The sequence below is a fragment of the Flavobacterium sp. R1_16 genome (assembly GCF_057652095.1).
In genome coordinates this window covers 115,344-173,014 of record NZ_JBYFCG010000004.1, presented here as the reverse complement: position 1 = coordinate 173,014, position 57,671 = coordinate 115,344, and the positions used below count along the sequence as shown (strand labels likewise).

Below are 57,671 nucleotides of genomic sequence, written 5' to 3'. Positions count from 1 at the left end.
AGTATGCTATATAAGGCATTTTTATGCTTTTCAAAGATAGAAAATTTAACAAAAAAAGGGTTGTGTTTTTTCTGCTTTTAAAATTGTTTGGCAGAGGTTTGACAAGTTCAGAAAGCAAAAAACGCAAACAATTAATTTATAAGGGTTTGCGTTTAAAAAGAACGGATAAGAGGAGTTGAAACCAAGTTGATATTGTGTTTATCGATAAGTTGTTAAAAATCAGCAGCCTATAGCCTTTTTCAACAAATCAACACAATTTTTGTTTATTATGAAACTAGAAAACCAGCTAAAGAATTTATTGAAATAAACTTAATTTTTTTTGGACGATAAATTAGGAACAGGAATTAAATGCAATACTTAATGACGCGAAATCTGAAAAAAAATGTTTATTGCAAACTTTCAGTATTGTATATATTTATTACAAAAACTTTGTTCAAAGAATTAGAAAATTCAGAAATTCATTTGATGGGAATGAACCTTTAATTCAAATACCTATCGTATTTATTGATGATTTGCCTGAGGATTGTTCTCTTTCCACAAAACAAAAAAAGTAACAAAAAATCTTACATTACTTTTTTTGTTTTTTTATTACGCTAATAAACCCAAGAAAAACAGCACATTACCTATAATAAAACAAAAAGAAAAAAAACAAATCTATTTTCTTTTTCGTTTAATTTTTTTGTTTTTTATAAAATTATATTTCAAATAACTACATATTTAACGCTTACTTTCTTATTTTTAAAGAATCAAATTCTTATCAAATAAAAATGCCGATATTTAAAATTCTGTACTATTAAAATACTTAAAAGGTCAAGATAAAACGTTAGTTGTAAAACGATGGAATGATTACAAAAATCATTTTCACAATGTTACTATTCAAGACAATATTAGAAATAGCATAGAGGAACAATATCAAGGAGAATTTCTAATTGATTTTTTCGCAACAATTTTGGGTTATACTAAAAATCCGCAACCAAATTTTAACCTTACAACTGAATATAAAAAGTAATATTGTCATTATCTCAAAAGGCCGAGTGGGAAGATTATTTTACTACCGAAGCAGCCAAAGTAAACACCATAAAAACTCAAATAGAACCTACTGACAAGGCTATTGATTTAATGGTTTATGAGTTATATGGACTAAGTAAAGAGGAAATTGAGATTGTAGAAAAAACTTAATCTATCGAAAAAAAATTAAAAAATTAATTATTTATGGAAACATCTGAACCAGTAAAAAAATGTCAGTTTTGTGCAGAAAATATACTTATCGAGGCTGATGTTTGTAAATTCTGTCATAGAAATCAAATTGATGATAAAAAAAAGGAAGAAATGATAAATAGCTTGTCAATATACAAAGGTTTAGTGGGTAACATATTTTTTATATTAATAAAGTCATTTTTTCGTTGGTGGTTAGGTTTAATATTTATTGCTTTAATGATATTTTCAATCCAAGATAAAAGAAAGACATTAAGGAACGAATCAAAGTTAGAATTGCTTGAAAAGTATGAAAAGCATCAAAAATATTTGGGAGGAAAAATATTTTTAGATATCATACTCCACATAGTAATAATTCTTTTAATACTATTGTTCATAGGGTATTATTATTCAGAAGACAGTGCTTTATTAAATAAATTAATAAACTAGGTAAACAAAAGAAAAACTATTACTTAGACAAAAAGTCGATTCGGAAGACTATTTTAGTTTATGAGCTAAAAAAGTGTTGGCATTAGAAACAACCGATAAAACAATTGATGCATTGCTTTACGAGTTGTAAGGTTGGAGAGGAGTTTGAGATAGTATAGAAAAGTTAAAATGTTATTATGTCAGAAACAATAATAGTAGTAATTGGGGTCATTGTAATCATTGTAGTATGTTGGATTTGGATTAAATTTTGGATGCTATTTATTAAGCTTATTGATTACTGTCATCATTCAATCATTCAGAGAATTAATAAAAGTTCAAGTAAAAATAAAAACCTCCAATAATAATATTGATACAATGATTTATGAATTATATGGTCGGGTAAGGATTAGATTGAGTACAGTAGAAAAATTATAGTGCCAATGAATAGAATTTATTTAGATAGTAATATTTATCGTTACTTGAAAAACAATCAAGAAAACAAATCTTCATCTTTACTAGAAACTTTGATTCAATTAAAAGAGGACATGATTTTCTATTATTCCTATGCTCATTTATCGGATTTATCTAGAGATAAAACAGATAAAAAATTCGAAGATTTACTTTTCATGGAACAGTTAGTAAACAAAAATTTCCTGAATCTAAATTCCGAAGAAGAATTTGTTAACGTTCAAATCGCAACTCCTACTGAGGCATACAATTGTATGAACTTTGCCCCAATTAATGAAGCTTTGGATTTCGAAGAATTATTTACTGAATTGGAAATTAGAGAAGATGACTCTTTTGAGATTAAAGAAGCTAAAGAAAAAATGAAAAAGATTTTCAATATGCCTCTTACTTTACAAGGGATTCCGAATTTAACGGACACGTTTGAAGAAAACAATCCAATAAACAAATTACTTCCAACTCTCTCAAATAATGGAACTCTTATAGATTTAATGAAAGGAATGTTAACCACGTTCAATGATTTAAATGAAGACCCAACTATTTGGAGGGATTTTAGAAACTACTCAATTAAGTCTCTTGGCGATAATCTATTTAACATTGACGTAAATGATAATAGTTTTAATGAACTTTTAAAAGAAACTCGATTACAGAAAAGTTTTCTTGAATTTGTGGAAGATACATTCACATATAACAAAAGTCTTGAAAAACAAAGAGAATATAATTTTTTCATTAATGCTTATAATTGTTTAAATCTACTTGGACTTGATGGAGAGAAGAATAAAAAAGTTGTTTTTTCAAGCTTTCAAAATGATGCTCAACATGCGTATTATGCTGCTCATTGTGAATATTTAGTTTCTGATGACGAACAACTTTTGTTAAAGGCAAGAGTATTATATGATTTATTTGGAATAGAAACTAAAATTTTAAATTTTAAGGATCTTGAACATTTAGTTACTCTACAACAAAAAAAGGAATTAAATTTTGAATCATTTGTCGAAGGTCTTGTCGGAGTTTTTGAACACGGGATTTTGGAAAATGATTTTGAGATTTTGGAACAAAAAAAACGAGTCTTGGTTTATAAATTGAAAGAAGATTTGTTTAATTTTTTTAATAAATTAAACCTAGTAATTACAAACAAAGACACACCCTTGTATATATTTTACAATGAAATAAAAAACTACTCAAGATTTACCTCTTTTACTGAATTTAAAAAAATAACAAACAAAATAGTTGCCGTATTAGGAACTGACAGTAATAATAAAAATGAATTTACAGATGAAGACAGAAAATCAATAATTGAAGATAATTGGCAAGGAAGAATTTGGCATTTTCAAAACGAAAGTTTTTATTTAGAAGTCCTACAAAATGAAAAAAAACTATGCTTTTATTATATTCCAAATTATAAAATTTAAATAAATTTATTTTGTTATAACAAATAATGAGGTTGTAGAAATAGAGGATATTTCAGTTGATGAACTGACAGATTTAATTGCTGAAAAATTAGTTGACAAAATGGAAAAACGAATTACAACGCTAATTTCAAAGCAAAATGACAAAGAGTTGTTATCAAGAACCGATACAGCTGAGTTGTTAAAAATAAATCTTACTACTTTATGGAATTGGAGAAAAAAAGGTAAGATTACAGGCTATGGAATTGGTAATCGTGTTTATTACAAAAAAAGTGAAATAATGAAATCGTTAGTTATTCTCAATCGTTGAATAATACGTGAAATATAAGAAAAATGGGCAAAGAATACATTTACCATAACTTTATTTGGAAAGAAATATTTAGCGATATAAATCTTAATAAAATTTACCCTCGATTCAAAAAAGGAGAACAATTTAAAAGGGGTTTCAATAGTATTACTCATAATTGTGTGGGATTGTCTAATTACACTATCAAGAATTCTGAGACTAAACTTTATTTATCCATTAAAGACATCGGAGAAGTTTTTGAGTTTACTAGTAACTGGATTGCAACTAAAATGAAAGGTGCTTTTTTGGAAACTATATTTGATGAAATAGTAAATGAACACAAAATAGAAAATGAGTATGTAAACTGGAGAGGTTTTTTATTTGATTATTTACTAAACATAAATGAAAAAGCAACCGATTTAAAGCTTGTAAAATCTTGTGAAGATAAGATTGAATTGAGTTTCAAAGTTCATTTAAATCAATTGCAAGACACTTTTGAACCAATTACATTTCTTGATCCAGTTTTTATACTTGAATTGGGTAGCAAAAGTCCACAAGAAGTTTATAAAATTGGGTTGGATTTTTTAGATGTTGATAATAAAAAGTGTATCGGAATTCTTAAGACAATAGTAGAAGAAATGCCTTATGTTGGGTTAATTATTGGAATTGCCTATTTCTACGAGGGTAAAAGTGAGCTTTCAAACAATTATATTATTGATGCTTTAAATGAAGTTGATAGCATTAATTTTTCAGATGATTTTACGGGATTAATAGCGGAAATTATAGCCACTAATGAATTTAATTTAGGTACAGTAACCGATAAAACTATTAGAATGTTTTTCGATGTATTAGATATAAATCAAAGTACAACGGCATTAATAAAATTGTCATATATAATTTTGAGTAAAAACATCAAACATTTAAAAGAATTTGCATTAGAAAATGTTGCTATTGCAATAGAATATAATTTAAATAATGATGACGAATCAACAAGAATTTCAGGATTTCATATAATATGTTCTGTTTTGTTATGGAATGACAAATTCAATGAAGCCGAAAAATATCATCATTATTTTTTGAATGAAAACAATGATTTTCTTAAACTTTATTTTGAGCATGTTAAGGCATATATAATATTGGCACTTGCAAAAAACAATCAAAATTTCATCTCAAATTTGTTTTTAGATTTTCCTCACTTGAAAAAATTATTTTCAGGATTATTTGATGCGTGGAGTTTTGAAAATTTAGAGTTAAAAAATAAAAACTGGAGTAATCTAAATATTTACAATCATAATAAGATTGTCAATGCTAGAAAGATGTATTGTGGTTAAGGAAAAACCTTATATTAGTATTGATTGAAAAAATGTAAAATTTAATGTGTTTTTAGGTATGGAAAATGAAATTACTATCTATTTCGATGAACCAAAAAAATTTGAAGCTTCTAATATTAGACCTTTGAATGGTTTAGCTGTATTGTATTTTATTTTTAGTAAATCAATTGATATTCAATACCCTTTTGCAAAATCCAAATTATTATATATAGGTATGAGCGAAAGAAAAACTAACAGCATCGGGAGTAGATTACTTAGTCATTTTGAAGGTAAATCGAAGAACATTGGACTAATTAATTACAGAAAAATAGAACCATTATATTTTACCTACATAAATTTTGAAATATTGCAAAATGTATGGAAGTTCAGAATTGAGGATTTGGAGAGCCACTTTATATCGAATTTTGTTAAAAACTATGGTGTTTATCCCATTTGTAATAATGAAACTAGACTTACAGTTTTAGACATAAAGCATCCAGCAAATAAAGAGTCCGTCTGATGATTTGTAAAAAAGAATTAATATATTTGATTTTAACACAAAGCGAAAAAAACCTTCGCCTATCTACCTAATTTTTGGTGTATATACGAAGGTTTGTTTGGCCTATATACAAGTTAACTGCAATTTTAACCAACAAGACAAACAAATGTTTGGAAGATATAAAATCAAAATATCAGGACAGATTACTCTTCACGTCATAAACATTGATTCGTATTCTCCAAGATTAAAGGATTATATTGAAAGAAACATACACCAAATTTGGAATGGAGACAATGAAGTTATAGAAAGTAGTAACGATATAAAAACCACAAAAATAGAACTCAAAAGCTTATTAGATAAAAAGACTGATTTACAAAAAAATGGAATAATATCTGAGTTCATTTGCCATCTGTATTTACGTGCAAACAAATTCAACCAACATTTTCTCTTTAGCAACTTGGAAGAAAAAGGCATGAAAAAAGGATTTGACGGTTTGTATGGGATTGATAATGAGTTTTACATTTATGAAAGTAAATCTTCTTTGGAAACAACTCTAGATGCTACGCATAATTCTAACATCAGCGAAGCATATAATGACTTAAAAAAGAAAATTGAAGGCTTAAATACGACTAATAATCCATGGAAGAATGCTTATCATCATTCTACTCTTAGGTCTGTGAATTTTAATGATACCATTTCAAAAACTTTGAAGAAACTATCAAAAGAATATGTTGCTAAAAAATTTGGCGAAATTAAAAACTACAATTTAATTCCTAGTTCTACAATTTTTTTAGGGGCTAGATACACTATTATTGATAAAGACGATCTCGTTGCTAAAATAACTGCCCTAACAAATAGCTATAAGAGTAAAAACTTAAACGTACTATGTTTGAACAAAAACACTATTCAAAATTTTATAAATTATTTAGATGAGTAAAATTACAAGTGTAGAGAAAAGGCAGTTAAGCACCTTGAAAAATAACGAAGAGTTTATCAACTGTTTTAAAAAACTAATATTCAATACTCAACTAACTTTTGAGGAATCTCAATTTATACTTTCTGCATCATTAATATTCTTTAGATATTACAATAATGACAAGAGATTAAGAGGATGTTTCAACATAGCTTATTATATGGTTTTGAAATATAGCTTAGTAAAAAACGATTTTAGACCTCTTTATGACATATCATTACAAATAGGCTTTTATCCAATTTCTGAGTTTATTTTGACTAATAATTTATTAGATGAACAATATTTACATGAATCTATAATTAACCATGAGATAAGAAAATTGTACAACAATTCAAATTATATTGAAACTGTTGAACAACATAATAGATCGAAAGAAATTTTAGAAAGGATTAAAACAGAAGATTCTGCATACATTGCCCCAACCTCATTTGGGAAAAGCTCAATAATTCGTGAAGTAATCAAACAAAATGACTTTTCCAAGATTGCGATTATTGTTCCAACGAAATCACTTATAACCCAAACTTACATTGATGTTAGAAATTTAGACTTAAATTATAAGCTTGTTTTACATGATGAAATGTACAATGGAGAGGATAGGTTTATAGGTGTTTTAACTCAAGAAAGAGCGACAAGACTAATCAATAATTATGATGTTTCATTTGATATATTATTTATTGATGAAGCACATAATATTCTGAAAAACAATAGCAGAAATCATCTATTGTCAAGGTTTATAATGCTAAACTATAAAAAGAATACAAATCAAAGATTATTATATCTATCTCCGCTAATTAATGATTCTAAAAACTTAAAGACAAAATTCACATCTGAAGGACAAATATTTGAAAGTAGTATAAAACATAACTTAAAAGCATATGATGTTTTTTATTTAGATAAAAAGGGGAAACTCTCTTTATATAATAGATTTTCTGATGAGCTATATCAAGTTGACAAAAATATTCAATTTAACGATTACATAATTGCAAAAGCACAAGAAAAGAATTTCATATATAATTATCGACCAAAAAATGTAGAGGGAATTGCAAAAAAACTATCCTTGTCGCTTGAAGTTATTGAAAACGAGAATTTAAATAGAATATCAATTACTATTGCAAACGAAATATCAGAAGATATTGACTTGGTTGAATTGATAAAAAAAGGGATTATCTATTTACATGGTAAACAGCCAACTATTCTTAAAGAATATCTCGAATATCAGTATAAAGAAATTCAGAACTTAAAATTTATTATTGCTAACTCTGTAATATTAGAAGGTATTAACTTTCCTATTGAAACATTGTTTATTACATCAACCTACGGATTAAATGTAAAGGACTTAAATAATTTAATTGGACGAGTTAATAGATTGAATTATGTTTTTCAGAGTTCGTTATCAAAACTTATATCTCTTATACATTTTGTTGATTCTATAGAATTTACTGACAAAAAAAGTGATATGTCCAATAAACTTTCTTTATTAAGAGAACATACTTTTAAAGATGAAAACAAAAATCCTTTATTAGACAATTATAATGTTGAAGAACTTAAATTATCGAAAGAAGAACTTACAAAACAAAAAGAAAAAGATAGTAAACTAATAAAATTTACAGAATTTTTAATCAATGAAAAAGATACATCTTTAGAGAGTAGAATTAAGTATAGCTTTATTGAAAATAATATTGATGATTTTTATTGGAATATGGAATCTGTGATTCCATCAGTTATTGAAAATTTCAAAATAATTTCAGACAGAAACGATGTAATTTCCACTATTTATGAGGTTTTTATATTGAATATTGAGAATCAAATTAAAGATTACGAAATCGAACGTTTGAAAAATGAAAAAGCTAGGAACTACTATAAAAATTATATTGATATAATACAACTACTAAGTTTAAGAGATAAAATAAAAAACACATTAAAATATTTTGAAGCCAAAGCTCAAGATGAAAATGATAGCCATTTATTTATTGGTAGTTCTTTTGGAGAAATAGTTAACCCATCACCGAAATATCGAAACAGTGAATATCTACAAGAAGTATATGTAAATTTACATGGAAAGAATAGACAGCAACTAGCAAATATATCTTTAGTAAAAATAAAGCTGGAAGAAGATTTTGTAAGTTTTAAATTAAAAAAGCTAATAACATTTCTTTATGATTTTGAACTAATAACAAAAAATGCCTACTTTTTAGCCGTTTATGGAACTGATGATGAAAATGTAATCAACCTAACTAGAATTGGATTAGGGCCAAGTATTACGAGAGTATTAAAAGAAAACAATCAATTACAAAATATTTCTTTCGACCAAAATGGAAATTTAGTTTCTAATGAACTATTTAAAAACTTTTTAGCAAATCAATCAGAACTATTTAAATTTGAAATTAACAAATACATAAAATAAAAAACTGCAGTTAACACGGGTTTTGCGTCAGGCGGGTGGACGTGCAAACTTGAAGCTTTGTGCTTCTATTCAAGTTCAGTGCTGGTTGACTGTTTTGTGCTCCGAAACCCGCCCGAACGCAAAGCCCGAAAACGTTAAAAATATATTGGCAATGATTAAAAAGGAAATAGTACAATTAGAAAGCATTTCAGTTGAAGAGTTAACAGAAATCATTGCTGATAAATTGGCGGATAAGATAGAAGCTAGGATTGCAATACTTATTTCAAAGCAAAATAACGTACAGTTACTAACCAGAACCGAAACGGCTGAGTTGTTAAAAATTAATCATACTACGTTATGGAATTGGACAAAAAAAGGTAAGATTACAGCCTACGGCATTGGTAATAGAGTTTATTATAAAAGAGGGGAGCTAAAGAAAGCTTTAATTAAAATTAATTAGCACTCAACATACAGCAACGTACTGTAAAAAGAACATGTAATTTATAAAAATTTTAAGAGTAGAGATGATTGACATAGAAAACTTTAAACTCGAAAAAGAATGCATTTACAAAAATGAACGCTATTCTGTTCGTGATAATGGAGCAGTATTTCGCTATCCACTTGACGGAAGACGAGCAAGACCGACCGACAATAAATGGATATTTGGTATACTGAACAGTAAAACAGGCTATTTAGAAATTGCTTCTATCCGAATTCACAGAATAGTAGCGACCGCATTTCATGGTGAACCTCCAACAAAAGAACATGTTGTTGACCATATTGACACGAACAAACAAAATAATCGACCTGACAATCTACGTTGGGTAACAAGATTAGAGAATATTTTACTTAATCCAATTACATCAAGACGTATTGAAATTATTTGTGGAAGCGTTGAAGCATTTCTTGCCGATCCTTCGAAATTTCGGGACAAGTTTCTAGATCCAAACTATAACTGGATGTGTGCAGTTTCAGTAGAAGAGGCAAAAATAAGCTTAGAACGAATGTTATCTTGGGCAAATAGTTACAAGACCTTAAAAGGAGGTTCGTTGGGAGAATGGATATTTAATCGAGAAATCGTTCATAGTCCATCTGGCATACAACCCAACTACATGATGTCTAAAACTCCTAATGCAGCTCAACGTGTTATTTTTCCCAATGATAAACCAAACGAATATCCAAGCACTCCTCAAGCGTTTAAAGGTAATCCATTAATAGCATATCATGAAAGTTTGAAAGAGGGAACTCCGTTCTTTAAAAATCATAATGGAGAATATATAGTCGTAAAAAGCGGATTTTCTAGAGATAGACAAACTCTATATGTAATGACAAAGTCTGCCTTTGTATGGAGAGAAAGAGAGGATGGAGAACATATTCCCGTACCTATTGCTGAACTTCGGGAAGTAATTTCCAATGTGGAATTACCTCATGCACTAACTGAAATAACTTATGAAGATGGTTTATTTATACATGAAAAGATAGAATCGGGTTTTCATCCAACTGAAGAATTGGAACAAATATTCGCCGAATTTACTCAATAATTATTAAAGCCAACTGTAGGAACATTAAATAATTGTTGAATTTTTCCAATATGCTTTTAACTTTTCTGCATATTCTTTGGGAGTAATTTTTATGTAGCTTAAAAATTGAGCTTCGGTTTTATGACCAGTAATTTTCATAATAGTAAGAGTGTCAATTTTCCCATATAGATTGGTTGCAAATGAGCGTCTGCAAATATGTGAAGTTACTAATTCGTGTTTTGGAAATTTACCAACTTGTTTTCGGTGTATTGTTTCTTTTTTACCATTTTTTTCGATTGTAATTTCTGAAATCTTTGCACCCTCAACGACCTCTTTAAATCCGACTTCCTCACAAATAATTTTGATGTAATCATTAAATTTTTGATCACTAATTTTTCTTGGGAAACTTCCATTTCTTTTTTCTAAAATAGCATTTACTTGATTGTGAATTGGAATAATAACAGGAAAGTCTGTTTTGATTGTTTGTTTCTCTATAAAACCATCTACAAGGTTCTTTTTTGTTAGTTTTAGGAAGTCGGAAATCCTAAATCCAGTTCTTAAACCAATAATAAACCAATCTCTAGCATTGTCTAAATAGTCTTGCACGAAAACTTTATTGTATATGGCATTTATTTCATCTTCCTTGAGGTAAATGTCGTTTGTTTTATTTGTTGGCGAATAAAATTCTGTAAGTTTAAATTCCTTTGAAATTGTGTGGCCTTTTTTGTCTGCATTGTTACAAAATAATTTAAGATCGTCAACATAGCCGCCAATCGTATTAGGATTTAGTTTTTGTTCTTTTTCTAAGAATTCAACAAATTTGTTATGAAATGACAGGGTAATATCCATAAGTTTAATTTTGCTTCTAGTATGCTTTTCAAAAGCTAAAATTTTATTTAAAGTAGTGTTATAGTGTTGTATTGTTCTTGGTTTTATAGGTGTATTATTTCTTGTTTTTTTAGATTTAGAGTCTTCAATAAAAGCGTCAATATAGTTGGTTAAAAAGATGCTTGCATTTACCTCCTCATTGTCAGTTACTCTATTAAAAAAAATGCTTATTTTCTCTTGTAGCCAATTTGTATTTACTGTTTCGGCTTTAAGTGTTGCATCGCTAAATTCTTTTCGGATGTAGGTATTAAGTTCTTTTAGTTTATTATTAATTTCTTGATAATTAACATCAGTTGTAGCTAAAACTTCTTGTTTTGATTCACTCCATCTTTTATTTGGAATTTGTATTCCTATGGAACGTTCAATATCGATTAACTTACCATGTTTAAATCTATAAAAAATCGTGTTCCAATCGTTACTAGTTTTAATTCTAAAATTACCTGTAGCCATATTTTTTGGTTTTTACAAATATAGAACATTTTTCATTCCCCGTATATTCCCCTAAATTTATTAATTGTTGTTAATTTTGGCAAATTAATAGTAGTTAAAATAACACAAAAAACACTGTTATGTCTATTTAAATAAGGGATTTTTTAATTTTTTTAAATTTCGGTTAATTAAGAGTTCGATTACTATTATCCGCACAAAAAAAAGCTTCTCATTAAGAAGCTTTTTTTGTTTTAAATATGTCTGCTTTATACATTCTTTAAATTGATAATTTCCTGTTCTGTCAAATAACGCCAGTTTCCTCTGGGTAGATTTTTCTTGGTTAATCCAGCAAAGGCTACTCTATCTATTCGCAAAACATCATATTGAAAGTTTTCAAAAATGGCGCGAACTACCTTTACATTTGACGTTCTTAGTTTGAGACCTATTTCTGTTTTAGGCTCATTTTCAATATAACTAATTTCTTCCACATAAAGGCGATGTCCGTCTAGGGTCACGCCGCCAGCAATTTTCTCCAAATCTTCATATTTCAAGTTTTTATCTAGCGACACCTGATAAATCTTAGATGACTTTTGGTTCGGCAAGGTAAACTTCCGAATCAAATCGGTATCATTAGTAAAAAGCAAAAGACCAGTAGTATTTTTATCCATTCTTCCCACTGCCGAAATTTTGGCAGTTGTCGAGCCTTTAACCAGTTCAAGAACATTTCTATATTCTTGTCCTTCGTCTAGGGCTGTAGTAAAGTTTTTGGGTTTATTCAACAAAATATATTCTTTCTTTTCAGGAGTTAGCGTTGCCCCGTCAAAGTTCACCACATCGCCTGGCTTTACCATATACCCCATTTCTGTAATAGCAACTCCATTCACTTTTACATTTCCTGACTGAATATAAATATCAGCATCACGACGCGAGCATACTCCAGAGTTGGCAATGTATTTATTCAACCGAATTTCATCTGCTGCTTTTGGTCTTTTTGAAGCTTGATTGGGTTTTTTCTCCGACTTTGCGTTAGAAGTAGCATCAAATTTAGTGGTAGATTTTACTTTTTTTGGCCCTTGAGCGCGTTTTGGCATGGCAGGTTTAGCTCCGCTCCGTTCGGATCCTCCTCGGGTTGGCTTGTTCGAATTAGGTCTAGAACTATTGGTTCTTGTTCCGCCTCTTTTATTATTGCCTCCTGTATTAGTCATATATGCTGTAATTTACTTCGTCAGTTCGCCCTTTTTTGGGCTCGTGTGTGCAAAGATAGGCATTTAGATTCGTTTTTTCAGGAGCTTTTTTACTTCGTCAGTTCGCTGCGCTCGTGTCCGCTATACGTTTCAATCTTTTGCTTTTTTGTCATTGCGAGTTTGCGAAGCAATCAAAAAAGCAAAAGGATTTCCACTACTATCTGCCTGTCGGCAGACAGGTCGGGGCTAAAAATATCTAGATAGAAGAAAAGGAGTAGTAGAATTAAATAGCTTGCAGTAATTTTTTACCATGCCATAGAATACTCGGGTTAATGAGTATGATGCAAAACACGCCAGCAACAATAAGGAATTTCAAAATGTTGTGCAGTTGTACAAATTGCTCTCTAGTCTCCGATTTCCAAAGTTGAATACCAAAGAAAATCATAATCATAAATCCAATATAGAAATAGATATCCATATACCCAACATCAAAAATGTTGATTAAATAATACACCGGAATAACGGTCAATAGTAATAACACCGTAATTATTTTTTTAGAAACCAATTCTCCATGAACAATTGGAATGGTTTGATAATTGTTGGCTAAATCACCTTTGATGTTTTCTAAATCCTTTATCATTTCCCGAATTAAGAGCAATAGAAAGAGGAAGCTAGCATGAAAAAAGATGACTTCGTAAAAATTTTTATAATACAACAGAATTCCAAAAAAAGGCAAAACCGCCAGAAACGCTGCCATCAAATTTCCTATGATGGGGTATTTTTTGATTTTATGAGAATAGAACCAAATCAGGAAAATATAAACAGAAAAGAATACAACAGCCCGTCCTGAAACAAAAAAAGCAATCAGTACCACAAAGAAATTAAGGGAAAAGTAAACGTATAGTTTTATCTTTTGGCTCACCAGACGATCGAGTTGGGATTTATTAGGCCTGTTGATTAAATCTTTTTTACTGTCGTAAAAACTATTAATAATATAGCCTGAAGCGATAGTTAGGCTTGAGGCAAGTACCAAAATAAATAAATTAAAATCAAGTACGATGTGTAGTGCCCGTTTCTCAGGAGCTAAAATAAAAATAGCAGACAGGTACTGAGCCAATACAATAATAGGAATGTTATAGCCACGAACCACAGAAAACAAACTGGCAATTTTTAGAAGAAGCAATTTGTTCTTTCGGCTTAACATGTAAGGAATTTAAAGTTAAGAAGCGATTTTAAAATTGATAAACCACTTCCAGTTTATAGTCTTTTAAAGATTTTTTTGCCTTTTCTAAATCTTCTGTAAACCCTAGGATGTAACCACCACCACCTGAACCGCATAATTTTAGGTAATAATCGTTGGTGTCAATTCCTTTTTGCCAAATTCCATGAAATTGTTCTGGAATCATTGGTTTAAAATTATTCAAAACTACTTTTGATAATTTTTTAGTATTGGCAAATAGTGATTTTACATCACCACCCAGAAAGTTTTCGACACAAGCATCAGTGTATTTTACAAATTGTGTTTTTAACATGGTACGAAATCCCTTATCTTTAAGGTTTTCCATGAAAATATTGACCATCGGAGCAGTTTCGCCCACAATGCCTGAGTCTAACAAAAATACGGCACCTTTACCATCCAAACTTTGAGTTGGGATTCCAGTTGCTTCAATATTGTCTTTAGAATTGATTAAGATAGGAATACTCAAATAGCTGTTTAGAGGATCTAAACCCGAACTTTTTCCGTGGAAAAAACTCTCCATTTGAGAAAATATATTTTTTAATTGTAGTAACTTTTCGCGAGTTAGGTTTTCAAGAACGGTTATTTTAGTATGAGCATATTTGTCATAAATAGCCGCAACTAAAGCACCACTACTTCCAACACCATATCCTTGTGGAATACTAGAATCAAAGTACATACCGCGTTCTACATCTGTTTTTAAGAGGTTTATGTTGAAAGTGACTAAATCGGGTTGGTCTTTTTGTAATTGCTCCAAATAGGTTACAAATCGTCTTAAACTTGCATTGGATTGAATGGCTTCTGGCGATGGATTTTCATCTACTTTCAAAGCGCCATTGTAGAAGTTGTATGGGATGGACAAACCTTTAGAATCTTTAATAATCCCGTATTCACCGAATAAAAGAATTTTAGAATAAAATAATGGTCCTTTCATATTTTTATTTATCAATTATCAATTGAGCTCCAAAACCAATTTGGTCACAAATGTACTGAGCATTTTGACAATAGCCAACTAATTCGTCCTGAATAAATTGCAAAACTTTTTCACAATTGCTTTTTGGATACAAAACATGGACGTTTGCTCCCGCGTCAAGGGTAAAACAAACGGGTATTTTTGTCTCATTTCTGAACCTCCAAATCGCATTAATGATTTCTAAAGTTTTAGGCTTCATCAAAATGAAGTAGGGCATGGATGTCATCATCATGGCGTGTAAAGTCAAGGCTTCGCTTTCTACAATTTGGATAAACTCGTCTAGATTTCCGTTTTGAAGAATTGTTGAAAGATTACTGAGATTTTCGTGGGCTTGAACAAATCGTCTTTCGGCAAAAGGATGGTTATGCATTAAATCATGACCAACGGTGCTTGAAACTTGTTTTTCGCCTTTATCAACCAGTAAAATGGTATCTTGATAGTTTTTGAAAGCATCATGAATAGTATTCGGAAATTCAACTCCAAACAAATCAGAACTTCCTTTGGTATTGCTATGATTACCCCAAACGACAACACTTCCTTTTATGCTTCTGCAAGCACTCCCAGAGCCTAAACGGGCTAAAAAAGACGCTTTGTGATAGAAATAATCATCGGTCATTTCTGGTTGTAATGCTTTTTCTAAACTCATAAAATTCATTGCTAAGGCTGCCATGCCTGATGCCGATGAAGCAATTCCTGAACTGTGTGGAAACGTATTTTGAGTATCAATCGTAAAATGATAGTTTTTTAAAAAAGGCAAATAGCGTTCAATTCGCTCTAAAAATTTTTGAATTTTTGGTTTGAAATCTTCTTTTGGTTTTCCTTCAAAAAGCAAATCAAAAGAAAAACTTCCGTCATTTTCCTTTTTGGTAAAATCCAATCTGGTAATCGTTTTGCAGTGATTCAAAGTAAAACTTACCGACGGATTCGCTGGAATTTGCTTCGCCAGTTCGCCTTTTAGGCTCGGGTGATTGTCCTTTTTCCCCCAATATTTTACTAAAGCAATATTACTGGGTGCACTCCAAGTAAAATGTCCTTGCTCTACAGAGTAAGAATAGTTTTTCGGAATAAAATCGTTTGCTGAAAACATGAATTGTAAAATTTTAAGCAAAGATACTTTTTTGATGTATACCTTCATTTCTTTATTTGTAGAATCGAAATATAATTGAGTAAATTTGATAAAAATAATATCATGAACAAGTACGTAAAAATTCTAATTTTTGTTTTGACCTGTGTTGGTGTTGGTTATATCTCAGGAATGGTAACGCGTTCCAGTGTGTTAACATGGTTTCCAACGTTAGTAAAACCTAGTTTTAACCCACCAAGTTGGGTGTTTGCACCCGTTTGGAGTACCTTGTACATCATGATGGGAATTGCTGCAGGTTTGGTTTGGAGCCGTATGGATTTTGAAAGAGAAGCCGTTAGAAAAGCCTTGTTGTTTTTTTCGATACAGTTGGGCTTAAATGCACTGTGGTCGTTGTTGTTTTTTGGATTGCGAAACCCTATGTTGGCTGGAATCGAAATTATTCTGCTTTGGTTGATGATTTATGAAACGTACATCAAATTTGGAAAAATTGATAAAATTGCGGGTTATTTATTTATACCCTATTTGCTTTGGGTAAGTTTTGCTAGTGTTTTGAATATCAGTATTTGGTGGTTGAATAGATAGTTAACTTACAATAGCACTCGCCACAATAAACCCACTTGTCCAAGCATTCTGGAAATTAAATCCGCCCGTAATGGCATCAATATTTACAATTTCTCCAGCAAAATAGAGATTTTTGTGTAATTTGCTTTCCATGGTCTTAAAGTTGATTTCCTTTAAATCAATACCGCCAGCGGTTACAAATTCTTCTTTAAAAGTGCTTTTTCCATGCACTTGAAAAGTTGCATTTGTCAATTGTTGGGTCAAGTTTTGCAGTTGGTTTTTGGACAAATCGGCCCATTTAGTCTCTACTTCAATTCCTGAAGCCAAAACCAAACTTTCCCACAAACGGTTTGGGAACTTAAAAGGTGATTTTTTAGAAACCGCTTTTTTAGCATGTTCTTGTTTTAAGTCTTTTAGTATTTTTTCAGCATCTTCGGTATCTACATCATTCAACCAATTGACGTAAATGGTAAATTGATAGTTTTTGTCGTGTAAAATTCGTGCGCCCCAAGCAGATAGTTTCAAAATCGCAGGACCGCTCATGCCCCAATGCGTAATCAGCAAAGGTCCTGTAGCGCTAAGTTTGGTGTCTTTTACTTTTACAGAAACCACAGAGGATACTCCAGGTAAATCTTTAATTCGAGAATCTTTGATGTTGAAAGTAAATAGGGAAGGAACTGGCGAAACGATGGCGTGACCAAAAGTTTGCAGCATTTCCCATATTTTTGGGTTGCTTCCTGTAGCGAGAATTACTTTTTCTGCAAGATAGTTTTCAGATTGGGTTTCAACTTTCCAAAAGCCATTTTTTCTAAAAATCGATTGGACGCTTTGTCCCGTTAGAACCGAAATTCCTAGTTTTTGTGTGGCTTTTAGGAAACAGTCAATAATAGTTTGCGAAGAATTGGATACGGGAAACATTCGGCCGTCATCTTCAATTTTGAGTTCAACGCCATGCTTTTCAAACCATTCTATAGTATCTCCAGAACAAAACTGATGGAAAGGCCCTCGCAATTCTTTTTCGCCACGTGGATAGAATTTTACTAATTCGTTGGGTTCAAAGCAGGCATGAGTTACGTTGCATCTTCCGCCACCAGAAATACGAACCTTAGACAAGACTTCCTTTCCTCGTTCTAGAATTGCAACCCTGAGTTTTGGATTTTTTTCTACGATATTTATCGCTGTGAAAAAACCCGCTGCACCTCCGCCAACTATTATTATATCGAAATTTGAGTTCATTTTTAAACCATTAAGGGAATTAAGATTTATTACCTTTAGTTGTCTGCAAGTCTTAAAAATAATCGTTTATTAATATAATTTTGTTAAGTTAAAATTTGTCATAAAATTAGCTTTTTACACCGTTGCTTCACTAACTTAACTTTCTTAATGGTTTTAATTAATTTTTAAACCATTAAGGGAATTAAGATTTATTACCGTTAGTCATCTTCAAGTCTTAAAAAATATTCGTTTACCAATGGTTTTGTGGATTTTGTTATGTTAGTGGTATTAAAATTAATAAGCAAACCCTGTGGAATGCTTAATAGTTTCATATAGGTTAATAGTTTAGCTTCATCTATTGGATGAAATTTTTCAACTGTTTTCAATTCGACTATGATACAATCATTTACTAACAAATCCAATCTTAATGGATTAGATAGCTCTAAATCATAGTATTCAACTTCGACATTAATTTGCTGTTTAACGCTATATCCATTCTTTTCTAACTCGTATTTTAAGCATTCTTCGTATATTTTTTCCAACAAACCTGGGCCAAGTTTTTTGTGAACTTTTATGGCATACCCAATAATCTCATATGATAATTGTGTTATTTCTTTTTTTGTCATAGATGATTTATTTGTTTTGTTGCTTCATTGACTTAATTCACTTAATGGTTTGAGATAATATTCTATCAGGAAAATCGGAAATAATTCCGTTTACGTTGAATGATTGTATTTTTTGAATGTCTTCTATTTCATTTACAGTCCAAGGAAATACTTTTAATCCTTCAGTTTGCATTTGCATCGTGTTTTCTTTGGTTAACAGATGAAAATGAGGATGAATGGCCTCGGCTTTGATAAATTTCGCAAAAGCGATTACTAAATCCAAATCAGTATGTGTAAGGATTCCTATGGGAATCTGTGAATTTAGAGAACGAACTTCTTGTAAAGCATTCCAATCGAAACTAGAAACTAAAAAATGATTGTAAATCCAGTTTTTTGTTGAGATATATTGTTCGATTAGGTTAACAACAGGTTTTGCTGTTCCATTTCCTTTGAGTTCTACATTGATAAAGCATTGTCGGTCAACCAAATCAAAAACTTCGTTGAGCGAAGGTATTTTGTGTTCTTCATTAATTCTAAATGTTTTGAGTTCCAATAAAGAGAACGTATTTACAGCGCCTTTTCCATTTGTGGTTCGATCTAATTTTTCGTCATGAACGACTATGAGTTCTCCATCGGCACTCAAATGGACATCCAATTCTATTCCGTCAACTTGCATATCTAATGCCTTTTGGAAAGAAAGTAGAGTGTTTTCAGGCTCGTGCCCTTTAGCACCACGATGTCCTATTTTTAGGATTGAATTCATAGTAATTCTAAAGTGTAAACATAAAAAAACGCCTTCATTTCTAAAGACGTTTTAATGAAAATTATTTGAAACTATTTTTTCAATTCTAACAAAACAAAAGTATAAGGACTGTCAATAGTAACTTTGCCATTAGTAACCACAGCTTCTTTACCAGAATAGGTGTCTTTTACTACTGTTCCGTCACTAAAAATAGAACCTGTAGAAAGTTCTTTTGAACCTGTAGGTAAATCCAATCCAATCACTACTTTATCTACAAAACCATCTTTCGCAAAGGTTCTACTAAATGTATAAGGTTGTGCTGTAATTTGTTGATGGATTCCAGCACCAATAGCGGGATGATTTTTTCTAAATTGTCCTAATTTTTGCCAATGTGAAAGAATTTTTTGCGTTTCAGGATTGGATTGTACATCATCCCAGTTCATGAAAGAACGTAAAGTAGCATCGCCTTGTGTTCCCTCAACTACTAATGAACGACCGGTTTCGTCTCCATAATACACCTGAGCAATTCCAGGAGAAAGCAATAGCTTTGTTCCGCTCTCAATACTTTTAGTTCGTTTAGCATCAAAAGGAGAACCATCATCGTGTGATGACAAATAGTTTAAAACGCTATATCCTTTCAACTCGTTGTTGAGTTTGTTAGAATATTTTGAGAAGATAAATTCATAGTCTTTTTGCGCATCCCATTTGAACTCGAAATTAATCATGTTGTTGAATCCATTCTGATAATAGTTGACTTTTTTATCGCCAAAATCGAATAGCTGTCCACCACTTATACCATAATTATAGACTTCAGCAATGGTATAAAAAGGATTGTTGTCTAAAACTTTTTCAGGATTATTCTTTTTCCATTCAGCAAAAGCATATTCGCATTGGGTTTTGAAATCGGCCCAAACACCTTCTTCGGTATGTTTAACAGTGTCTGCTCGGTAACCATCAATTCCAAATTCCGAAATGTAGTCCGTTAACCATTTGATAATATAATTTTTTGGTGTTCTTGGGTATCCTGTTCTTTTGAAAAAGGCATCCAGCGAAGCTACTTCTTTTTCATAACGTCCTTCTTTTTTCCATTTTTCGATTAAGAAGGGTGGAAGGGCAACCTCTTGTGTGCTTTCTGTTTTTACATCGGGAAGATTGGCAACTAAAGTACAAGCGGTAGTATTTTGAAAAGTTTTGTAATCACATTGAGGACCAGTACGAACCCAATCATTTGGCCAAACGGTGTCAATGGTTGTTACGGGGCCAGTATGATTGATAACTCCATCCAATACGATGCGAATACCTTTTGCATGCGCTTTTTGAACCAATAAAGCCAAATCTTCTTTTGTGCCAAAGTTAGGGTCTAAAGCGGTCCAATCACGCGCCCAATACCCATGGAATCCATAAGAAAGTCCGGTGCCTTCATCTACACCATCGTGAATTTGTTCTACTATTGGCGTGAGCCAAATAGCATTTATCCCTAGTTTTTCAAAATAGCCGTCATCGATTTTCTGAATCACTCCTTTTATATTTCCGCCCTCAAAACCACGTAGTTTTCCAGCAGTCTTTGTACGGTCAAAATAGATTTCTTTTTTTTCATTTCCGTCCTTAAAACGGTCCGTTAATAAAAAATATAAATTGGCTCCTTCCCAAACAAAAGGAGTTTTACTTGATGGGTTCATAGTTGTTTTTTTAGAGGATGAGCAGCCAGTTAGTACTAGTGTCATTGAAAAAAGTGTATAAAACAGAATTCTTTTCATTTTGTAGTTTTTTATAATTGAATTTGAATAGTAGTGTTGAGATTAGCTTTAGAAACAATAGCGATTTCAATAGTATTATCTTTAGTAGTGAATGCAGTATCTTGTCCGTTTACACTTACTTTTTTTACTTTTGAATTTAGATTATGAAGCAGTAAACTAATATTTTTATCCGATGATTTATAGGCTTTTCCAGTTTCGGTTTTAATGGAAAGTGTCACGATTTTGTCTTTAGACTCATTTGTAAAATTCAAAATTTCATATTCGCCTTTTTCAAAAGCATTAGGAGTTTGCCCATTATCATTGTACAATTTTCCCTGACTTGATGGTGTTTTTTCATCATAATAAAAGTGCAAATCAAAATTAGTTAATGAATAGCTAGTTGTGTTTTGAATAGTTTTTATTAGCGGAATAAAGGCACCTCCACGAACAAAGACAGGAATATGATTTTCCACTACTGTAACGTTTTTTGTTGTTCCACCAACTTGTTTTTCATCTGTATAGAAATCAAACCAATTGTTGTTTTTTGGAAAATAAATAGAAGTTGAAGTAATTCCTGCTTTTGTTATAGGAGTTACCAAGAAATCATTTCCCCAAAGATAGGTTTCAGAAATACTCAAAAGAGCTTTGTTATCGGGTTCTTCAAATAATAAAGGGCGCATTAAAGGAAGCCCTTTTTGATTGTTTTCGAAAGAGAGGGTATAATTATAAGGCAACATTTGGTAACGCAACTCCACTTGTTTTTTAGCTTTGGCTTTAGTAACAATGTCTTTATAAACAGGCTCTGCGGCAACATCCTCGTGGGCATGCGGACGGAAAATTGGATTAAAAACACCGTATTGCAACCAGCGAATGTACAATTCGTTATCAAAATAATCGCCAGCAAATCCACCCAAATCAGAATGCATATAGGCCATACCTTGCATTCCCATTTGTAACGAAATCTCCATTTGTGATTGCAGTCCGCCCCAACTTCTGCTTACATCTCCAGACCAAGGAATCATTCCGAAACGTTGTGAGCCAGAATAACCTGCGCGCATTAAGATGAAAGGACGTTGATTAGGAAAATCCTTTTTATAGCCATCGGCGATTAATTTTGCCCAATTGTGTCCGTAAATATTATGCACTTCGTCTGCTTTCCCGGCTACTGTAATTGCTTTTGATGGGAAAACTTCGGGTTCCCCTAAGTCACCCCATAAACCACCAACACCTTGATTTATTAATTTTTTATACACATCCCAAAACCATGTTTTTCCCTCTGGCTTAAACACATCTATTAAACCCGTATTTCCAAAATAGAAATCATAGGTGAATGGTTTTCCGTTTTTATCGGTAGCCAAAACTTTTTTATCTGCTACCTCTTGCCATTTGCTGGAAGTTGTCAGCACAAAAGGTTCCGTTATTAGGACTGTATTTACTCCTTTTTCATTTAAATCAGAAATCATTTTGTTTGGCTCAGGAAATTTGTCTTTATCCCAATCTAAATTCCCCATGGTTCCTTTCATTTCTTTTCCAAACCAATACAAATCCAAAATTATTGCATCAACAGGAATTTTATCCTCTTGAAATTTTTTGATCGTTTTTTCAACTTCCTCTTGTGAGTGATATCCAAATCTGCTAGAGAAATTGCCCAACGTCCAGCGGGCGGGTAACGGTTGTTTTCCTGTTAAATAGGTATAATTGCCAATTAAGTCTTCCCATGTATCGCCAGCAATAACTTGATAGGTTTTTCTGCCAGAAATGGTTTCATAGGCCAAGGTGTTGTTTTTTTTGCTATCTAGATCCAAGTAACCAATAGGAGCATTGTCAAAATGCACAGCATATATTTTTGAAGATAAAACCAATGGCATGGTGAAATTCATTAATTCAGAATGAGTTTCATAGCCATAATGTGCGCGATTATACAATTGTAAACGATTGCCTCTGCGGTTCATTCCCAAAGCTCTTGCACCTCCGCCATAAAGAACTTCTGATGAATCGAGATTAAAATCTAGAATAGCAGTACTATCTTTCATTGTATACCCATTTTTTTCAGATAGGAGTTCTTTGGTTTTATACGAATACGAAATTGTAAAAGGTGATTTTTCGATGGTAGCAACAATTCCTTTAGTGGCAAATTGAATATAATTTTTGGAGTTGGTTATCTTAGCATTACCTTTTTTTGGAGATACGATAACAGCATGAGATTCTGGATTGTAAGTTTCTCCATTAGGAATGAAAGCGGTTTCAATAATCTTATCTGAATAAGATTGTATGATATATTTTCCGTCGGAAGTATTTATTTCTAAGGTGTTGTTGACTTTTTTAAAGTTCAGAAATGTTCTGTTTGCATTTTGTGCCAATGAAACAGTCGAAATCAATAGTAGTATAAAAAACTTTTTCATTTTTATTTTAACATTAAGAAGTTAAGGTCTACATTAAGAAGTTAAGGTCTACATTAAGGTAAGTTAAGACTCAATGAAACTCAATTCATCTTAACTTTTTTAATGGTGTTCATTATTTTAATTCTACTACCAAAACCGATTTTCCTTCGATGGTAATATCATTTTTTAAATTAATTGATTTGTCGGTCAAAACATCTTTTCCAGTAGTATAATTTTGAAGACTTTCTTGAAAACGATTTGTTTTTATGGTTTGACTTTCTACGCTGTTGTTTATGACAACCATTACCGATTTAGAATCCGTGTATCTAAAATAAACATAAACGTTATTTTCAGGAATGTAATGTTTCATTTTTCCAAAATGGACTGCTTCATTGGTTTTTCTCCATTGGAACAATTTGGAAGTAAAATCAAAATAGTTGTTTTGTTCTACAGTTCTTCCTGATTTTAAAAAGGCGTTATTTGCATCTCCAGCCCATCCGCCAGGAAAATCTTTTCGAATATCAGCATCTCCTTTTTTGTCTTTGTCTCCATCCATGCCAATTTCTGAGCCATAATACAATTGAGGAATTCCTCTAACTGTTGCAAGTAGTGTCATTGCGATTTGATATTTTTTAAAATCGTTTTTATAGACGGTATTAAAGCGATTGGTGTCATGATTTTCTACAAAAGTCATGATGTTGTTTATATTTGGATATAGAAAATCATTGGTAAAATTTTCATAAACATTAATCATTCCTTTGTTCCAAGCTGCTTTATCTTCATTAAGAACGGTTGTTAATGTTTCCAATAATGTAAAATCCATAACACTTGGCAAATTAGAATTAAAATTTTCTATTGCACCAATTTTACTGTCTTTTTGCCAATAGGCCATTTGTGCCTGATCGTGCATCCACACTTCGCCAACTATGTTGAAATATGGATATTCGTCAGTTATTGATTTCGTCCATTTTGAAATACCTTCTTTATCATTATATGAGAATGTGTCAACTCTAAACCCATCTAAATCAGCATATTCTATCCACCAAATCGCGTTTTGAATAAGATATGTTAGCATTAAAGGATTAGATTGATTTAAATCGGGCATCGATTTTACAAACCATCCATCCATGCACATTTTGGAATCAATGTCTGATGCATTTGTATCAAACTGGGTAGTCATTCTATAATTAGTTTGTGCATAACCAGGAAATTGATGGAGCCAATCATAGGTAGGTAAATCTTTCATCATCCAATGTTCAGCCCCCCAATGGTTGGTGACATAGTCCATGATGAGTTTCATATCTCGTTTATGCAACTCAGCCGATAATTTTAAATATTCTTCATTGGTACCAAATCGCGGGTCAATTTTATAAACATCTGATTGACCGTAAGTGTGATAGGAATAGCGTTTGTCATTGTCTTCACAAAGTGGAGTAGGCCAAAGCGCTGTAGCACCTAATTCTTTGATGTAATCTAGATGATTAATCATTCCTTCAATATCGCCGCCATGTCTTCCGCCGGGATTGTTTCTGTCACCTTTTTCTGTTACAGATGCATCACTGTCATTGTTAGGATTCCCATTTGCAAAACGGTCAGACATGATTAAATATATCACGTCAGAAGCATCGTAGCTTTTGCGTAAAGCGGAATTGGGTCTTCTTTGTTTTAAAGAGTATTTTTGTGTAAAACTTACTTTTTTGTTTTTAGAAAATGAAAAAACAACATCTTGGGGTGCTACATTTTTGGTGTCAATGGTCACAAAAATATAGTTTGGATTTTCGGTTTTTTGAATGTTTTTGATAATGATGCTATTGGAAACGGCAACATCGTTTTCAGCAATGTTTTTACCGTAAAACATAATTTGTAATTCTGGATTATGCATGCCAGCATACCAAAAAGGAGGTTCTACTTTGTCAATTTGGGCAAAAGATATTGTTGTTATAGATAATAATGCATATAACAATATAAATCTCGCAAAGGCGCAAAGGCGCAAAGCTTTTTTATAATCCATGTACTACACGTTTAATTCCGTTTTTTATTAGAGCCTCGTTAAAATTTATTAGCAATCCCAATTTTAAGTCTGTTATTCTTATGTATGTTAATAATTGTTTTAAATGTACATTTGAAATTTTTTCAACAGATTTTATTTCAATAATCACTTTATCTTCAACTATTAAGTCTGAACTAAATCCAATATCTAAATGAATTCCGTCCCAAATGACAGGGATTGGTTTTTGTCTTTCAACTTTTAATCCTTCTTTTATTAATTCATGGTATAATATGGCTTCGTAAACACTTTCTAAAAGACCAGGCCCAAGTCTCACATGAATTTTATAGCTTACGTTTACTATTATTTTTGATATTTCGTTTTCATTCATTTTTCACAAGTCAAAGCAGCATATATTTGAGTAAGTATAAAAACAAAGTCGCAAAAAAATCTTTGCGACTTTGCGTCTTAGCGAGAACAAATTTTATACAGTTACTAAGCTATTAGGCTCTACCAAAACTTCTTTTCCATTTACAAAGACATTCAATTCTTTAGTGCCTTCAAGAGTAAATTGGGTATCGTTATGATTAATAGAAACTTTCAAAATTTGGTTTCTGAAATTAATTTTAAAGGAGTATCCATTCCACTCTTTTGGAATTTTTGGAGAGAAATGCAAGCTGTCATTTTTAACACGCAATCCTCCAAAACCTTCAACGATGCTCATCCATGTGCCTGCCATAGAAGTGATATGACAACCTTCTTCTACTTCTTTGTTGTAATCATCAAGGTCTAAACGAGAAGTTCTTAGGTAGAAAGTGTAAGCCATTTCCATTTTATCTAAAACAGCTGCTTGAATAGAGTGAACACATGGTGAAAGTGAACTTTCATGAACGGTAAATGATTCATAGAATTCAAAATTACGATTCAATTCCTCTTTAGTGAAATGGTCTTCAAAGAAGTAAAAACATTGTAATACATCCGCTTGCTTGATATAAGGAGAACGTAAAATTCTGTCCCAAGACCATTTTTGATTAATTGGTCTTTGACTTCTGTCTAAATCAGCAACTCTTACTAAATGTTTGTCTAAGAAACCATCTTGTTGTAAATAAACATTAAGTTCTTCTGAAAATGGGAAGTACATATTGTCTGCAACTTTTTTCCAAGACTGTAGTTCAGCATCATTAAGGTTTACTTTTTCAATGATTCTTTTGTGGTCTGTAGGATATTCAAGAGAAACTTTTTGAATTTGTTCGTAAGCATAATCAATACACCATTTAGCAATATAGTTGGTATAGAAATTATTATTTACATTGTTTTCATATTCGTTTGGACCAGTAACACCAAGAATTACATATTTATTTTTATCAGTTGAGAAATTGACTCTTTGATGCCAGAAACGAGCGATTCCAATTAAAACTTCCAATCCTTTTTCTGGTATATAAGAATAATCTCCTGTAAATCTGTGGTAATTAAAAATAGCGAAGGCTATAGCTCCATTTCTGTGAATTTCTTCAAAGGTGATTTCCCATTCGTTATGACATTCTTCACCATTCATGGTAACCATTGGGTAGAGCGCTGCTCCATTGGTAAAACCTAATTTTGCAGCATTTTCAATCGCTTTATCCAATTGATTGTAACGATACGTCAATAAATTTCTTGCTACTTGCTGGTCTTTAGTGGCCATGTAAAACGGAATGCAATAGGCTTCGGTATCCCAATAGGTTGATCCGCCGTATTTTTCTCCAGTAAATCCTTTTGGACCAATATTCAGTCGGCTGTCTTTTCCTAAATAGGTTTGGTTTAATTGAAAAATATTGAAACGAATACCTTGTTGTGCTTTAACATCTCCTTCTATCGTAATATCACTCATTTCCCAGATTTTTGCCCATGCATCAATTTGGTCTTGTAATAATTGATTGTATCCTTTTGAAATAGCAGATTGGATTGCGTTTTCTGCACCAATTTGCGTATTTTCATGATTCAAAGAAACGGTATAACCTCCTATTTTTTCGATAGCTGATTGTTCTCCTTTTACAACAGATACAGCATATATAAATTGAATTTTATCTTTGCTAGATTCAATGTTCTCAGTAGTGATTTTTAAATCTTTGCCGTTAGATAAAATGCTGTTTTGCATGAATGTTGTGGCAATGAAATGCGTTTTAAACGTTCTAGCAGTAACAAATGCTTTGTTTTCGGAGTGTTTAACATCTAAAGGTTCCCAGAATTTTTCTTCCCAGTTGGCATCTTCATTAGTAACTCCCGCATCAATGTAGGGTTTATATATTATTTTAGCATCTTTATTTAGTGGCGTAATTTCATATTTGATTAAACCAACTTCATCTAAATTTAGAGATAAAAATCGGCGAACATTTACGGCAATTTCAGTTCCATTTTGTAAGGTTGCTTCAAATGAACGATTATACCAACCTTCTTTCATGTTTAATTCACGACGAAAGTTTTTTACGGAAGAGCATTTGTTTAAATCAAGATTTTCACCATTGATTTCGATATCAATTCCAATCCAATTTGGCGCATTCAATACTTTTGCAAAATATTCTGGATAGCCATTTTTCCACCAGCCTACTTTAGTTTTATCAGGATAATAAATTCCTGCTATGTAGCTTCCTTGGAAAGTGTGCCCTGAATAGCTTTCTTCAAAATTAGCACGTTGTCCCATCGCACCGTTTCCGATGCTAAAAAGACTTTCAGACGATTTTACTCTCTCTACATCAAATCCCTCTTCAATGATGGACCAATTGTCTGGTTTAATATAATCCTGGTTCATTTTTATTTGTTTATGCGTTATTAAAGTTATGTGTTTTTACTTATTTATTAATGCTTCAATGAAGCTGGTATCCATATGTGTAAAATCTGGAAAAATATATTTTGCCTCTTGTAAAACTTCTTTATCTCCAATGCCTACACTAGTCATATTTGCAATATTGGCAGCTTGAATTCCTGCTACGGAATCTTCAAAGACTATAGAATTTTCGTTGGATGCATTTAATAATTTGGCTGCTTGAAGAAAAACTTCTGGATCTGGTTTGGCATTTGAAACATCGTTCCCGTCAACAATTGCATCAAAATAACTCATAATGCCCGTTTTTTCAAGAATTGGTTTAGCGTTTTTACTCGCAGAACCTAGAGCTATTCCTTGTTTGTTGTTTTTTAAATAGTTTAATATAGGCATCACTCCTGGAAGAATTTCACTTTCATCCATAGTAACTAAATAGGATAGGTAATCTTCGTTTTTTTGAACAAGCCATTTGTCTTTATCTTCCTGACTTGCTTCAACATTACCTAATTCTAGGATAATGTCAAGAGAGCGAACTCTGCTGACTCCTTTAAGTAATTCATTATGTTCATGGGTAAAATCGATTCCTAACTGGTTCGCAATTTTTTTCCACGCTAAATAGTGGTATTTAGCAGTGTCAACAATTACGCCATCTAAATCGAATATAAAAGCTTTAACATTTTTCATTTTAGAAATCAAATTTTGTTATTCTGTAGCTGAATTTTGTTTAACAGAAAATACAGCTAATCCTGCAATTAACATGGAAACTCCAGCAATTACAATTATTGTCATTGGATTACCACCAAAAAAGGCAATCAAGGTACTTCCGAGTATGCCAGCAGTAATTTGAGGTAAAGTGATGGTTGCATTGAATAATCCCATATAAACGCCCATTTTATCAGCAGGAAGTGATCCAGATAGCATAGCATACGGCATTGCCAATATTGCTGCCCACGCTAGACCTACTCCTGAAATGGATAATAATAATATGTTTTTATCATGAACCAACATCATTGAAATTAGACCAATTCCTCCGAGTAGTAATGAAAAACTATATACTTTTTTTCTTCCAATAGCTTTTGCTATTTTTGGAATTAGCAAAGAGTATAAAGCCGCAACAGCACTGTAGAAAGCAAACATAACTCCTGTCCAATCTCCCGCTTCATTAAAACCTACTGATTTTGCGTCAATCGCATCTGGTCCCCAAACTTGATTTGCAATAGCTCTGGTTGTATATACCCACATTAGAAATAATGCAAACCAAGAAAAAAACTGCACAAATCCCAATTGCCAAAAAATCTTTGGTGCATTACCTATTAGATTAAAGATATTTGTTTTTTCTTTTTTCTCAGTAGCTTCTAAATCGATTTTATTGTACAAAGCATGTTCTTTTGGCGCATATTCTTTTGTTCTAAAAACGGTCCATAAAACACTTACTAATAAAATTGCTCCACCAATATAGAATGACCATATTACTGAAGATGCTACTTTTTCTCCTTCAGCAGGAACATTTGCAATTCCTGATTTGGCAAGAATCCAAGGAAGTAGTGAGCCGAAAACAGCTCCAAAATTTATTAATGCACTTTGTAAAGAATAGCCTAGATTACGCTGTTCGTCATTGACCATGTCTCCAACAAGTGCTCTAAATGGTTGCATAGTTACATTAAAGGAAGTATCCATCAATAAAAGCATGGTAGCTCCAAATACTAAGGGTGGTAAAAGATAGGTGAAGTATTCAGCATTTGGCATGAAAAACATAGCTAAAGCTGAAACTATTGCACCTCCAAAAATAAATGGTATTCGGCGTCCTAGTCTGGTCCAAGTTTTATCGCTTGAAAGCCCAATGATTGGTTGAACAATTAATCCTGCTAGAGGAGCAGCAAGCCAAAAATAACCAATGCTGTGAACATCGGCGCCTAATGCTTCTAATATTCTACTTGTGTTGCCGTTTTGTAGAGAATATCCAATTTGAACTCCTAGAAATCCAAAACTTAGATTCCAAATTTGCCAAAAACTTAACTTTGGTTTTTCCATTTATCGTATTTTTATTGATTGATACGATAAGCGCTTTGCTTATCAAAACTTAATTCATATTTCGAAGTAAAAATATAAGTTTTGAATGGGGGTAAAAGTAATAATTTATTTTAATTGATGAATTTTATTTTAATTTTTTTTATAACAAATTATATAAAAAAATAATCTTACAAAATAGTTTAAAATCAGTAGCGTTGATTCATTAAAAATGTAGTAGTTAGATAGTTGACTCTCTTTCTACAAGATTGGTTTCTATAACTTCTGTTTTGTAATGCTCTTCTTCTTCATCTTCATTTTCTAATCTATCGATAAGCATTTTCGCTGCTTTCTCACCCATTTTAAATTCATTTTGACTTACTGTTGTTATACTTGGAGAGGAGTATTTTGAAATCATTCCGTCAGTGAAGCCTATTATTGACAGGTCTTCAGGTACTTTTAAGTTCAACTTACTAGCTAATTTGATTGATGTTACAGCAAATAATTCATTAACAGCAAATATGGCGTCAAAAGTATTATTTTTCATTAGCTCTTCAATTTTATCCTCGCAATGATCCATGTCTTCAACCTTGAGAATAAGATTTTCATCAATTGGGATATTATTATTTCTCAGGGCTTTGAGATAACCTTCAGTCCTAAGTTTTCCAACGCTTATGTAATCAATGGTCGATATAAGTGCAATTTTTTTAAATCCTTTATTTATTAAATATTGAACTGCTTCAAAAGCGGCAAGATTATCATCAATGATTACTTTGTCACAGAGAATGTCGTTTGCCACCCTATCGAACATGACAACAGGCATTCCTTGATTTATAGCCTCTGTAATATGGTGAAAGTCTTTTTTTTGTTGCGTTTCTTTTGATAATGACATTATAAAACCATCGATACTCCCGTTGGCTAACATTTCCATGTTAATAACCTCTTTGTCAAATGATTCGTCAGAAAGACACACGATAACATTATAACCATTTAGGTTTGCAATATGTTCAATTCCGCTAATTACAGTTGCAAAAAAATGATGTATGATTTCTGGAATTATTACACCAATTGTTTTTGTTTTTCTGTTCTTTAAACTTAGTGCAATTAGATTTGGTTTATAGTTGTATAATTTAGCAAATGCTCTCACTTTTTGCCGTGTATCTTCGCTAATTTCTGGACTGTCTTTCAGTGATTTAGAAACGGTAGAGATGGATACGTCTAACTCTTTGGCGATTTGTTTTAAAGTAACTTTTCTTTTCATGAGATTCGTTAGTAAAATAGTGTTTTGAGAATAAAGATAATTTTAATTTTAATTAAATATAATTTTAGAGTAAAAATTATGAAAAATCGGGAAAGTTTTCAACACTATTACGTTTTCGTGTTTAATTTAACGTATGTTTTTTTTCGAGGAAGATAAATTTAACTAAATTTAACGTTCGAAGTAAAAATATAAGCACAAAACTAATTTCTAACTTAAACAAAATGTATGAAAACAATTTACAAAAAGTTGTTATTTTTATTGCTATTTCTACCATTTAGTGTTTTTGCTCAAACCACTTTAGAAGGAGTTGTTGTTGATTCAAAGACCAATCAGCCGATACCTGGTGTGAATGTAATTATTAAGGGTACTCCGAACGGTACTTCAACAGATTTCGATGGAAAATTTAAATTACCAAAAGTAAAAAAAGGCGATCAAATCGTTTTTTCTTACATTGGGTATAAAAATTCCTCTATCACTTACAGTTCTCAAAATAACATAAAGGTGAGTCTTGAGGAAGAATCCAATCAATTAAATGAAGTGGTTATTCAGGTGGGATATGGTTCTGCCAAAAAGAAAGACGCAACGGGTTCTGTTGCTTTAGTTACTTCAAAAGACTTTAATAAAGGAGCGATTGTTTCTACTGACCAATTATTAGCAGGTAAAGCTGCGGGTGTTAGAATTACTAATGGCGGTGGTGCTCCTGACCAAAAACCTCAAATAGTAATACGTGGAGGTGCTTCTCTAGTAGCGGCTAATGACCCTTTGATTATTATTGACGGTGTTCCTATTAGCGATACTGGAACCAATCCATGGAATTTAATCAATCCTAATGATGTGGAAAGTTTTTCGATTTTGAAAGATGCTTCTGCTACTGCAATTTATGGGGTTAGAGCTTCTAATGGAGTTATTTTGATAACAACAAAGAAAGGAACTGCTGGAGCGCCACAGTTTAATTATTCAGCAAATATTTCTGTTGGTAAAATAGCAAAAGCATTGGATGTTATGAATGCATCTGAATACACTCGTTTCATACAACAATATCATCCAACTAGAACTAATTTTTTAGGAATTGATGATCCTTCAAACAATTTTGTTGATGACTTAGCGACTCCTCAAATTGAAGGAAGAATATTGAGTAATACCAATTGGCAAAATCAAATTTTTAGAACGTCAATAAATACGGATCACAATTTTAGCGCTAGAGCTAACTTATACAAAAAAATACCATTTAGAGCTTCTGTTGGATATACTAGTGCTCAAGGACTTATAAAAAACAATGATTACGAGAGATTGTCTTATTCATTTAAAATGACTCCTAAATTTTTGAATGACAATTTGAAGGTTGATATTAATGCAAAAGGGAATTCTACCTATAAAAATGGAGGGAATGAAGGAGCTATTGGTGCTGCATTGTCTATGGATCCAACCAAACCTGTGTATGGACCATCGTTTAACAATAAGTTTGCTGGATATTACCAACAAACTGAGTTGTCTGGTAACAGAGACATAAAAATTGGAGCAGATAATCCATTAGCTATTTTGGAACAAAGAAATGGTATTGACAGAGCGTTACGGTTTTTAGGAAACATTGAGTTTGATTATAAGCTGCCTTTTTTAAGAGATTTAAGAGCTGTTGCCAATTTTGGATTAGATGCTACAAAATCTAGATATAGAGAAACTTTTAGCGAAAACGCTATTGCTACTTATACTTTTAATCAAGGAACAGATCCTGAAACAAATTATTTATTTAATCCTGGTTTAGCTAGTTTTAATAACAACACCGAAACCAATACAACTATGGATGCGTATTTAGTTTATTCTAAATCGTTAACTGGTTTTGTTAGAAAGGTTGACGCTCAAGGAGGGTATTCGTATCAAAATTTTAAATTCGACGGGAATTCACTTTCATTTCGAAATGATCCAGATACAGGAATTAGAGAGACTTTTATAGCAAACGAAAATAATAGAAATAACAGATATTATTCACCGCTTAACTTACAGGCTTTTTTTGCAAGAAGTAATGTGGACATTTTAGGCAAATATTTGTTTACAGCAACTTTTAGAGCAGATGCATCTTCTTTATTCACTGAAGAGAACAGATGGGGTTATTTTCCTGCAGTTGGGTTAGCTTGGAAATTGAAAGAAGAAAATTTTATTAAAGACTCTAAAGTAATACAAGATTTGAAATTGAGAGCAGGATGGGGTAAAACTGGACAGGCCAATTTTGCAAACAATGCGGGATACTTCCCTTCAAGGCTTTATTATCAGTTAGCAGGATCTAGTGATCAATATTTGGAAGGAATAAATATTTACACCTCAAAACCATATAATGCTGATTTGACATGGGAGAAAACAGCTACATACAACCTTGGTTTAGATTTTGAATTTTTTAAGAATAGCATATTGTCGGGTAGTTTTGACGTATATACGCGTAAAACAACAGATTTATTAGCTGTAATAACTTCAGTAGCAGGACAAGGAACAGAAGCAACTGTAAATATTACAAATAGTGGATCAATAGAGAGCAAAGGTTTTGAATCTAGTTTAAATGTTAAAGCCATAACTACCGATAATTTTTCTTTAAGTGTAGGGGGTAACATTGCTTATGCCATTAATGAAGTTGTGGATTTGGAAGGAAGAAATGAAATAGGTGGATCAGGTGTAGGTAGTAATACTTACAGTACTTATGATGTTGTGGGTTATCAAAGAGGAGAGGCCTATGTTTACAAACAAATTTATGATGCTAGTGGTAAGCCAATCGTTGGAGCCTATGAAGATCTCAACAATGATGGTCAAGTCACTTTAGCGGATAGATACTTAAAGCCTATAACTCCTAACTGGACATATGGTTTAAATACCAATATAGTTTATAAAAATTGGGATTTAGCGGCTACCTTTAGGGGTCAAATAGGAGGACAGATTTACAATCAAAATGTTGTAGATAGAGGCTACATAGATGCTGCAGCTCCGCCTTCTCAGCCTACAACTTTAAATAATGTTTTAAATTTTTACAACGGAAGTGCTAATCCAGATTTCAAAAATTTCACCGCATCTGAAACTTCATTGTCTGATTATTTTTTAGAGGATGCAACGTTTTTGCGTTGTGATAACATTTCTTTAGGATATAAGTTTCTTAAATTTGTTGGGAAGTCAACCTTGAGGGTAAGTGGTACAGTAAATAATGCCTTTTTAATTACTAATTATTCGGGTCAAGATCCTGAAAGTAATTCAGGTAGGGATAGCAGTTTATATCCAAGGCCTAGAACATATACTTTTGGAGTAAGTCTTGATTTTTAATTTTATAAATAATATTATGAAAAACATCAAATTTAATAGTTTAGTACTGTTATTTAGTTTATTACTAATAAGCAGTTGTACAGATGATTTGAACACAGAAAATAAAATTGATTTATCACCTGACCAAGTAGAGGGTGGTAGTGCCTTTATTATTGGTTCAATGTCTAAGGTATATAGTACATTTGCTTTATCTGGATCAAGTGGTCCAGCAAGTACTGATACTCCTGGTGATGATGCTGGGGAATCTCCTTTTTTGAGAGGAATTATTAATTTACAAGATTTTACTGCCGATGGTATGAAAAATCGTTGGGGGGATAATGGTTTAGACCAATTGACTACTACATCGAATTGGGATGGGAATAACAAATTTTTTAGGTATGTTTACAATAGGGTATATTATACAGTACCTCAGGCAAACAAATTGATTGATATAATTCAAAGAGAACCTGACTTGCCTAATAAACAACAGTTAATAAGTGAAATGCGTTTTTTGCGTGCTCTAGCATATTATTATTTAATTGATTGCTTTGGAAAGGGGACATTATTAACTGAAGCAGATTTAGGAGTTACAGAGCCTAAAAGTGAGTCAACTAGAGCAGAATTGTTTAAGTTTGTTACTGATGAGTTAACCGATATTTGTGACGAAGACTTGACTTCTAGCCCTGATAAGTTATTGCCTATGTCAAATACATATGGACGAGCTAATCGAAGTGTAGCAAGAATGTTATTAGCTAAATTGTATCTAAATGCACAAGTTTATGTAGGTGAGAGCAAATATGATAAAGCCTACAAGTATACTAAATTAGTAATTGACGAAGGGGGATACAAATTGGCGGATAATTTTAGAAGTTTATTTTGTCGAGACAATAATGTTACAGATGCTAAAAATGAGATTATTTATCCTTTAATTGCTGACCCGGTTAAAAGTCAGAGTTATGGAAATACTACCTATTTAATTTGTGGAAGTTTGAGTTCTGCAACAATGGTTACCACGGATTATGGAAACCCAGGAGGAGACTCCAACGCATGGGGAGGTCATAGAGCTACAAAGGCTTGGTATGGATTGTTTGCAAACAGTGCTCAAGGTTTGGCAGAGTCTTCAGATGATAGGGGGAGATTGTTTTTTACAAATTATACCTCTGAAGACCCAGCTAAAAGGCATAATTACGAAATGACCGATTATAAAAAGTGGGTTGATGGTTTTCCTTCTATTAAATTTGTGAATACTAATTTTGTAGGAGATCCAGGTAGTCCAGTGCTTTTTGCAGGGACAGATTTTCCATTATATAGATTGGCAGATGCGTATTTAATGCTAGCAGAATGTACATTAAGAGGAGGTGGTGGAACAACAGGTGATGCATTGTTTTATGTAAATGCAATTAGAACTCGATCTAATGCAACTCCTATTTCAGCTGGCGAATTAACATTAGATTTTATTTTGGACGAGAGAGCCAGAGAATTAAACTTTGAAGGGCATAGAAGAACGGATTTAATTCGTTTCGGAAAATTTACGGGTGGAAGTTATTTATGGCCATGGAAAGGCGGAGTTAAAGATGGGAATGCTATACCGGCTCACTACAATTTGTTTCCGATTCCTTTAAAAGCTATGGAAGCAAATCCAAAATTAACTCCAAATCCAGGGTACAATTAATATTTAATATTTATATAAATGAAAAATATTTTAAAAACAACAATTTTTGCATTTTTGCTTATTTCACTTGGCTCATGTACTAATGATAAAGAGCCCGTTGCAGTATTGAATGGGTTTGAATTGAGTGATGTATCAGAGTCAGCACCACCAAGCGTTTTATTAGCAACAAATGCAAGTCAGCCATTTATTGATTTAGAGTGGGAAGTTGATTATGGTGTTCCAACTGGAAATACAGGAACAACGGGTCTAACTTACAAATTTATTGTCACCGATAAGGATAATCCTACAGCTTTTGTAAAATCTGAGGTGCCTTTTACCAGAAGAGATAGTACCTTGACTGTTAATCAGATTAATGTGTTTTTGAATGGGTTGTCAACGTTTAAGTGTAGCCCAATGAATGTTGAGATAAGAGTTGAGTCTACACTTGGGAACGTGCCAGGTAATCAACAAATTCAAATATCAACGCCAATTTCACTTACAGTCACAGGCTATACAACTACACCAAAGGAGCTAGCTTTTGTCAAGGATTTAGAATCTCCAGCTAATGCTCCAAAGCTTAAATCATCAAGTTATGATAGATTAGATGATTTTCAAGGATATATGTATTTGGAGGCAGGGAATTACAAATTTTACCAACCAGACGACTGTGGTAGTTTTGTAGGTGCTAAAGTCTATGGAACAAGTTCTGGCGATGCTATTGAGGAAGGAAGCGAGTCTAACAGTATCAATATACCAACCAGTGGGCACTATTTTGTAACCGCAAATTTGAACACAGAAGGAACTGGAGCAAGGACATTTAAACTTAGTTACTACAAAGCTTTTGGAATTTTTGGAACAGCAATACGAACTGTAGGTTCTATTAATATGGTTCCAATGAATGATGACAACAATTCCAATGTGTGGAAAATAACTATTGAATTGTTCAAGGGAAGACTATTTAAATTCAAGTCTAGTGATTGGACTGTTGCCTTATCGGGTACACCTCCTTCTGTACCATCTGCAAGTTCCACAATTATAACAACTTTGGGAGGTTCAGGATTTCCTATTAATTCAGGTGAAGAATCAAGCTTGTTCGATTTTGGAACCGGTTTGCCTGGAAAAGATATAAAAGTACCTGGTGATAATGATGGAACAAAACAGAAGTACGATGTAGTTATTGATGTAAGTAAACCAAGAAATTATACTTGTAAGCTTACAATAGCAAACTAAATATTTACCATACATACTTGAAAAGGGCTGTCTAAAAACAGCCCTTTTTAACTTATACCTCTCAGGGTTAAATAGCAACAATTAGTAGTTGTAGTATTAAAATTTAATTTCATCAAATGAAAAAAATAATTTCTCTATTGTGTGTTTTTGCAATTAGCTCTTTAGGTTTTGCTCAAGTAACATCAGCAGTTGCTACAGTTTCTCCTGCTTTATTTGAAGAAAACCAAAGTATAACGGTAACCTTTACTTTAACCACACCAATCACAGGTGACTTGTATCTTTGGGCATGGGCGCAGGATGCCAATGGAGCTAATATTGGGACTCCTAATAATGGCTCTTGGACAGCCTCTGCAGCGGCAAGTAAATTATCCCAAAATGGGAGTAAAACCTATATTTATACTTTGAAACCTTCTGATTATTACAATACCACGGGTATTTACAAGATTGGATTTTTAGCTAAAACACTAAATGGTTCAGCTAAGTCAGCAGATTTTTTATTCAACGTAGGTCTTTTTCAAGTTACATTAGTATCGCCAACTGTTGCCAATACAAATAGGATCACTGATAGTGGTAGTAGTTTTACAATTGAAGCTTCAAACAGTGGAGGAAATGCCAATTATGTTTTAACTGCCAACGGAAATCAAGTGGACTCGCGTAACGATGTTTCATCGTATTCATTTCCAGTAACAAATATAACCGAAAATGTTTTTTACACTTTAACGGTTTCTCAAGGCACTAAAGTAGTTGAAAAAAAGTTTAGCGTAATTATCAATGCAGTACCAATAAATGAAAATCAACCCAACGGCACTGAAGATGGTGTGAATTATTTTGAAGATGCAACTAAGGTAACCTTAGTGCTAAATGCGCCTTTGAAAGATTATGTTTACGTTGCCGGAAGCTTCAATAATTGGAATCCAACGTCTAATTATTTGATGAAAAAAGATCCAACTACAGGAAAGTTTTGGATTGATATAACGGGTTTAACTCCAGAACAGGTATATACTTTTCAATATTGGATAGTTGACAATACAGATCGCCCAGTAAATTCTCCAGTACTAGTAAAAACTGCAGATCCATTTTCTACCTTAACGTTAAATAATTATGATGATCCTGAAATAAAAACGTTGGGAGTTTATCCAAACCTTCCTGATTATCCAGCAGGGCAAGACAGAGATGTGACTGTTGTTCAAACAGGAACGAACACCTTTAGAAGTTACAATTGGAGTGAGGCGACAACTAATTTTGTAAAACCACCAAAGGAGAAATTAATTGTTTATGAACTTTTGGTTAGAGATTTTGATGTGAATAAGACCTATCAGGATTTAATAGATAGAATGGATTATTTCAAAGGCTTACACATCAATGCAATTGAGTTAATGCCTGTAATGGAATTTGAAGGCAATGAAAGTTGGGGCTATAACACTTCCTATCATTTAGCGATAGATAAAAGATATGGGCCTCCTGCAAAATTAAAAGAGCTTGTTGATGTGTGTCATCAAAATGGAATAGCAGTAATCTTAGATATAGCATTAAATCATGTTTTTGGGAGATCTGCGATTGAAAGAATGTGGATGTTAGATACCAATAACGACGGTTGGTCTAATGGAGTTTCTGCAGAAAACCCGTATGCGAATCAAAGTGCCATGCATTCTTACAGTGTTGGTACCGATTTGAATCATCAAAGTGCTTTAACGCAATACTATGTAAACAGAACCCAAAAACAATGGATAACTGAATATAAAATTGATGGTTTCCGATGGGATTTAACCAAAGGGTTCACTCAAAAATGTCCATACATTAATACAGGTAATGCAACAAATGATGGGAATGCCCAACAAAGCTGTACCAATGCAACACAATCTGATCGTGTAGCTCTTCTAAAAACCTATGTTGATTACTCATGGAGCTTAGACCCCAATCATTATGCAATTTTTGAGCATCTGGGTGGTAGTGCAGAAGAACAACAATGGGCAAATTATAGAATTGCAGAAGGGAAAGGTGTGATGATGTGGAGTGAACAATTTAGCCCTTACACACAATTAATCGAAGGTAATGGAGGAAACAAAAATCTCAATGGCATGCTCAACACTTCAAAAGGGTTTACAGGAAGAAGAGTGCTTGGGTATCCGGAGAGTCATGATAAAGATAGATTAATGTATCAGGCACGAACGTATGGAGCATCGGCCGAAATAAAATCCCTATCAGGAGCTTTAAAAAGAATGGCATCGATTGCAGCAATTTCTACAACTATTCCAGGGCCTAAAATGATATGGCAGTTTGCAGAATTAGGCTGGGATTCATCAATTTATACTTGCTCTGATGGTACAGTTAATGACGAATCAAGTACTAAAACGGGAGATTGTAAACTCGTCACAAAACATGTCAATCAGTGGACGCAAAACTGGATGGATGTTCCAGAAAGAAGAGCCTTGTATGATACCTATACTAGAATTAACGAATTGAAAATAAAAGAACCTGTTTTTAATGGCACAGTAACTTTAAATTCAGGGACTTTCACGCCTTCAATTTATATTTCTGATAATTCGATAACCGACCCTAATACTATTAAAAATGTGGTGATTCTGTCTAATTTTAGTACCACTTCACAAAATATTACAGGGAATTTCCCGTATGTAGGAACATGGTATAATTTGATGGATGATACTCCTCTTGAAGTTGTTGCTACAACTGATAAAATTACTATTGAATCTGGAGGATTTAGAATGTACGGAAACAAACCATCTTCTTTATCGACAACAAAATATGATGATTTAAAGAAGGTAAGCTTGTATCCAAATCCATCTAAAAATTATTTTAAAATAAATTCAAATACCAAAACCGTTCAAGTTTTTTCAATTACAGGACAGTTGGTGAAAAGCTTTGACAAGAAATCCAATGAGTATGAATTTAACATCAGTGATTTGAACAAAGGTATTTACATGGTAAAAGCTACAGATGATAACAACCGCTTAATGACGATGAAATTGATCAAACAATAAAAAAGAAAGTTAGTTAGTTTAAATTTGAAAGAGTCTTTCCTTTTAGGGAAGGCTTTTTCCGCTTAAAACAAATGATTTAAGTGGAATAGTTGCCCATAAAATTTAAGAGACCTAAATTTGCAACATGAAACAATCAGTAAAAACAATCGGACTAAAAATAGTAAAGATTTCAGGAATTTCATTTGCAATACTTCTATTAGCAATGATTTTGTTTCCCATACTTTTTCCAAATACTATTGCTGAAGAAGTCAAGAAATTTGCCAATCACAAATTAAATGGAGAATTAAATTTTAAAGAAGCCAATCTGTCTTTTTTCAATCACTTTCCTTCTCTCACGCTCACCCTAACTCAATTTTCTCTTAAAGGTTCTCAACCTTACAAAGATGAAACACTGCTCAAGGCTGAGGAAGTTGCTTTTGGGATTAATGTCAAAAGCTTGATTTTTGATAAAAAAGTAAAGATTGACAAAATATTCATTTCCGATGCATTAGTGAATGTAAAAGTCAACGAAAAAGGAGAAGCCAATTATAATGTATATGTTTCAGACGAAAAAGAAACCAACAATGAGCCATCATCCACATCCATTCGATTAGATAAAATAGATATTGAGAATTGCCATTTGGTATACGACGATAAATCGGCAAAAATTCAAATCGATGCTAAAGGTTTTAATTATATAGGCAAAGGAGATTTAGACCAATCCATCTTTGATTTGTATACTGAAGCAGAAATAGATTCATTAGATTTTACTTTTGATAATGAAACCTATCTCAAAAATAAAAGAGTGAAAGCCGATTTGATTACGAAAATTAATACCAATTCCCTATCGTTTATCTTTGAGCAAAATGACCTAAAAATCAATAAACTTCCAGTTGAATTTATAGGCAAATTCGATTTTCTTAAAAATGGTTACAATCTCGATTTCACCATCGATTCCAAAGACAGTAAACTTAACGATTTTTTTACAGCACTTCCTCCACAATACGTAACTTGGTTAGATAAAACCAAGGTAAAAGGACGAACCGATATTTCACTTACGTTAAAAGGAAGATACATAGCCTCAACCAATTCAAAACCCAATTTGGCTTTTAATATGAAAATTAGAGATGGCAAAATTGATTATAAAGACGCTCCATTTCCGGTAACTAATTTGTATTTGAATTTCGACACCAAACTCCCATCATTAGATACCGAGCAATTAAAAGTCAACCTCGATTCTATCTTTTTTAATGTTGGAACCGATTATTTTAAAGCGATTGTAAAAACCACGGGATTGAAAACTCCACTGGTTGATGCCACCATAAAAGCATCTTTGGATTTGCAAAAAATGGATCGCGCTTTTGGATTCGAAAACATGGATTTGAAAGGAAGTTTAAAAATGGACGTCACTTCTAAAGGGAAATACGACAAAACCAACAAAATAGTTCCAGTAACCAAGGGTGATATTGCATTGAAAAACACCACAATTAAAACGGAATATTATCCTCATCCGATTCAGAATATCAATTTGATTGCAAAAATTTCTAATGCTAATGGCACTCTAAAAGATTCGAAAGTAGCCATACATCCCGCTTCTTTTGTTTTCGAAGGAAAACCTTTTCATTTGAATGCTAGTTTTCAAAATTTTGAAGATATTGCCTATGATATTAAGGCCAAAGGCGAAATCGATGTGGCTAAAATCTATAAAGTGTTCTCTCGAAAAGGATTGGATGTAGAAGGCTATCTCAAAGCAGATGTCGCTTTTCAAGGAAAGCAAAGCGATGCCACAAACGGCAATTATAACAAGCTAAACAATAGCGGAACACTGTTGCTTCGAAATATTAAAACGACATCAGAATATTTGCCAAAGCCATTTATCATCAAGGAAGGACTGTTTACGTTCAAGCAGGACAAAATGAGTTTCAATAATTTTATCGCTACTTATGGCGCTTCCGATTTTAATATGAATGGGGCCATGCAAAACGTTATTAATTTTGCGCTATCAGATAATGCGGTTCTAAAAGGAGATTTCTCTTTTTCTTCCAATTATATCAATGTGGATGAGTTCCTATCTGGCTCTACAACTACCACAACAACTGCTGAGAAAACTGTGGGCAATTCAACAGAACCAGCCACTGAAAGTGGAGTTATAATTATTCCTTCTAATCTCAATTTAAATCTAACGGCTGCCGCTAAAAAAGTAACTTTTGGCGAACTCAATATAGCGGATTCTAAAGGGAATTTGGTCATCAACCAAGGCAAATTGATGCTCAACAATACAAGTTTGAATATGATAGATTGTAACGTAAATATGAATGCAGTTTACGGAAGCGAAGCGACCAACAGAGCCTTTTTCGATTTCAAAATTCTAGCCAAAGATTTTGATATTAAACGTGCGTACAACGAAATAAAGATGTTCCGCGAAATGGCTACGGCAGCTGAAAAAGCAGAAGGAATCGTTTCTTTAGATTATAAAGTAGCAGGGAAACTAGACGGGAACATGCAGCCCATATACCCTTCCTTGGTGGGCGGAGGAAAACTTTCTGTAAAAAAGGTAAAAATGATGGGCTTTAAAATGTTTGGAGCCGTAAGTAAAAAAACCGAAACGGAAGCCATCAAAAACCCAGATGTGACAGAAGTTGTTATTACAACAGCCATCAAAAATAACATTATTACCATAGACCGTTTCAAGTTTAAAGTCGCAGGATTTAGACCACGAATAGAGGGAACCACCAGTTTTGACGGCAAATTGAATATTAAAATGCGATTGGGTTTACCACCATTAGGCATCTTAGGAATTCCTATGACCATAACAGGCACGCAAGACAATCCTAAAGTAAAACTAGGCAAACAAACCGAAGATTTACAAGAAACCGAATACGTAGAACCTCAAAAAACTCCAGCGGTTCAGCCGCAAGAGCCTGTGCAAGAAGGGGCGAAATAGATTTGGCTATTTATATTTGGATTTTAGGAAAAAAAAGAGGATAGACAAGTAATCAGAATATTTTAAAGGGTTTACCCTATCTGATGCTTGATTGCATCTAGTACCTCGTTAAATTAAAATATAAATCATAACTTTTGGAAAGCGGGTTATAAAATAATACCTTTCCGTTGAAGTAAAGCAACGCCATAAGCTATATATCAACATTATTTCTATGAGACAACCTTTATCATTTATAATTGCGATTTTAACCATAACGGTTTTTGGACAACCTAAACAAGTCGAGAATTTATCTGCCTTTTTACCAAAAGGGTATGTAGTCTTTGAGAAGATTTATGGGGATTTAAACAAAGATAATTTAAAAGACTGTATATTAATAATCAAGGCCACAGATAAAACTAAAATTGTAATTGACGAATATGAACATAAAGTTGACAAGAATAGAAGAGGAATTATTATTCTATTCAATGAAAAAGGGAAATATCAATTAGCAGTTAAAAATTATAAATGCTTCTCATCAGAAAATGAAGATGGAGGAGTTTATATGCCGCCAGATTTATCAGTGGAAATAAGCAAAGAAAAATTGTATGTGCATTATGGACATGGAAGATATGGATATTGGCGTTATATATTCGAATTTAAAAATTCTGATTTTGAACTGATTGGATATGATTCAAGTTCAAATTATGGTCCAATTGTGAATACAGAAACAAGTATAAATTTTTTAACAAAAAGAAAATTAATTAAAGAAAATATAAATGAAAGTGATAATCAAGAATCTGGAGACGAAATATTTAAAGAAACTTGGTCAGATATTAAATTATATAAGCGTGTTAAACTTTCAGTAGTTAAAGATTTTGATGAACTTGATTCGTCCTTTTATAGATTATGATTCCTCAGCTGTTGTGAACATCTAACTTGTGAACACATACAAGCAATAAAAATAGTTTCAAAAAATCATCACAGCTATGTGTGCAAAAAACATTTTCTTGAAAAACACTCGCAAAAAAACACCATAAATTAGGTTGAAACACTTCCTGATTTTTACTGCTGTTGAAGAACATCAACAAAACTGTGCAAAACTATCTCCCTAAAAATTTCCTTTTTACATTGAGACTTTTACCTTTGTAGGTCGAAACATAATTATACCATCATGGATAAGAACAGTAAAAGAAGCGAAGCTCTATTATATCACGCCAAACCCACACCCGGAAAAATTAAAGTAGTGCCTACTAAAAAGTATGCCACCCAAAGAGATTTATCTTTGGCCTATTCTCCCGGTGTTGCTGAGCCTTGTCTAGAAATAGCTAAAGACGTTAATGATGTTTATAAGTACACTGCAAAAGGAAATTTGGTCGCAGTAATCACTAACGGAACAGCCGTTTTAGGTTTGGGAGATATAGGACCTGAGGCTTCAAAACCAGTGATGGAAGGAAAAGGATTGCTGTTCAAGATTTTTTCAGATATTGATGTTTTCGATATTGAAATCGGAACCAAAGATGTAGAAGAGTTCATTCAAACGGTAAAAAATATTGCGCCAACTTTTGGAGGAATTAACCTTGAAGATATAAAAGCTCCAGAATCATTTGAAATAGAAAAACGTTTGGTGGCAGAGTTAGATATTCCTGTCATGCATGATGACCAGCACGGTACAGCTATCATATCTTCGGCAGCATTAATCAATGCTCTAGAGCTTGCCAATAAAAAAGCCGAAGACGTAAAAATGGTAGTGTCAGGAGCAGGTTCGGCTGCAATCGCTTGTGCAGATTTATATGTTTTATTGGGAGTAAAAGTCGAGAACATTTTGATGTTCAATAGCAAAGGACTTTTGACAAAAAATAACCCAGCACTTTCAGAATTACAACAAAAATATGCTCAAGACATCGAGCCAATATCTTTAGAAGAAGCTCTGAAAGGAGCAGATATTTTTCTAGGATTATCTTCAGGAGATTTGATGACTCCAGAGATGTTATTAGGAATGGCAGACAATCCAATCGTTTTTGCCATGGCAAATCCTGATCCTGAAATCAATTACAATCTTGCTATTGCCACCAGAAAAGATATTATTATGGCTACTGGTCGTTCAGACCATCCTAATCAGGTGAACAACGTTCTTGGTTTTCCTTATATTTTTAGAGGAGCCTTAGATGTTCGCGCTACAAAAATTAACGAAGCTATGAAAATGGCTGCGGTTCGCGCCTTGGCAGCTTTGGCGAAACAACCCGTTCCTGAACAAGTAAATATTGCCTATGGTGAAACCAAACTTGTTTTTGGACGCGATTACATTATTCCAAAACCATTCGACCCAAGATTAATTACAACCGTAGCACCTGCTGTAGCAAGAGCGGCGATAGAGTCGGGAGTTGCGTTACATCCTATCGAAGATTGGGAACGCTACGAAGATGAGCTAGCAGAGCGAATGGGCTCTGATAATAAAATGGTTCGCCTCTTAACCAATAGAGCCAAAAATGATCCAAAACGTATTATTTTCACAGAAGCAGATCATTTAGATGTGCTAAAAGCGGCTCAGATTGTTATGGAGGAAAAAATAGGATATCCTATTTTGCTTGGCAATAGAGAAGTTATAGTCGAACTCAAAAAAGAAATAGGTTTTGATGCAGAGGTTCCCATTTTTGACCCAAAAATGAAGGAAGAAGATGCCAGAAGAATGCGTTACGCTGAAATTTTTTGGAATTCAAGGCAGCGAAGAGGAATTTCATTACTAGATGCACAAAAATGGATGCGTGAGCGTAATTATTTTGGTGCGATGATGGTAAATGAAGGAGAAGCAGACGCATTGGTTACAGGATATTCCAGAAGTTATCCATCGGTAGTGAAGCCTATGATGCAATTGATTAGCAAAGCACCTGGGATTTCTATTTTTGCCACTGCAAACATGATGTTAACCAATCGTGGTCCAATGTTTTTATCAGATACCGCTATAAACCCAAACCCTTCAGCAGATGATTTGGCTAAAATAGCTCTTATGACAGCTAACACGGTTAGGATGTTTGGTATGGAACCCGTAATAGGAATGGTATCGTATTCTAATTTTGGATCATCCAATAATGAGAGCACCTCAAAAGTTAGAGAAGCGGTAGCCTATTTGCACAAATATTTCCCAGATTTAGTTGTCGATGGTGAAATTCAAGCTGACTTCGCTCTAAATTCAGATATGCTAAAAGCGAAGTTTCCCTTCTCAAAATTGGCGGACAAAAAGGTAAACACTTTAATTTTTCCAAACTTAGAATCAGCAAATATTACCTACAAATTATTGAAAGAATTGTACAAAGTAGATTCAATTGGGCCAATAATGTTAGGTATGGAAAAACCAGTACATATTTTTCAATTGGGCGCAAGCGTTGAAGAAATGGTAAATATGGCTGCTGTAGCGGTGGTAGATGCACAAGAAAAAATGAGTAGGTTGAACGATTTTGATATAAAGATATAACACATAGTTTAGGGATACGAATCCTAATAGAAGTTTTTTGTTATATTTGGCATAATACTAACGTACTTATGATAGCACACATACAAGGAAAATTAATTGAAAAATCACCTACAGAGGTAGTTATTGACTGCGGAGGAGTTGGTTATCATGTTAATATTTCCTTGCATACGTATTCTTTACTACCACAGTCTGAAAACATCAAATTGTTCACTTATCTTCAAATAAAGGAAGATGCGCATACCTTGTTTGGTTTTGTTGAAAAATCCGAAAGAGAAATTTTCAAGATGTTGTTGTCCGTTTCAGGAATTGGGGCGAGTATTGCCAGAACAATGTTATCTTCACTAGAACCTAGACAAATTATTCAAGCATTGGCTGTTGGAGATATCGGAACCATTCAATCTATAAAAGGAATCGGGAATAAAACGGCACAGCGGGCAATATTAGATTTAAAAGATAAAGTGGTAAAATTGTATGATTTAGATGAAGTTTCAATACATCAAAACAATACAAACAAAGATGAAGCGTTATCTGCATTAGAGGTTTTAGGTTTCAATAGAAAATTGGCAGAGAAAGTAGTTGATAGAGTACTTAGTGTCGACACACAAGCTTCAGTAGAATCAATTATAAAACAGGCGTTAAAAAATTTATAATACTTGAAAACAGATTACATAAAAAAAATAAACTTTCTTCTAAAAAACAGGAGTTTTCTGTTGTTTTTCTTTATTAGTTTTGGAGTACAGGCACAGGAGAATGGACAAGTCACAGATACTGTAAAAAAAGGATATGATGTAGGAAAAGTAGAGTTCAAAAATCCGCCAAGTATTTTAGAAGCTTACACCTATGACCCAGTCACCGACAGATATGTTTACACGAATACTTTTGATGGATTCAACATTAGCTATCCTATAATTTTAACTCCTAAAGAATACGAAAAATTAGTTTTGAGGGAATCAATGCGCGAGTATTTTAAGAAAAAATCAGACGCTATTGATGGTAAAAAAGAAGGAGCTGAAGAAGCTAAAAAAGATTTATTACCCAGATATTATATTAATTCAGGTTTTTTTGAAACTATATTCGGGAGCAATACCATCGATGTTAAGCCTACAGGTTCTGTTGAGGTTGATTTAGGTTTCCGTCATTCTAAACAGGATAATCCATCCATTTCGCCCAGAAATAGGTCGACTACTACTTTTGATTTTGACCAAAGAATCAGCATGAGTTTGGCTGGAAAAGTAGGAACACGTTTGAATGTGAATGCTAATTATGATACAGAGTCAACATTTGCTTTTCAAAATCTAATAAAACTCGAATACGCTCCAACTGAAGATGATATTATTCAAAAAATCGAAGTCGGAAACGTAAGCCTTCCTTTAAATAGTTCTTTAATTCGTGGAGCCCAGAGTTTATTTGGTGTTAAGGCCCAATTGCAATTTGGAAAAACAACCGTCACTGGAGTATTCTCTGAGCAAAAATCGCAAACTAAAACTGTAACCGCTCAAGGAGGAGGAACCATACAAGACTTTGAATTATTTGGTTTAGATTATGATGCCGATAGGCATTTCTTTCTTTCACAATATTTTAGAAATAAATACGATGCTTCTCTAAAAAATTACCCTTTTATTGACAGTAGAGTACAAATTACTCGAATTGAAGTTTGGGTAACCAACCGTCAAAATAGAATAAATACAACTAATAATAATTTAAGAAATATTATTGCTTTGCAGGATTTAGGAGAAGCACAATTAACAGACTCTAATAAAAATCCAATTAGTGACGATAAAATTATAGCACTTAATACCATTCCAGCAGGATTTTTTAATGTAGATGCAGATACTCCTGTAGACAACAAGAACAATGACTTCGACCCTGGATTGATAGCTACTGGAGGAGGATTGTTAAATGCTAATATTAGAGAGATTGCTACAGCTGGTGCGGGTTTTAATACAATAACAGCAATCGAAGGGCAAGATTATTCTAAATTGGAAAATGCAAGAAAATTAAATGCTAACGAATACACATTCAATACCCAATTAGGATATATATCTCTACAACAACGATTGGCAAACGATGAAGTGTTGGCAGTGGCCTATCAGTATACAGTGGGGTCAGATGTTTATCAAGTGGGTGAGTTTGGAACAGATGGAGTAGATGCTACACAAGCAGGAGCTATAGACCCTACAACAGGAGAACCTGCAACAATAACCTCTCAGACATTGGTCTTGAAAATGCTGAAAAGTAACCTAACAGCTGTAGAAAAACCAATTTGGAATATCATGATGAAGAATATTTATCAAATTCCTGGAGCTTACCAATTAGACCAAGAAGATTTTAAGTTCAATATACTCTATACTGATCCTTCTCCTTTGAATTATATTACTCCAGTTGAAGGCACTCCATTTCCTATTCCAGACCCTTCAAAACCAGAGGACAAAGTTGCAGAAACGCCTTTATTGAAAGTTTTTAATGTTGATAAATTAAATGTTAACAATGACCCACAAGCTGGAGGAGATGGTTTTTTTGATTTTATTCAAGGGTTAACTGTTGATACTCAAAACGGAAGATTAATTTTTACTACTGTTGAGCCTTTTGGTAAATTATTATTTGAGAAATTGAGGACAGATGCTGCTCAAAATTATGATGGCGATCAGAATTCTTCTATTGATTTTAATCCAAATCAGAAAAAATATGTTTTCAAAAACATGTATAGGCAAACTCAAGCTGCAGCCTTACAAGAAGGAGATAAAAATAAATTTCAGTTAAGAGGAAAATTTAAATCAGCTGGCGGCGACGGAATTCCAATAGGTGCTTTTAATGTGCCTAAAGGTTCGGTTGTTGTAACAGCAGGTGGAAGAGTTTTACAAGAAGGAATAGATTATAGTGTAAATTATCAAGCAGGAAGAGTACAAATATTAGACCCTTCGCTTCAAGCTTCAAACACTCCAATACAAGTTTCGGTTGAGAACAATTCAGTTTTTGGTCAGCAGACAAGAAGATTTATGGGATTGAATATCGAACATAAATTTTCAGAAAAATTCTTAGTAGGTGCTACCTATTTAAAAATGACTGAAAGACCTTTGACCCAAAAATCCAGATACGGTCAAGAGTCTGTAAACAATACTATTTTTGGGGTCAATACCAACTTTTCAACAGAGGTTCCTTTCTTTACTAGATTAGTAAATAAATTGCCTTTTATGGATACGGATGTTCCATCTAATATATCATTTAGAGGTGAAATAGCATTCTTAAAACCAGATACTCCTAAAGCAGATAAATTTAATGGAGAATCTACTATATACGTAGATGATTTTGAAGGTTCACAAACTACGATTGATTTGCGTTCTCCATTTTCATGGAGCTTGGCTTCGGTACCCGTAAAAGATGCCGAAAGCACATATAACGATTTTGGTGCTGATTTTAATGATATAAAATATGGCGATAAACGAGCAAAATTGAGTTGGTATTCCATTGACCCAATTTTTTACCAACAAAGACCTTCAGGAATTTCTACAGATGACTTATCACTAAATAAAACGAGACGAGTATACAGCGAGGAATTATATCCAGTAACTGATGTAGCCATTGGGCAAACTCAAGTAATTAATACTTTAGATTTAACCTATTATCCAAAAGAAAGGGGGCCGTACAATAATAATCCTTTAGCAGCAGGGACAAATCTTTTACCTAATCCCAAAGATAATTTTGGAGGGATTATGCGTTCGCTAAATTCAACTAATTTTGAGTTAGCCAATGTTGAATACATTCAATTTTGGGTTATGGATCCATATGTTGGGAATGGTGCTTTACCTCAAAATAGTACCAATACAGGTAAAATTTATTTTGATTTAGGTTCTATTTCGGAGGATATATTGAAAGACGGAAGGAAACAGTTTGAAAATGGTTTGCCAGAAGCAGGCTCTAATCAATTGACATATCCAACAATATGGGGGAAAGTGCCCGCTTCACAATCACTCGTATATGCCTTTGATACAAGCGAAGGAAATCGAGCAGTTCAAGATGTCGGTTTAGACGGTTTGACAGATGAAAAAGAAGGTGAAATTTATACAAACTTTGCAGGACTATCAGATCCAGCTGCAGATAATTATCAATATTTTTTAGATGCTCAAGGTGATGTATTGCAACGTTATAGAGGTTTCAATGGGACACAGGGCAATTCTCCTGTGAACCTTACCACTGATTCTAGAGGAAATTCAACCGTGCCAGATGTTGAGGACATCAACAAGGATAATACCATGGATGGTTTTAACGCTTATTATGAATATAGCGTTGATATACAACCAGGAATGAAAGTTGGAACATCAAAATATGTAACTAACGTATTAGATACAGAAGCGGCAACTCCTGGAGCTTCTTTTGGAGAGAAAACTCCAGTTAGATGGATTCAATTTAAAATTCCCGTGGCTCAGTTTGAAAATAAAATAGGTCCTATAACTGATTTTAGGTCTATTCGTTTTATGAGAATGTTCATGACTGGTTTTGAAGATGAAATTACTGTTCGTTTTGGGGCATTAGATTTGGTGAGAGGTGAGTGGAGAAGATATACTAACACTTTAGATGCTGAAACTACTGAGGAAAATAATTTAGACACAACAGATTTTGATGTACAATCAGTAAATATTCAAGAAAACGGTGAGCGGCAACCAGTGAAATACGTTTCACCTCCTGGAGTTGTTAGGGAACAGTTGTATAACAATAATCAAGTAATCAATCAAAACGAGCAATCTTTGTCTTTAAGAGTTACAGGAACTGGTCTTGAAACCGATGATTCAAGAGCGGTATTCAAGAATGTGAGTGTCGACATGAGACAGTTCAAGAAGCTACAAATGTTTGTTCACGCAGAGGCGTTGACAGAAGATACTTCTCCATTGCAAAATAATGAGATGATAGGTTTCATTCGTTTTGGGAATGATTTCACTGAAAATTTTTATCAAGTAGAAATTCCTTTAGGTATTACTCCTGCTGGAGCCTCAACATCTGAAACAGTATGGCCTGAAGCTAATAATATTGATTTGCCATTGGCATTATTAACCGAATTGAAAATATTATCTCGTAGCGCTCCGCCATTAGGACCAAATGAAATTTATTATAAAAACGAGAATGAGTTAGATTCTTCTCGTCCGAATAAACTGAAATTAGGGGTTAGAGGAAATCCAAACTTTGGATTGGTTCGAATGTTGATGGTAGGGGTGAAAAATAATACAAAAGGAGGTTCTAATCCCAACGGAAGTCCATTAGTGCCAAGAGAAATAAAAGGAGAAGTCTGGTTTAACGAACTTCGATTATCACAAATGGACAATAATGGAGGTATGGCAAGCGTGGTAAGTTTAGATGCAAATTTCGCTGATTTTGCAACTATATCGGCTTCTGGAAAATTAAGCACAATTGGATTTGGTACATTAGAGCAAGGACCAAATGAACGTAGCCGTGAGGATATTCAGCAATATAACATAGTCACCAATCTAAGCTTAGGAAAGTTAATGCCAAAGAAATGGGGTATTAATCTTCCCTTTAATTATTCCATTGGAGAGGAAACGATTACACCTCAATACGATCCATTTAATCAAGATATTAAGTTACAACAATTACTTGATGTTACAGAAGACTCTAGAGAAAGAGAAAATATTAGACAGCGAGCTATTGATTATACAAAAAGGAAAAGTATCAATTTTATTGGAGTAAGAAAAGAAAGAGGAACCAATCAAAAACAGCATATTTACGACCCTGAAAATCTTACATTGTCACATTCGTATAATGTAGTGGAGCGACATAATTTTGAAATTGACAATTATACAGACCAGCAAGTAACTACTACTGCTGATTATACGTATTCTTTTCAGTCAAAACCCATAGAACCGCTTAAGAAAGCCAAATTCATGAAAAAAAGTGAATATTGGAGATTGTTAAGCGATTTTAATTTTAATTATCTGCCTTCAAATATTTCTTTTAGCTCCAATATTAACAGACAATACAACAGACAACAATTTAGACAAGTTGAAGTAGAAGGAATTCCTTTGGATCCTTTATACCGAAGAAATTACATGTTTAATTATCAGTATGGGTTTAATTATAATTTGACCAAGTCTCTAAAAGTAAATTATAGTGCTTCATCAAATAATATCATCAGAAATTATTTGGATGAAAACAATCAGCCTCTTAATGACGTTGCCCTTTTTACTGATTATTGGAATACGGGAGACCCCAATCAGCATACACAACAACTGGTTGTTAATTATGATTTACCAATAAATAAAATACCTTTATTTAGTTTTCTGAAATCCACATATTCTTACACAGGTGATTATAATTGGCAAAGGAATACTACTTTATTGCCAGGTTACGATTTAGGTAATACCATTCAAAACGCAGGGTCACACAAATTGAACAATTCATTCAACATGGATTCTTTTTACAAATATATTGGGTTAACTAAAAAAGCAAACAGACCAACGGCAAAACCAACTGTAGCGCCAAAACCAGGTCAAAAAATAGTAAATACAAATGTCGCTCAATCAAATTCTAATCAAAATGTTTTTGTGAAAGGATTGATAGGTGTTCTTACAAGTGTAAAAAATATTCAAGTTAATTATACTGAAAATAAAGCCACTGTTCTTCCGGGTTATACTCCAGGACTAGGTTTTTTTGGTTCTACAAAACCAACTTTAGGGTTTATTTTTGGTAGTCAAGACGATATACGATTTGAAGCTGCTAAAAATGGTTGGTTAACCAATTATCCTGATTTTAATCAGAATTTTACTCAAACCATAAGCAAGACTTTAAACATGACTGCTAATATTGATTTATTTCCCGATTTTAAAATTGATTTGTCAGCCGATAGAACCTATATTGATAATTTTTCTGAACAATATGATGTTACAAACGGACAATATAATTCTAGGTCGCCTTACAATTTTGGGAATTTCAACATTTCAACAGTATTGATAAAAACAGCCTTTGCTCGAAGTGATGAAAATTATTCAGCTCCATTTGAAGAATTGAAAAGTAATCGTTTAGTTATTGCAGATCGATTGGCACAAAATTTTTATGGAGGTTCAACAATTCCAAGATATGGCGATGCCGCTCACCCAATTCCAGGACCAACAGATCCTAATTATGCTATTTATGTTGCAAATCAAGGTTACCCAATTGGATTTGGTAGAAATAGTCAAGCTGTTCTACTACCTTCATTCTTAGCTGCTTATTCTGGCAGCAATGCTTCTGGAATTTCTCTAGACGCCTTTAGAAATATTCCTATTCCAAACTGGGTTGTTAAATATAGTGGATTAATGCGTTATACTTTTTTCAAAGAAAAATTCAAGCGTTTTTCTCTACAAAGCAGTTACAAAGCATCATATACTGTTAATTCATTCCGATCTAATTTTGAGTACGATAAAGCACCTTCAGGATACAAATCCGATGGAAGTTTAAATGCGGATTCAGGAGGAAATTTGTTTAGTAAAGTTTTGATTTCAAATATCAATCTTGTAGAACAATTTAATCCATTACTTCGTTTGGATTTTGAAATGAAAAATTCTGTAAAAATTCTAGCTGAGATGAAAAAGGATAGAGCACTATCTATGAGTTTTGATAATAATCTTTTGACAGAAGTTAGAGGTCTTGAATATGTTTTTGGTTTTGGGTATAGAATTAAAGATGTTATTTTTTCATCTAAACTAGCCGATAACCCTTCGGGAATTATTAAGAGTGACATTAACATAAAAGCAGATGTTTCTTATAGAAATAGTCAAACTATAGTTCGTTATTTAGATTACAATAACAACGAGCTATCTGGAGGACAAAACATTTGGTCAGCCAAGCTAACAGCAGATTATTCGTTTAGTAAAAATTTAACCATAATTTTCTATTATGACCATTCATTCTCTAAAGCTGTGATATCAACCTCTTTCCCAATAACAAATATTAGAGGAGGTTTTACAATGAGATATAATTTCGGAAATTAAGATTATAAATAAAAAGGATAGGCTACATTTGTAATCTAGTAAAAAAGTAAATTAAGTAATACAATGAATATACCATCAAATTTAAAATACACTAAAGACCATGAGTGGGCACTTTTAGAAGGTGATATTGCTACAATAGGAATAACCGATTTTGCGCAAAAGGAACTTGGAGATATCGTTTATGTCGAAGTGGAAACCTTAGATCAAACATTGGAAAAAGACGAAGTTTTTGGAACAGTAGAGGCTGTTAAAACGGTTTCTGATTTATTTTTACCGATGACTGGAGAAATAATTGAATTTAACGATTCTTTGGAAAGTAACCCAGAAAGTGTAAATACCGATCCTTACGGAAAAGGTTGGATGATTAAAGTAAAAGTTGCCAATGTAAACGATTTTGAAGAATTACTTTCAAGTGAGGCATATAAAGAACTTATTGGCGCATAAGCACTTCTATCTTTGGCTAGCCGAATTTTGGACCTTGCTTATTGCGGTATTGTGTTTAGAGAATTCGAAAAAATTGCCGAGCATCGGAATTAAATCTGCTGATAAGTACGTTCATTTTACGTTTTATTTTGTTTTTACCATTTTATGGTTTTTATACCTAATAAAAAAGAACAATTATATTAAAAATACAGTCAGTCGAGTTTTGATTAAAGTATTTTTAGCTGCTTTTCTCTATGGTGTTTTAATAGAAATTGCGCAAACAGTATTTACTGTAAGTAGAAAAGGCGATGTGTTGGATGTACTAGCGAATACAACGGGTTCTGTTTTTGCCGTAATTTTGATACGGATTTTTACAAATACGGTATCAAATAATGAAAAATGAAAATTGTCATTTATCTAGCTTTATGTTGAACATTATATGTTAAAAATAGTATTTCAAAGTCTATGATGAATAAATACATACCTTCTTGTTTGTTTCTATTGTGTTTCTTCTTTTCTCAAGCTCAAATTGCCAAGAAAAGTCCAGACCAATTTCCTGTTTTCCCCAGTTGTGAGAATCAATTTGACAAAGCGTTAGAGAATTGTTTTTTTACTGAGGTACAGGATTTTATTTATTCAAATTTTAAAGTTCCAGATAATTTAGTGCAAACCAATTATAAAGGAACGGTTAGTGTACTTTTTGAGGTGAATGAAAAAGGGAAGTTCAATGTACAGTATGTTGATGCCGTTGATGATGAGTTAGTAAAAGAAAGTAAAAGAGTTTTTGAAAAATTCCCTGTTATTGGACCGCCAACATATAATGGGAAACCAATCTATTCTAAATACACTATAAAAATTAGCATACCACAAAAAAGTCCAGAGCAGATTGCAGCAGAAAATGATTCCATAAAGAAAGCAGAAGCTAAAAACTTTTATAAAAATAAAGATAAAGAATTGCCAGAATACGACAGTATTGTATATCATAAATTCAAGAATCCAAAGTTTCAAAGTCATTTAAACATTCCTTTCTCGCATAGCTATTATGCTCAATTTGATGCAGCAATGAATCAGTTGGGAGCCAATAATCATACCGCTTCAAAGCCTTTTACTTATGCTGAGGTTTCGAGATATTATAACCTTAAAGAAGCTAATGATAAACTATTAAAAACCAAATCAGACTGGTGGGGAAGAAAACTGTGGAATGAGAATACTGTAGAGATTCAAGGAGAAGGATATTGGTTTACCATGAATCCTATTTTTGATTTACAAAAAGGGATAAGCAATCCTAGTGTTTCTAAAAGTACATATCTAAATACGAGAGCAATACAAATACAAGGTGGACTGGGCGAGCAGTTGAATTTTACTACAACAATATACGAAAGTCAAGGTCGTTTTGCAGATTATGTAAACAATTATGCCATGTCAATAGGCGCTAATGGCGATCCCAATGCAGCTGTAATACCGGGAATTGGAATTACTAAAAATTTCAAAACAGATGCTTTCGACATGCCTCTGGCCGAAGCCAATTTAACTTTTACACCTAATAAATTTATTGATTTGCAACTAGGGTATGGAAGAAATTTTATAGGCGACGGGTATCGCTCACTGATTACTACAGATGGAGTTAGTCCCTATCCTTTCTTTAAAATCAATACTAGTTTTTGGAAAATCAAATATACCAATACCTACATGTTCTTGAAAGATGTTCGTCCTGAAGTGACTGTAGAAAGAACTTATGCTACCAAGTATATGGCCAATCATTATTTGAGTTGGAATGCTACTAAAAGATGGAATATTGGTTTTTTTGAATCGGTGGTATGGGCAAACACAAACAATAGAGGTTTTGATATGAGCTTTGTCAATCCAATTATATTTTATCGCTCAGTGGAATTTTCCTCTTCGGCACGTTCAGGAAATGCTTTGCTAGGACTTACAAGTAAATACAAATGGGACAACCAAATCAATTTTTACGGACAGTTTTTAATAGATGAATTTTCGTTCAACGATATTAAAAATGTAAATAATAGCTGGAAAAATAAATTTGGATATCAATTTGGGGCTAAATATTTCAATGCTTTTAATGTCGAAAATTTATTGTTGCAAGTGGAATTCAATCATGTGAGACCCTATGTATATTCTCACAGCGATCCCTTGACAAATTATGCACACACTAATCAAAGTTTGGGT

39 protein-coding genes (1 of these 39 only partly in view) are annotated in these 57,671 nt (G+C 32.9%); 23 read left to right on the top strand and 16 right to left on the bottom strand.

Annotated features, from left to right (window positions below; all coding sequences use genetic code 11):
- Positions 1-1,011 precede the first annotated feature (1,011 nt).
- The 10 genes from AC23L6_RS08510 to AC23L6_RS08465 all read left to right on the top strand — a co-directional run bounded on the left by AC23L6_RS08510 (position 1,012) and on the right by AC23L6_RS08465 (position 10,489).
- The gene (locus AC23L6_RS08510; RefSeq protein WP_487561743.1) at positions 1,012-1,179 is read left to right on the top strand and encodes a hypothetical protein; all 168 of its coding nucleotides are present in this window, start codon (positions 1,012-1,014) and stop codon (positions 1,177-1,179) included.
- A 33-nt stretch (positions 1,180-1,212) separates the two neighbouring features.
- Positions 1,213-1,644: a hypothetical protein gene (locus tag AC23L6_RS08505; RefSeq protein ID WP_487561742.1), complete on the top strand. Its 432-nt coding sequence runs from the start codon at positions 1,213-1,215 to the stop codon at positions 1,642-1,644.
- Between the two features lie 419 nt (positions 1,645-2,063).
- The gene (locus AC23L6_RS08500) at positions 2,064-3,500 is read left to right on the top strand and encodes a hypothetical protein (RefSeq protein ID WP_487561741.1); all 1,437 of its coding nucleotides are present in this window, start codon (positions 2,064-2,066) and stop codon (positions 3,498-3,500) included.
- A gap of 100 nt (positions 3,501-3,600) precedes the next feature.
- A complete protein-coding gene (locus AC23L6_RS08495) occupies positions 3,601-3,807 on the top strand; it encodes a helix-turn-helix domain-containing protein (protein ID WP_487561740.1) in 207 nt (68 codons plus the stop codon).
- 23 nt (positions 3,808-3,830) lie between these two features.
- Positions 3,831-5,114, top strand: coding sequence for a hypothetical protein (locus AC23L6_RS08490; protein WP_487561739.1), 1,284 nt, complete (start codon positions 3,831-3,833; stop codon positions 5,112-5,114).
- A gap of 58 nt (positions 5,115-5,172) precedes the next feature.
- Positions 5,173-5,613 carry a hypothetical protein gene (locus AC23L6_RS08485; RefSeq protein WP_487561738.1) on the top strand — a complete coding sequence of 147 codons (441 nt, stop codon included), beginning with the start codon at positions 5,173-5,175 and terminating at the stop codon, positions 5,611-5,613.
- Between the two features lie 145 nt (positions 5,614-5,758).
- The gene (locus tag AC23L6_RS08480) at positions 5,759-6,529 is read left to right on the top strand and encodes a hypothetical protein (protein WP_487561737.1); all 771 of its coding nucleotides are present in this window, start codon (positions 5,759-5,761) and stop codon (positions 6,527-6,529) included.
- Complete coding sequence (locus AC23L6_RS08475; protein ID WP_487561736.1) at positions 6,522-8,969, top strand: DEAD/DEAH box helicase; 2,448 nt, start codon at positions 6,522-6,524, stop codon at positions 8,967-8,969. Before AC23L6_RS08480 ends, AC23L6_RS08475 begins: the two co-directional genes overlap by 8 nt.
- A 151-nt stretch (positions 8,970-9,120) precedes the next feature.
- The gene (locus AC23L6_RS08470; protein ID WP_487561735.1) at positions 9,121-9,408 is read left to right on the top strand and encodes a helix-turn-helix domain-containing protein; all 288 of its coding nucleotides are present in this window, start codon (positions 9,121-9,123) and stop codon (positions 9,406-9,408) included.
- A 64-nt stretch (positions 9,409-9,472) separates the two neighbouring features.
- On the top strand, positions 9,473-10,489 hold the full coding sequence (locus AC23L6_RS08465; RefSeq protein ID WP_487561734.1) for an HNH endonuclease signature motif containing protein: 1,017 nt from the start codon (positions 9,473-9,475) through the stop codon (positions 10,487-10,489).
- Between the two features lie 24 nt (positions 10,490-10,513).
- Here AC23L6_RS08465 and AC23L6_RS08460 read toward each other — a convergent pair whose 3' ends face one another.
- The 5 genes from AC23L6_RS08460 to AC23L6_RS08440 all read right to left on the bottom strand — a co-directional run bounded on the left by AC23L6_RS08460 (position 10,514) and on the right by AC23L6_RS08440 (position 16,266).
- Positions 10,514-11,806 (bottom strand): phage integrase SAM-like domain-containing protein, encoded by a 1,293-nt coding sequence (locus AC23L6_RS08460; RefSeq protein WP_487561733.1) that lies wholly within the window; start codon positions 11,804-11,806, stop codon positions 10,514-10,516.
- A 245-nt stretch (positions 11,807-12,051) separates the two neighbouring features.
- A complete protein-coding gene (locus AC23L6_RS08455; protein WP_487561732.1) occupies positions 12,052-12,990 on the bottom strand; it encodes a pseudouridine synthase in 939 nt (312 codons plus the stop codon).
- A 262-nt stretch (positions 12,991-13,252) separates the two neighbouring features.
- Positions 13,253-14,173 (bottom strand): geranylgeranylglycerol-phosphate geranylgeranyltransferase, encoded by a 921-nt coding sequence (locus tag AC23L6_RS08450; RefSeq protein WP_487561731.1) that lies wholly within the window; start codon positions 14,171-14,173, stop codon positions 13,253-13,255.
- A gap of 28 nt (positions 14,174-14,201) precedes the next feature.
- On the bottom strand, positions 14,202-15,140 hold the full coding sequence (locus tag AC23L6_RS08445; RefSeq protein ID WP_487561730.1) for a mevalonate kinase family protein: 939 nt from the start codon (positions 15,138-15,140) through the stop codon (positions 14,202-14,204).
- A 4-nt stretch (positions 15,141-15,144) separates the two neighbouring features.
- Positions 15,145-16,266 carry a diphosphomevalonate decarboxylase gene (locus AC23L6_RS08440; protein ID WP_487561729.1) on the bottom strand — a complete coding sequence of 374 codons (1,122 nt, stop codon included), beginning with the start codon at positions 16,264-16,266 and terminating at the stop codon, positions 15,145-15,147.
- A gap of 102 nt (positions 16,267-16,368) precedes the next feature.
- On the opposite strand from AC23L6_RS08440, the gene AC23L6_RS08435 reads away from it, so the two are divergent.
- Positions 16,369-16,845, top strand: coding sequence for a TspO/MBR family protein (locus AC23L6_RS08435; protein WP_487561728.1), 477 nt, complete (start codon positions 16,369-16,371; stop codon positions 16,843-16,845).
- Here AC23L6_RS08435 and AC23L6_RS08430 read toward each other — a convergent pair whose 3' ends face one another.
- From AC23L6_RS08430 to AC23L6_RS08380, 11 genes are all read right to left on the bottom strand, one after another.
- Positions 16,846-18,060, bottom strand: coding sequence for a BaiN/RdsA family NAD(P)/FAD-dependent oxidoreductase (locus tag AC23L6_RS08430; RefSeq protein ID WP_487561727.1), 1,215 nt, complete (start codon positions 18,058-18,060; stop codon positions 16,846-16,848).
- A 197-nt stretch (positions 18,061-18,257) separates the two neighbouring features.
- Positions 18,258-18,665, bottom strand: a complete 408-nt coding sequence (locus AC23L6_RS08425; RefSeq protein ID WP_487561726.1) for a GxxExxY protein — start codon at positions 18,663-18,665, stop codon at positions 18,258-18,260.
- 37 nt (positions 18,666-18,702) lie between these two features.
- Positions 18,703-19,407 carry a glycerophosphodiester phosphodiesterase gene (locus AC23L6_RS08420; RefSeq protein ID WP_487561725.1) on the bottom strand — a complete coding sequence of 235 codons (705 nt, stop codon included), beginning with the start codon at positions 19,405-19,407 and terminating at the stop codon, positions 18,703-18,705.
- A gap of 71 nt (positions 19,408-19,478) precedes the next feature.
- Positions 19,479-21,143: an alpha-amylase family glycosyl hydrolase gene (locus AC23L6_RS08415; protein WP_487561724.1), complete on the bottom strand. Its 1,665-nt coding sequence runs from the start codon at positions 21,141-21,143 to the stop codon at positions 19,479-19,481.
- Positions 21,144-21,154: 11 nt separating this feature from the next.
- Positions 21,155-23,524: a glycoside hydrolase family 31 protein gene (locus AC23L6_RS08410; protein WP_487561723.1), complete on the bottom strand. Its 2,370-nt coding sequence runs from the start codon at positions 23,522-23,524 to the stop codon at positions 21,155-21,157.
- A 112-nt stretch (positions 23,525-23,636) separates the two neighbouring features.
- A complete protein-coding gene (locus tag AC23L6_RS08405) occupies positions 23,637-25,514 on the bottom strand; it encodes a glycoside hydrolase family 13 protein (RefSeq protein ID WP_487561722.1) in 1,878 nt (625 codons plus the stop codon).
- Positions 25,504-25,881: a GxxExxY protein gene (locus AC23L6_RS08400; protein ID WP_487561721.1), complete on the bottom strand. Its 378-nt coding sequence runs from the start codon at positions 25,879-25,881 to the stop codon at positions 25,504-25,506. The genes AC23L6_RS08405 and AC23L6_RS08400 overlap by 11 nt, the downstream gene beginning before the upstream one ends.
- 93 nt (positions 25,882-25,974) lie before the next feature.
- A complete protein-coding gene (locus AC23L6_RS08395) occupies positions 25,975-28,278 on the bottom strand; it encodes a glycoside hydrolase family 65 protein (protein WP_487561720.1) in 2,304 nt (767 codons plus the stop codon).
- 36 nt (positions 28,279-28,314) lie between these two features.
- Positions 28,315-28,974, bottom strand: coding sequence for a beta-phosphoglucomutase (gene pgmB / locus AC23L6_RS08390; RefSeq protein ID WP_487561719.1), 660 nt, complete (start codon positions 28,972-28,974; stop codon positions 28,315-28,317).
- 18 nt (positions 28,975-28,992) lie between these two features.
- The gene (locus AC23L6_RS08385) at positions 28,993-30,321 is read right to left on the bottom strand and encodes an MFS transporter (protein ID WP_487561718.1); all 1,329 of its coding nucleotides are present in this window, start codon (positions 30,319-30,321) and stop codon (positions 28,993-28,995) included.
- 217 nt (positions 30,322-30,538) lie between these two features.
- Entirely contained in the window at positions 30,539-31,558 is a 1,020-nt protein-coding gene (locus AC23L6_RS08380; protein ID WP_487561717.1) for a LacI family DNA-binding transcriptional regulator, read from the bottom strand.
- Positions 31,559-31,783: 225 nt separating this feature from the next.
- On the opposite strand from AC23L6_RS08380, the gene AC23L6_RS08375 reads away from it, so the two are divergent.
- The 12 genes from AC23L6_RS08375 to AC23L6_RS08320 form a co-directional block, all read left to right on the top strand.
- Positions 31,784-34,855 carry a SusC/RagA family TonB-linked outer membrane protein gene (locus AC23L6_RS08375; RefSeq protein WP_487561716.1) on the top strand — a complete coding sequence of 1,024 codons (3,072 nt, stop codon included), beginning with the start codon at positions 31,784-31,786 and terminating at the stop codon, positions 34,853-34,855.
- A gap of 16 nt (positions 34,856-34,871) precedes the next feature.
- Complete coding sequence (locus AC23L6_RS08370; protein WP_487561715.1) at positions 34,872-36,506, top strand: RagB/SusD family nutrient uptake outer membrane protein; 1,635 nt, start codon at positions 34,872-34,874, stop codon at positions 36,504-36,506.
- Positions 36,507-36,524: 18 nt separating this feature from the next.
- Complete coding sequence (locus AC23L6_RS08365; RefSeq protein ID WP_487561714.1) at positions 36,525-37,715, top strand: cadherin repeat domain-containing protein; 1,191 nt, start codon at positions 36,525-36,527, stop codon at positions 37,713-37,715.
- A 116-nt stretch (positions 37,716-37,831) separates the two neighbouring features.
- Positions 37,832-40,714, top strand: a complete 2,883-nt coding sequence (locus AC23L6_RS08360; protein WP_487561713.1) for an alpha-amylase family glycosyl hydrolase — start codon at positions 37,832-37,834, stop codon at positions 40,712-40,714.
- A gap of 124 nt (positions 40,715-40,838) precedes the next feature.
- A complete protein-coding gene (locus AC23L6_RS08355) occupies positions 40,839-43,637 on the top strand; it encodes a hypothetical protein (protein WP_487561712.1) in 2,799 nt (932 codons plus the stop codon).
- Positions 43,638-43,848: 211 nt separating this feature from the next.
- Entirely contained in the window at positions 43,849-44,526 is a 678-nt protein-coding gene (locus tag AC23L6_RS08350) for a hypothetical protein (RefSeq protein WP_487561711.1), read from the top strand.
- Positions 44,527-44,787: 261 nt separating this feature from the next.
- Positions 44,788-47,085 carry an NADP-dependent malic enzyme gene (locus AC23L6_RS08345; RefSeq protein ID WP_487561710.1) on the top strand — a complete coding sequence of 766 codons (2,298 nt, stop codon included), beginning with the start codon at positions 44,788-44,790 and terminating at the stop codon, positions 47,083-47,085.
- 68 nt (positions 47,086-47,153) lie between these two features.
- Positions 47,154-47,735 (top strand): Holliday junction branch migration protein RuvA, encoded by a 582-nt coding sequence (gene ruvA, locus AC23L6_RS08340; RefSeq protein ID WP_487561709.1) that lies wholly within the window; start codon positions 47,154-47,156, stop codon positions 47,733-47,735.
- A gap of 3 nt (positions 47,736-47,738) precedes the next feature.
- On the top strand, positions 47,739-55,061 hold the full coding sequence (sov, locus tag AC23L6_RS08335) for a T9SS outer membrane translocon Sov/SprA (RefSeq protein WP_487561708.1): 7,323 nt from the start codon (positions 47,739-47,741) through the stop codon (positions 55,059-55,061).
- A 63-nt stretch (positions 55,062-55,124) separates the two neighbouring features.
- Entirely contained in the window at positions 55,125-55,505 is a 381-nt protein-coding gene (gcvH, locus tag AC23L6_RS08330) for a glycine cleavage system protein GcvH (RefSeq protein WP_487561707.1), read from the top strand.
- A complete protein-coding gene (locus AC23L6_RS08325) occupies positions 55,495-55,887 on the top strand; it encodes a VanZ family protein (RefSeq protein WP_487561706.1) in 393 nt (130 codons plus the stop codon). Before gcvH ends, AC23L6_RS08325 begins: the two co-directional genes overlap by 11 nt.
- A gap of 65 nt (positions 55,888-55,952) precedes the next feature.
- A protein-coding gene (locus AC23L6_RS08320) for a gliding motility protein RemB (protein WP_487561863.1) crosses the window boundary here: on the top strand, positions 55,953-57,671 show its 5' portion. Its footprint extends 402 nt past the window's final position; 1,719 of the gene's 2,121 nt are visible here — the first part of the coding sequence; the start codon lies at positions 55,953-55,955; the stop codon falls past the right edge of the window.

What these genes read in the sequence shown, in the direction of transcription:
- AC23L6_RS08505 (WP_487561742.1), top strand. Translation starts at nt 1,213, where the DNA reads ATGGAAACATCTGAACCAGTAAAAAAATGTCAGTTTTGTGCAGAAAAT.
- AC23L6_RS08500 (WP_487561741.1), top strand. Translation starts at nt 2,064, where the DNA reads ATGAATAGAATTTATTTAGATAGTAATATTTATCGTTACTTGAAAAAC.
- AC23L6_RS08495 (WP_487561740.1), top strand. Translation starts at nt 3,601, where the DNA reads ATGGAAAAACGAATTACAACGCTAATTTCAAAGCAAAATGACAAAGAG.
- AC23L6_RS08490 (WP_487561739.1), top strand. Translation starts at nt 3,831, where the DNA reads ATGGGCAAAGAATACATTTACCATAACTTTATTTGGAAAGAAATATTT.
- AC23L6_RS08485 (WP_487561738.1), top strand. Translation starts at nt 5,173, where the DNA reads ATGGAAAATGAAATTACTATCTATTTCGATGAACCAAAAAAATTTGAA.
- AC23L6_RS08480 (WP_487561737.1), top strand. Translation starts at nt 5,759, where the DNA reads ATGTTTGGAAGATATAAAATCAAAATATCAGGACAGATTACTCTTCAC.
- AC23L6_RS08475 (WP_487561736.1), top strand. Translation starts at nt 6,522, where the DNA reads ATGAGTAAAATTACAAGTGTAGAGAAAAGGCAGTTAAGCACCTTGAAA.
- AC23L6_RS08470 (WP_487561735.1), top strand. Translation starts at nt 9,121, where the DNA reads ATGATTAAAAAGGAAATAGTACAATTAGAAAGCATTTCAGTTGAAGAG.
- AC23L6_RS08465 (WP_487561734.1), top strand. Translation starts at nt 9,473, where the DNA reads ATGATTGACATAGAAAACTTTAAACTCGAAAAAGAATGCATTTACAAA.
- AC23L6_RS08460 (WP_487561733.1), bottom strand. Translation starts at nt 11,806, where the DNA reads ATGGCTACAGGTAATTTTAGAATTAAAACTAGTAACGATTGGAACACG.
- AC23L6_RS08455 (WP_487561732.1), bottom strand. Translation starts at nt 12,990, where the DNA reads ATGACTAATACAGGAGGCAATAATAAAAGAGGCGGAACAAGAACCAAT.
- AC23L6_RS08450 (WP_487561731.1), bottom strand. Translation starts at nt 14,173, where the DNA reads ATGTTAAGCCGAAAGAACAAATTGCTTCTTCTAAAAATTGCCAGTTTG.
- AC23L6_RS08445 (WP_487561730.1), bottom strand. Translation starts at nt 15,140, where the DNA reads ATGAAAGGACCATTATTTTATTCTAAAATTCTTTTATTCGGTGAATAC.
- AC23L6_RS08440 (WP_487561729.1), bottom strand. Translation starts at nt 16,266, where the DNA reads ATGTTTTCAGCAAACGATTTTATTCCGAAAAACTATTCTTACTCTGTA.
- AC23L6_RS08435 (WP_487561728.1), top strand. Translation starts at nt 16,369, where the DNA reads ATGAACAAGTACGTAAAAATTCTAATTTTTGTTTTGACCTGTGTTGGT.
- AC23L6_RS08430 (WP_487561727.1), bottom strand. Translation starts at nt 18,060, where the DNA reads ATGAACTCAAATTTCGATATAATAATAGTTGGCGGAGGTGCAGCGGGT.
- AC23L6_RS08425 (WP_487561726.1), bottom strand. Translation starts at nt 18,665, where the DNA reads ATGACAAAAAAAGAAATAACACAATTATCATATGAGATTATTGGGTAT.
- AC23L6_RS08420 (WP_487561725.1), bottom strand. Translation starts at nt 19,407, where the DNA reads ATGAATTCAATCCTAAAAATAGGACATCGTGGTGCTAAAGGGCACGAG.
- AC23L6_RS08415 (WP_487561724.1), bottom strand. Translation starts at nt 21,143, where the DNA reads ATGAAAAGAATTCTGTTTTATACACTTTTTTCAATGACACTAGTACTA.
- AC23L6_RS08410 (WP_487561723.1), bottom strand. Translation starts at nt 23,524, where the DNA reads ATGAAAAAGTTTTTTATACTACTATTGATTTCGACTGTTTCATTGGCA.
- AC23L6_RS08405 (WP_487561722.1), bottom strand. Translation starts at nt 25,514, where the DNA reads ATGGATTATAAAAAAGCTTTGCGCCTTTGCGCCTTTGCGAGATTTATA.
- AC23L6_RS08400 (WP_487561721.1), bottom strand. Translation starts at nt 25,881, where the DNA reads ATGAATGAAAACGAAATATCAAAAATAATAGTAAACGTAAGCTATAAA.
- AC23L6_RS08395 (WP_487561720.1), bottom strand. Translation starts at nt 28,278, where the DNA reads ATGAACCAGGATTATATTAAACCAGACAATTGGTCCATCATTGAAGAG.
- pgmB (WP_487561719.1), bottom strand. Translation starts at nt 28,974, where the DNA reads ATGAAAAATGTTAAAGCTTTTATATTCGATTTAGATGGCGTAATTGTT.
- AC23L6_RS08385 (WP_487561718.1), bottom strand. Translation starts at nt 30,321, where the DNA reads ATGGAAAAACCAAAGTTAAGTTTTTGGCAAATTTGGAATCTAAGTTTT.
- AC23L6_RS08380 (WP_487561717.1), bottom strand. Translation starts at nt 31,558, where the DNA reads ATGAAAAGAAAAGTTACTTTAAAACAAATCGCCAAAGAGTTAGACGTA.
- AC23L6_RS08375 (WP_487561716.1), top strand. Translation starts at nt 31,784, where the DNA reads ATGAAAACAATTTACAAAAAGTTGTTATTTTTATTGCTATTTCTACCA.
- AC23L6_RS08370 (WP_487561715.1), top strand. Translation starts at nt 34,872, where the DNA reads ATGAAAAACATCAAATTTAATAGTTTAGTACTGTTATTTAGTTTATTA.
- AC23L6_RS08365 (WP_487561714.1), top strand. Translation starts at nt 36,525, where the DNA reads ATGAAAAATATTTTAAAAACAACAATTTTTGCATTTTTGCTTATTTCA.
- AC23L6_RS08360 (WP_487561713.1), top strand. Translation starts at nt 37,832, where the DNA reads ATGAAAAAAATAATTTCTCTATTGTGTGTTTTTGCAATTAGCTCTTTA.
- AC23L6_RS08355 (WP_487561712.1), top strand. Translation starts at nt 40,839, where the DNA reads ATGAAACAATCAGTAAAAACAATCGGACTAAAAATAGTAAAGATTTCA.
- AC23L6_RS08350 (WP_487561711.1), top strand. Translation starts at nt 43,849, where the DNA reads ATGAGACAACCTTTATCATTTATAATTGCGATTTTAACCATAACGGTT.
- AC23L6_RS08345 (WP_487561710.1), top strand. Translation starts at nt 44,788, where the DNA reads ATGGATAAGAACAGTAAAAGAAGCGAAGCTCTATTATATCACGCCAAA.
- ruvA (WP_487561709.1), top strand. Translation starts at nt 47,154, where the DNA reads ATGATAGCACACATACAAGGAAAATTAATTGAAAAATCACCTACAGAG.
- gcvH (WP_487561707.1), top strand. Translation starts at nt 55,125, where the DNA reads ATGAATATACCATCAAATTTAAAATACACTAAAGACCATGAGTGGGCA.